The sequence below is a fragment of the Solirhodobacter olei genome, from assembly GCF_004010155.1.
Lineage (GTDB): Bacteria > Pseudomonadota > Alphaproteobacteria > Rhodobacterales > Rhodobacteraceae > Solirhodobacter > Solirhodobacter olei.
Genome location: NZ_RRYH01000031.1, coordinates 1 through 57198, shown reverse-complemented (window position 1 = coordinate 57198; position 57198 = coordinate 1). Strand labels below are relative to the sequence as shown.

50 protein-coding genes and 2 pseudogenes (1 of these 52 only partly in view) are annotated in these 57198 nt (G+C 61.5%); 30 read left to right on the top strand and 22 right to left on the bottom strand.

Annotation, left to right across the window (positions count from 1 at the left end):
- The 3 genes in view from EIP85_RS18770 to EIP85_RS18760 are tightly spaced (at most 5 nt apart) and all read right to left on the bottom strand, a layout consistent with a single transcriptional unit that may run on beyond the window.
- Positions 1 to 931: the 5' portion of an aldo/keto reductase gene (locus tag EIP85_RS18770; RefSeq protein ID WP_127903743.1), read on the bottom strand. It extends 119 nt beyond the left edge of the window; the window shows 931 of its 1050 coding nt (coding positions 1-931); it begins with the start codon at positions 929 to 931; the stop codon falls past the left edge of the window.
- 5 nt (positions 932 to 936) lie between these two features.
- Complete coding sequence (locus EIP85_RS18765; protein WP_127903742.1) at positions 937 to 1287, bottom strand: TIGR04076 family protein; 351 nt, start codon at positions 1285 to 1287, stop codon at positions 937 to 939.
- Positions 1280 to 2026, bottom strand: a complete 747-nt coding sequence (locus EIP85_RS18760; protein ID WP_241560096.1) for a GntR family transcriptional regulator — start codon at positions 2024 to 2026, stop codon at positions 1280 to 1282. Before EIP85_RS18760 ends, EIP85_RS18765 begins: the two co-directional genes overlap by 8 nt.
- Positions 2027 to 2144: 118 nt before the next feature.
- On the opposite strand from EIP85_RS18760, the gene EIP85_RS18755 reads away from it, so the two are divergent.
- The 5 genes from EIP85_RS18755 to EIP85_RS18735 are packed head-to-tail and all read left to right on the top strand — an operon-like array spanning position 2145 to position 7080.
- The gene (locus EIP85_RS18755; protein ID WP_127903741.1) at positions 2145 to 2951 is read left to right on the top strand and encodes an ABC transporter ATP-binding protein; all 807 of its coding nucleotides are present in this window, start codon (positions 2145 to 2147) and stop codon (positions 2949 to 2951) included.
- A complete protein-coding gene (locus EIP85_RS18750; protein ID WP_127903740.1) occupies positions 2948 to 3706 on the top strand; it encodes an ABC transporter ATP-binding protein in 759 nt (252 codons plus the stop codon). Before EIP85_RS18755 ends, EIP85_RS18750 begins: the two co-directional genes overlap by 4 nt.
- Positions 3703 to 4614, top strand: a complete 912-nt coding sequence (locus tag EIP85_RS18745) for a branched-chain amino acid ABC transporter permease (protein ID WP_127903739.1) — start codon at positions 3703 to 3705, stop codon at positions 4612 to 4614. The genes EIP85_RS18750 and EIP85_RS18745 overlap by 4 nt, the downstream gene beginning before the upstream one ends.
- On the top strand, positions 4611 to 5600 hold the full coding sequence (locus EIP85_RS18740; RefSeq protein WP_127903738.1) for a branched-chain amino acid ABC transporter permease: 990 nt from the start codon (positions 4611 to 4613) through the stop codon (positions 5598 to 5600). The genes EIP85_RS18745 and EIP85_RS18740 overlap by 4 nt, the downstream gene beginning before the upstream one ends.
- Before the next feature lies 1 nt (position 5601).
- The gene (locus tag EIP85_RS18735) at positions 5602 to 7080 is read left to right on the top strand and encodes an aldo/keto reductase (RefSeq protein ID WP_127903737.1); all 1479 of its coding nucleotides are present in this window, start codon (positions 5602 to 5604) and stop codon (positions 7078 to 7080) included.
- 947 nt (positions 7081 to 8027) lie between these two features.
- On the opposite strand, the gene EIP85_RS18730 is transcribed toward EIP85_RS18735, so the two are convergent.
- Positions 8028 to 8345 carry an H-NS histone family protein gene (locus EIP85_RS18730; RefSeq protein WP_127903736.1) on the bottom strand — a complete coding sequence of 106 codons (318 nt, stop codon included), beginning with the start codon at positions 8343 to 8345 and terminating at the stop codon, positions 8028 to 8030.
- 1845 nt (positions 8346 to 10190) lie between these two features.
- On the opposite strand from EIP85_RS18730, the gene EIP85_RS18725 reads away from it, so the two are divergent.
- The 5 genes from EIP85_RS18725 (at position 10191) to EIP85_RS18705 (ending at position 13806) form a co-directional block, all read left to right on the top strand.
- Positions 10191 to 10649: a curli assembly protein CsgF gene (locus EIP85_RS18725; protein ID WP_241560095.1), complete on the top strand. Its 459-nt coding sequence runs from the start codon at positions 10191 to 10193 to the stop codon at positions 10647 to 10649.
- A 72-nt stretch (positions 10650 to 10721) separates the two neighbouring features.
- Positions 10722 to 11747: a CsgG/HfaB family protein gene (locus EIP85_RS18720; RefSeq protein WP_127903735.1), complete on the top strand. Its 1026-nt coding sequence runs from the start codon at positions 10722 to 10724 to the stop codon at positions 11745 to 11747.
- A gap of 194 nt (positions 11748 to 11941) precedes the next feature.
- Positions 11942 to 12622 (top strand): hypothetical protein, encoded by a 681-nt coding sequence (locus EIP85_RS18715; RefSeq protein WP_127903734.1) that lies wholly within the window; start codon positions 11942 to 11944, stop codon positions 12620 to 12622.
- Positions 12623 to 12638: 16 nt separating this feature from the next.
- A complete protein-coding gene (gene csgH, locus EIP85_RS18710; RefSeq protein WP_164871808.1) occupies positions 12639 to 13031 on the top strand; it encodes a curli-like amyloid fiber formation chaperone CsgH in 393 nt (130 codons plus the stop codon).
- A 94-nt stretch (positions 13032 to 13125) separates the two neighbouring features.
- Complete coding sequence (locus tag EIP85_RS18705) at positions 13126 to 13806, top strand: AprI/Inh family metalloprotease inhibitor (RefSeq protein ID WP_164871807.1); 681 nt, start codon at positions 13126 to 13128, stop codon at positions 13804 to 13806.
- 28 nt (positions 13807 to 13834) lie between these two features.
- Here EIP85_RS18705 and EIP85_RS18700 read toward each other — a convergent pair whose 3' ends face one another.
- Together EIP85_RS18700 and EIP85_RS18695 are read right to left on the bottom strand one after the other, a co-directional pair.
- Positions 13835 to 14230 carry a hypothetical protein gene (locus EIP85_RS18700; protein WP_164871806.1) on the bottom strand — a complete coding sequence of 132 codons (396 nt, stop codon included), beginning with the start codon at positions 14228 to 14230 and terminating at the stop codon, positions 13835 to 13837.
- A gap of 253 nt (positions 14231 to 14483) precedes the next feature.
- Entirely contained in the window at positions 14484 to 16274 is a 1791-nt protein-coding gene (locus tag EIP85_RS18695) for a beta strand repeat-containing protein (protein WP_127903730.1), read from the bottom strand.
- 1648 nt (positions 16275 to 17922) lie between these two features.
- Here EIP85_RS18695 and EIP85_RS18690 point away from each other — a divergent pair.
- Positions 17923 to 18582 (top strand): annotated as a pseudogene (locus EIP85_RS18690) (IS5 family transposase); the annotation flags it as partial.
- Between the two features lie 38 nt (positions 18583 to 18620).
- Positions 18621 to 18764, top strand: coding sequence for a hypothetical protein (locus tag EIP85_RS23505; protein ID WP_422067223.1), 144 nt, complete (start codon positions 18621 to 18623; stop codon positions 18762 to 18764).
- A 159-nt stretch (positions 18765 to 18923) separates the two neighbouring features.
- On the opposite strand, the gene EIP85_RS18685 is transcribed toward EIP85_RS23505, so the two are convergent.
- Positions 18924 to 19970, bottom strand: a complete 1047-nt coding sequence (locus tag EIP85_RS18685) for an AI-2E family transporter (RefSeq protein ID WP_127903729.1) — start codon at positions 19968 to 19970, stop codon at positions 18924 to 18926.
- A 583-nt stretch (positions 19971 to 20553) separates the two neighbouring features.
- Positions 20554 to 20697 carry a hypothetical protein gene (locus EIP85_RS22900; RefSeq protein ID WP_164871805.1) on the bottom strand — a complete coding sequence of 48 codons (144 nt, stop codon included), beginning with the start codon at positions 20695 to 20697 and terminating at the stop codon, positions 20554 to 20556.
- A 127-nt stretch (positions 20698 to 20824) separates the two neighbouring features.
- Here EIP85_RS22900 and EIP85_RS18675 point away from each other — a divergent pair, with 127 nt between their 5' ends.
- The 6 genes from EIP85_RS18675 to EIP85_RS18650 all read left to right on the top strand — a co-directional run bounded on the left by EIP85_RS18675 (position 20825) and on the right by EIP85_RS18650 (position 26940).
- A complete protein-coding gene (locus tag EIP85_RS18675; protein WP_127903727.1) occupies positions 20825 to 21547 on the top strand; it encodes a FadR/GntR family transcriptional regulator in 723 nt (240 codons plus the stop codon).
- Positions 21544 to 22713, top strand: coding sequence for a PLP-dependent transferase (locus tag EIP85_RS18670; RefSeq protein WP_127903726.1), 1170 nt, complete (start codon positions 21544 to 21546; stop codon positions 22711 to 22713). Before EIP85_RS18675 ends, EIP85_RS18670 begins: the two co-directional genes overlap by 4 nt.
- Before the next feature lie 46 nt (positions 22714 to 22759).
- Positions 22760 to 24037, top strand: coding sequence for an ABC transporter substrate-binding protein (locus tag EIP85_RS18665; RefSeq protein ID WP_164871804.1), 1278 nt, complete (start codon positions 22760 to 22762; stop codon positions 24035 to 24037).
- A gap of 63 nt (positions 24038 to 24100) precedes the next feature.
- A complete protein-coding gene (locus tag EIP85_RS18660; protein WP_127903725.1) occupies positions 24101 to 25024 on the top strand; it encodes a carbohydrate ABC transporter permease in 924 nt (307 codons plus the stop codon).
- A 2-nt stretch (positions 25025 to 25026) separates the two neighbouring features.
- The gene (locus EIP85_RS18655; protein ID WP_127903724.1) at positions 25027 to 25860 is read left to right on the top strand and encodes a carbohydrate ABC transporter permease; all 834 of its coding nucleotides are present in this window, start codon (positions 25027 to 25029) and stop codon (positions 25858 to 25860) included.
- A 9-nt stretch (positions 25861 to 25869) separates the two neighbouring features.
- Complete coding sequence (locus tag EIP85_RS18650) at positions 25870 to 26940, top strand: ABC transporter ATP-binding protein (RefSeq protein WP_127903723.1); 1071 nt, start codon at positions 25870 to 25872, stop codon at positions 26938 to 26940.
- 22 nt (positions 26941 to 26962) lie between these two features.
- On the opposite strand, the gene EIP85_RS18645 is transcribed toward EIP85_RS18650, so the two are convergent.
- The gene (locus EIP85_RS18645; RefSeq protein WP_127903722.1) at positions 26963 to 29356 is read right to left on the bottom strand and encodes a transketolase-like TK C-terminal-containing protein; all 2394 of its coding nucleotides are present in this window, start codon (positions 29354 to 29356) and stop codon (positions 26963 to 26965) included.
- 133 nt (positions 29357 to 29489) lie between these two features.
- Here EIP85_RS18645 and EIP85_RS18640 point away from each other — a divergent pair, with 133 nt between their 5' ends.
- From EIP85_RS18640 to EIP85_RS18615, 6 genes are all read left to right on the top strand, one after another.
- Positions 29490 to 29957, top strand: a complete 468-nt coding sequence (locus EIP85_RS18640; RefSeq protein WP_127903721.1) for an Lrp/AsnC family transcriptional regulator — start codon at positions 29490 to 29492, stop codon at positions 29955 to 29957.
- A gap of 126 nt (positions 29958 to 30083) precedes the next feature.
- A complete protein-coding gene (locus EIP85_RS18635; RefSeq protein ID WP_164871802.1) occupies positions 30084 to 30842 on the top strand; it encodes a LacI family DNA-binding transcriptional regulator in 759 nt (252 codons plus the stop codon).
- Positions 30843 to 31075: 233 nt separating this feature from the next.
- Positions 31076 to 32011, top strand: a complete 936-nt coding sequence (locus EIP85_RS18630) for a sugar kinase (RefSeq protein WP_127903719.1) — start codon at positions 31076 to 31078, stop codon at positions 32009 to 32011.
- Positions 32001 to 32327: a hypothetical protein gene (locus EIP85_RS18625; protein WP_127903718.1), complete on the top strand. Its 327-nt coding sequence runs from the start codon at positions 32001 to 32003 to the stop codon at positions 32325 to 32327. The genes EIP85_RS18630 and EIP85_RS18625 overlap by 11 nt, the downstream gene beginning before the upstream one ends.
- Before the next feature lie 444 nt (positions 32328 to 32771).
- The gene (locus EIP85_RS18620) at positions 32772 to 33671 is read left to right on the top strand and encodes a porin (RefSeq protein ID WP_127903717.1); all 900 of its coding nucleotides are present in this window, start codon (positions 32772 to 32774) and stop codon (positions 33669 to 33671) included.
- A 194-nt stretch (positions 33672 to 33865) separates the two neighbouring features.
- Positions 33866 to 34252 carry a helix-turn-helix domain-containing protein gene (locus EIP85_RS18615; protein WP_127903716.1) on the top strand — a complete coding sequence of 129 codons (387 nt, stop codon included), beginning with the start codon at positions 33866 to 33868 and terminating at the stop codon, positions 34250 to 34252.
- A gap of 580 nt (positions 34253 to 34832) precedes the next feature.
- Here the strand turns inward: EIP85_RS18615 and cyoD are convergent.
- From cyoD to EIP85_RS18585, 6 genes are all read right to left on the bottom strand, one after another.
- Entirely contained in the window at positions 34833 to 35183 is a 351-nt protein-coding gene (gene cyoD, locus EIP85_RS18610) for a cytochrome o ubiquinol oxidase subunit IV (RefSeq protein WP_206615586.1), read from the bottom strand.
- On the bottom strand, positions 35183 to 35821 hold the full coding sequence (locus tag EIP85_RS18605) for a cytochrome c oxidase subunit 3 (RefSeq protein WP_127903715.1): 639 nt from the start codon (positions 35819 to 35821) through the stop codon (positions 35183 to 35185). The genes cyoD and EIP85_RS18605 overlap by 1 nt, the downstream gene beginning before the upstream one ends.
- Positions 35818 to 37914, bottom strand: a complete 2097-nt coding sequence (locus tag EIP85_RS18600; protein WP_241560094.1) for a cbb3-type cytochrome c oxidase subunit I — start codon at positions 37912 to 37914, stop codon at positions 35818 to 35820. The genes EIP85_RS18605 and EIP85_RS18600 overlap by 4 nt, the downstream gene beginning before the upstream one ends.
- A 12-nt stretch (positions 37915 to 37926) precedes the next feature.
- Entirely contained in the window at positions 37927 to 38910 is a 984-nt protein-coding gene (locus EIP85_RS18595; RefSeq protein ID WP_241560093.1) for a cytochrome ubiquinol oxidase subunit II, read from the bottom strand.
- 401 nt (positions 38911 to 39311) lie between these two features.
- Positions 39312 to 40946, bottom strand: a complete 1635-nt coding sequence (locus tag EIP85_RS18590; protein ID WP_127903714.1) for an FGGY-family carbohydrate kinase — start codon at positions 40944 to 40946, stop codon at positions 39312 to 39314.
- Between the two features lie 249 nt (positions 40947 to 41195).
- The gene (locus EIP85_RS18585) at positions 41196 to 42086 is read right to left on the bottom strand and encodes a hypothetical protein (protein ID WP_127903713.1); all 891 of its coding nucleotides are present in this window, start codon (positions 42084 to 42086) and stop codon (positions 41196 to 41198) included.
- 448 nt (positions 42087 to 42534) lie between these two features.
- Here EIP85_RS18585 and EIP85_RS18580 point away from each other — a divergent pair, with 448 nt between their 5' ends.
- Both EIP85_RS18580 and EIP85_RS18575 read left to right on the top strand, forming a co-directional pair.
- Positions 42535 to 42975 carry a YeeE/YedE family protein gene (locus EIP85_RS18580; protein WP_127903712.1) on the top strand — a complete coding sequence of 147 codons (441 nt, stop codon included), beginning with the start codon at positions 42535 to 42537 and terminating at the stop codon, positions 42973 to 42975.
- The gene (locus tag EIP85_RS18575; RefSeq protein WP_127903711.1) at positions 42975 to 43406 is read left to right on the top strand and encodes a DUF6691 family protein; all 432 of its coding nucleotides are present in this window, start codon (positions 42975 to 42977) and stop codon (positions 43404 to 43406) included. Before EIP85_RS18580 ends, EIP85_RS18575 begins: the two co-directional genes overlap by 1 nt.
- Before the next feature lie 11 nt (positions 43407 to 43417).
- Here the strand turns inward: EIP85_RS18575 and EIP85_RS18570 are convergent, their stop codons facing one another.
- Complete coding sequence (locus tag EIP85_RS18570; protein ID WP_127903710.1) at positions 43418 to 44041, bottom strand: phosphatase PAP2 family protein; 624 nt, start codon at positions 44039 to 44041, stop codon at positions 43418 to 43420.
- Positions 44042 to 44514: 473 nt separating this feature from the next.
- On the opposite strand from EIP85_RS18570, the gene EIP85_RS18565 reads away from it, so the two are divergent.
- Positions 44515 to 45171: a sugar transferase gene (locus EIP85_RS18565; RefSeq protein ID WP_241560092.1), complete on the top strand. Its 657-nt coding sequence runs from the start codon at positions 44515 to 44517 to the stop codon at positions 45169 to 45171.
- A 1208-nt stretch (positions 45172 to 46379) separates the two neighbouring features.
- On the opposite strand, the gene EIP85_RS18560 is transcribed toward EIP85_RS18565, so the two are convergent.
- From EIP85_RS18560 to EIP85_RS18550, 3 genes are read right to left on the bottom strand one after another with little or no spacing between them, the layout of a single operon-like run.
- On the bottom strand, positions 46380 to 47186 hold the full coding sequence (locus EIP85_RS18560; protein WP_127903708.1) for a WecB/TagA/CpsF family glycosyltransferase: 807 nt from the start codon (positions 47184 to 47186) through the stop codon (positions 46380 to 46382).
- Between the two features lie 8 nt (positions 47187 to 47194).
- Positions 47195 to 48055, bottom strand: a complete 861-nt coding sequence (locus EIP85_RS18555) for a hypothetical protein (protein WP_206615585.1) — start codon at positions 48053 to 48055, stop codon at positions 47195 to 47197.
- Between the two features lie 20 nt (positions 48056 to 48075).
- Complete coding sequence (locus tag EIP85_RS18550) at positions 48076 to 49242, bottom strand: Gfo/Idh/MocA family protein (protein WP_127903707.1); 1167 nt, start codon at positions 49240 to 49242, stop codon at positions 48076 to 48078.
- 126 nt (positions 49243 to 49368) lie between these two features.
- Here EIP85_RS18550 and EIP85_RS23310 point away from each other — a divergent pair.
- Both EIP85_RS23310 and EIP85_RS18545 read left to right on the top strand, forming a co-directional pair.
- Positions 49369 to 49757: pseudogene (locus EIP85_RS23310) on the top strand (integrase core domain-containing protein); the annotation flags it as partial.
- Between the two features lie 102 nt (positions 49758 to 49859).
- On the top strand, positions 49860 to 51932 hold the full coding sequence (locus tag EIP85_RS18545; RefSeq protein ID WP_127903706.1) for a hypothetical protein: 2073 nt from the start codon (positions 49860 to 49862) through the stop codon (positions 51930 to 51932).
- Between the two features lie 10 nt (positions 51933 to 51942).
- On the opposite strand, the gene EIP85_RS18540 is transcribed toward EIP85_RS18545, so the two are convergent.
- The 3 genes from EIP85_RS18540 to EIP85_RS18530 form a co-directional block, all read right to left on the bottom strand.
- Entirely contained in the window at positions 51943 to 53766 is a 1824-nt protein-coding gene (locus tag EIP85_RS18540) for an ABC transporter ATP-binding protein (protein WP_127903705.1), read from the bottom strand.
- Positions 53767 to 53890: 124 nt separating this feature from the next.
- Positions 53891 to 54139, bottom strand: coding sequence for a hypothetical protein (locus EIP85_RS18535; RefSeq protein WP_127903704.1), 249 nt, complete (start codon positions 54137 to 54139; stop codon positions 53891 to 53893).
- Positions 54140 to 54352: 213 nt separating this feature from the next.
- Complete coding sequence (locus EIP85_RS18530) at positions 54353 to 55933, bottom strand: hypothetical protein (RefSeq protein WP_127903703.1); 1581 nt, start codon at positions 55931 to 55933, stop codon at positions 54353 to 54355.
- A gap of 156 nt (positions 55934 to 56089) precedes the next feature.
- Here EIP85_RS18530 and EIP85_RS18525 point away from each other — a divergent pair, with 156 nt between their 5' ends.
- Positions 56090 to 57145, top strand: a complete 1056-nt coding sequence (locus EIP85_RS18525; RefSeq protein WP_164871801.1) for a glycosyltransferase family 2 protein — start codon at positions 56090 to 56092, stop codon at positions 57143 to 57145.
- Positions 57146 to 57198 lie beyond the last annotated feature (53 nt).

Below are 57198 nucleotides of genomic sequence, written 5' to 3'. Positions count from 1 at the left end.
TCGCAGACATGTCCACGCCGGTCAGGTGCAGGTCCGAAATCGCGAGGTTGCCGGCCAGATGGGTGCGGTTGCGGGCGCCGACGATCACCCCGGCGACGCCGGGACAGGACAGCATTGCTGCACTCGCAACCGTCGCGATGTCGGTTCCGTGCCGGGTTGCGATCCGCCGCAGCTCTTCGAGCAGGGCCTGGAACAAGTCCCACCCGCCGATATCGTCGATGATAAGCTTGTACTTCACCAGCGATCGGTTCTCGAGCGCGCCTGCAGGCTCCGTCACGCCGAGCCAGCGGTCCGATAGGAACCCGCCTGCGACGGTGCCATAGCACAGCAGCGAGACGCCGGCCGCGCTCGCGGCGGCGGCCATTGCCTTCTCGGGGCGGCGGTCGAGCAAGGAGTACTGCACCTGCATCGACACAAGAGGCACACCGGCATCGACGATCGCCTGCATGTGTGCGGTGTCGAAATTGGTGGCACCGATGCGGGCGATCTTGCCGGCCTGGCGCATCTCCTCCAGCCAAACGGCGGCCTCGAGCCACTTTGGCGCGTCGTAGTCCCACCAGTGGAACTGCACGAGATCGAGCCGCTCCATCCCAAGCCGGCGGAGCGAGATGTCGATGGTTTCCTCTACATCTGATTTCCGAAGTGTTTTCAGCCGCGTGAGATCGGGGACGCATTTGGTATGGACGCGGATGCGGGCCAGCGCCTCCGCACCGCGGATATTGCGATAATGTGCTCGGAACCGGCCGATCAGCTCTTCCACACCGGTATAGATGTCGGCGCAGTCGAAGGTGGTGATACCTGCGTCGGCGAATGCGACCATGTCCTCGACGGCAGCGCTGACATCGGCGCTGCCGTGACCTTCGGCCATTTGCCACCCGCCGCGGATCACGCGGGAGATGGTGTGGCCGGGGGCAAGCTCTCTGGTCTGCATTGGCGTCAGCTCTCCGGTAGCGGAACGAGGGTTGTTTCGGCGTGCTTGAAGCGGCGATGCCCTATGCGGGAGATGCGCAGACGGGTTGCACAGTTCGGATCCGGGCAGGCGATCTCGGCATCGGTCGTCATCCAGTCATTGGGATCGGTCGGGCGCTGCTTGGCGGCAAGCAGCGGCAGCACTGCTGCCAGGGAATAGATCGAGAAACCCTGCCCGGGCGGCAGGTGCAGCATCTCGCCACGCAGTTCGAAGTGATCGCCGGGGCGGGCACCGCAGAGGATCGGCCCCTCGTCGGGCACAACCACTTCAACGCGCAGGTCGTAGAGCTCGAAGCTGTCGTCTTTTGGCTCAGTCATCTGCGGGGGGCTCCCCTTCGGCTACGGCCTTCAGCTGATTGCGGATAAGGTTGAAGGACTGGGTGATGTCCTCGGTCAGCGCGGCGACGGCCTTGTCCTTGTCGCCGCGCTCCATGGCTTCGATCAGGGTCCAATGGTGGCGGACGGCCGAATGTGCTGAACTTTCCTCGTAAAGACCGGCCGCTGCACGGACATAGGGGCCCGATTGCAGCCAGAGGCTTTCGACGATCGGCCGCAGCACGGGCGAGCCGGCCGCGGTGTAGATCGCGAAGTGGAAGGCGTGGTTGAGTTCGGATGTTGCTTCGCGCTTGTGGGGGCCCCGAATGCCGAATGCGGTCTCGCATTCCTCGGTCAGTGCGCGCAGCTGCGCGAATCCGGTGGCACGTAGCCGGTCGGTGGCGAGCCGGACCAACTCGCCCTCAATGAGGGTGCGGGCATGGGCAAGGTCGTTCAAGCGATCGACTGTGATTAGGGGGACCCGTACCGATCGGCTGGGCAACGGCTCCAGCGCCTGCTCGGAAACCAGGCGCGCCAAAGCCTCGCGCACCGGCATGGTGCTTGTCTGGAGGGTGTCGGCGAGGTCCTGGATGCGCAGAACCTGACCGGCATCAAAGATGCCGTGGATTAGCGAGCGGCGGAGTTTGCTGTAGACCCGCTCCTGCAGGGACTCGCGCGCGACCGGCCCGAGGGCGGTGCCTTGCCCTCCAATCGCCAGACCGTCCGCCTTCACGCTGATCACGTCGCGCCTCCGCTCCTGTTCACTAGAATTTCTATCTTGCCAAACGAGAAACGGTCAAGATATTTGATCAAAGATCACACATCAGGAACTGATGATCCGACGAACGGGGACAGCTTCGATGACCGATCCGGAAAACCTTGCGCCCGGCGCCGCCGTTGAAGGGGAGGCGGCGTTGCGTGCGATCGGGGTGACCAAGGCCTTCGAAGCTCTGCGCGCCGTTGATGATATGTCGCTGACCCTGCGGCGCGGAGAGATGGTGGCGCTCATCGGTCCGAACGGTGCCGGCAAGACGACGATGTTCAATCTCGTGGCGGGCAGTATGAGGCCAACTTCGGGGCGAATTGTCTTTGGCTCGTCGGATGTTACCGGCGAGGGGGCGGTGAGCAGAATTCGACACGGCGTCGGGCGGACCTTCCAGATCCCGCGCCCCTTCGCTGAAATGAGCGTCCTCGAAAACGTCCTTGTCGGCGCGCAGCGGCAGACGGGCGAACGTCTTTGGATGAACTTCCTTTCGCCCCGTCGTGTGGCGGCCGAGGAGCGGGCCGCGATCGATAAGGCGCGAGGGCTCCTGGAGCTCATGACGCTCTCGCATCTGGAATTCGAACCGGCACGCATCCTCTCCGGCGGCCAGCGCAAACTGCTGGAGCTTGCGCGCGTTCTCATGGCCGATCCGGAGGTTCTTCTGCTCGATGAACCGGCGGCGGGCGTCAATCCGGCACTGCTGGAGCTACTTATCGACCGGATCGTCGCACTGAACGGGGCGGGAAAAACCATCCTGCTGATTGAACACAACATGGATATGGTCGCGCGCCTGTGCAGCAGGGCGGTGGTCATGGCGGCGGGCCGGCTTCTGGCCGAGGGCACGCCGGCGGAGATCGCCATCCACCCTGCGGTGGTCAGCGCCTACCTGGGGGATGCGGTATGACGTCCTCTCCCGATGCCCCGACGGTGCTGTCCGCCCATGGTCTCTTTTCGGGTTACGAGCGCGACCTGCCCATCGTGCGCGGGGTTGATCTGGCCGTGCGGCAGGGGGAGTTCCTTCTGCTGCTCGGCCCCAACGGGGCGGGCAAGTCGACGTTGGTTAAAACCATCGCAGGGCTGGTGCCTGTGCATTCCGGCACGATCGACCTCCAAGGTGCCGATCTGACATCGACTCATGCGCACGAGCGGCTGCGCCGGGGTTTGGCCTTCGTTCCGCAAACCGAGAATGTCTTCACGACGCTGAGCATTCACGAAAACCTGCTGGTCGCCGCGCAAATTCTGCCAAGAGCGGAACGCAGTCGACGGATCGGGGCGCTCTACCAAATGTTCCCCGATCTCGAGCGGTTGAAGGCGCTGCGGGCGGGGCAGCTTTCCGGAGGGCAGCGCCAGATGCTCGCAGTCGCCCGCGCGCTGATCGTGGAGCCCGCGGTGCTTATCCTGGACGAACCGTCGGCCGGGCTGGCGCCGAAGGTGGTGAGCGAGGTCTTCGCACGCCTGCGAGAGATTAACGCGACCGGGGTCACCACAGTGCTGGTGGAGCAGAACGTAAAGGCGGCGCTTGCGATCGCCGACCGCGCGATCGTGCTGGTCGAGGGACAGGTTCGGCTCGAGGGCGTGGCCCGTGAGCTGGCGCAGGGGCCTGAGCTTGGCGCGCTTTTCCTCGGTGCGCAGGGAAGGCGGCGGGAGGCGAGGGCATGACACCTCAGGTGCTTGTGGACGGTGTAATCGCTGGCTCAATGATCGGGCTTGGGGCCATAGGAATCACCCTGACCTATTCGATCCTGCGCTTCGCGAATTTCGCCCATGGCGAGTTCATCTCCTGGGGCGCCTATTTCGCCCTAGCAATCGCTGCGGCGCTCGGCTCGCTTGCCGGGGGCAATGTTCCCTCGCTTGGGCCCTTTTCCTTCGGCTGGACACTGCCAGTCGCGCTGGTGCTGGCCGTGGGGCTGACTGCCGGACTTGCCTTGGTCGTCGACGCGCTTCTTTTTGGGCCGCTGCGCCAGCGCGGTAGTGCGGTGATCATTCTCGTGATGGCGAGCTTCGGCGCGTCGCTAGCGCTACGCAACATGATCGAGTTCGTCTTTACCTCGAGCCCACGCTATTTCAGCACCGATCTGCAGATCGCTCAGCCGCTCGGGGGCGGTATGCGGGCGACGCCGGATCAGTTGCTGACCGTGGGTGTTGCCATCGTTCTGGTCGTCGGATTGCATCTGCTGTTGACCCGCACAGCCATCGGCCGGTCGATGCGCGCGGTCAGTGAGAACCGTCAGCTGGCGAGTCTCGCCGGCATTGATGCGCGCAAGGTCATCCGAACGGTCTGGATGCTCGGAGCGGGGCTCGCCTGCGTGGCCGGAGTGATGTCCGGTCTGGTCGTCCAGGTCCGGCCGGAGATGGGGTTAGATCTTCTTCTGCCGCTGTTTGCCGCGGCTATCCTTGGCGGCATCGGATCGGTGCCTGGGGCGATGCTGGCGGGACTCATTGTCGGGCTTGCCGAGTCGTCGGCGGTGGCGCTTTTCGGCGCAGAGTGGCGCTCGGCAGTCGCCTTTGTGATCCTAGTCGCCATCCTCCTTCTCCGGCCGAGCGGGTTGTTTGGGAGGCATGAATGATCGACATCCTGAGCTACGGCTTCTTCTTTCTCACGGTCGCGCTGACCTACGGCATCATTTGCTTGGGGTTAAACGTGCAATGGGGGCAGACCGGCCTCTTCAACGTCGGCATCGCGGGATTTGTAGCCATCGGCGCCTATGTATCGGCTCTTCTGACGACGCCGGCGAGTACGAGCCATATCGGAGGGCTCGGGCTGCCGATTGCAGCCGGATGGATAGGCGCGGCGCTGGCCACGGCCTTGGCGACATTCCTAATTGGAGCGCTGACGATACGTCTGCGCTCGGACTACCTCGCGATAGCGACCTTCGGCGCTGCTGTGGCGATCCAGCTTTGCGTGCTGAACCTTCAGCCCGTCACCGGCGGGCCCTTCGGCATCGGGTTCATTCCGCGCCCGTTCGCCGGCCTAGCCAGACAACCGTTCCTTTTCGGAGCGGTCAATCTCGCTATCATCGCGGCTGTCGTCGTCGTGCTCTATCTCGGGCTGGAGCGGCTGGCCTCCAGTCCGTGGGGCCGTGCGCTGAAGGCGATCCGGGAGGATGAGGCCGCAGCGACTGCTCTTGGCAAGAGCGCGGTGCGGTTCCGCCTTCAGGCCTTTGCGCTCGGTGGCGCGATCATGGGGCTGGCCGGAGCCGCGCAGGCGCATTTCATCGGCTTCATCGCCCCTGACAACTATCAGCCTACGCTGACATTCCAGGTTTGGGCGATGTTGATCGTCGGCGGATCGGGCAACAACCGGGGCGCAATCCTTGGTTCGGTTGTGGTCTGGGGGATATGGGCGCTTTCGGCGGTTGCGATCTCTGCCGTCGTCCCTGCAGACGCACAGGCGCGGGCCGCATCGCTCCAAATTGTCATGATCGGCGTCGCGCTCTGCGCGATCCTGCTCTGGAGGCCGCGCGGGCTGATCGGCGAGGCGCGCGTCGCCTCTCGCCATATCCTGCGCCCTTCCGTTGCGCGCAGATCGTCTAACTCAAGCAGCGAGCACTGATATGTTGAATATTCCCGAGCGCACCCGGCTCACCGGCGGGCTTGATATCAGCCGCCTGATCTGCGGCCTATGGCAGGTCGCTGATATAGAGAAAGACGACGGCCCGCTCAATCTCGACAGCGCCGCCGATATGCTGGAAGCCTATGCCGCCGCCGGATTCGATACGTTCGACATGGCGGATCATTACGGAAGTGCGGAATTGATTACGGGCCGGATGCTCTCGCACGTTCCGCAGGGGGCGGTGCCACCTGTTGCGATGACCAAATGGTGCCCGGAACCGGGCCCGATGACCGCTCAAGTTGTGCGCCGCGGAGTCCAGGAGAGGCTCGACAGGCTCGGTGTGGAACAGATCGACCTGCTGCAGTTTCACTGGTGGACCTTCGAGCATCCGGCCTGGCTCGACGCCCTGCACGAGATGAACAGGCTTCATGAAGAAGGGCTGATAGGAGCCCTTGGCGTCACTAATTTTGATGCCGCCCATCTGGCGTTGGCGCTGGCCGACGGGGTTCCGCTGGTTAGCAATCAGGTGTCATTTTCGCTGGTCGACCGGCGCGCAGCGGGCGCTTTGTCGGAGCTGTGCGCGCGGACCGGGGTGAAACTCTTCGCCTACGGCACGCTCTGCGGCGGGTTCCTGTCCGAGAGATGGCTTGGGCAACCCGAGCCAGAGAACATTGCCGATTGGAGCCGCTCGAAATACAAGCGCTTCATCGACATCGCAGGGGGGTGGGGGGCATTCCAGGGCATCCTTTCCGCCGCGTCTGGCATCGCCAAAAAGCACGGGGTGTCCCTGTCCAATGTCGCTTCACGATGGGTGCTGGAGCATGACGCGGTCGCGGCGACGATCATCGGTGCCAGGCTGACCGAAAGTGAGCATCGTGACGACAATCTCAATGTCTTCCGCTTCACGTTGGATGACGCGGACAGGGCGGCGCTAGACGCGGCCTTCGGCCAGACGGACCCGATCCCCGGGGATTGCGGAGACGAATATAGGCGCCCGCCCTACCTGACGGCTTCGGGCGATCTGAGCCATCATCTGAGCGCGGTTCCCTCGGCGCTTACGACGAGCCCGGCGCCCGCACGTCCCGCGCGTCAACGCGCCTCCTCCGGCAGCGTTTGGGAGCCGCTTGCTGGGTATAGCCGGGCGATCCGCGTGGGCAACCGTATCCTGGTGTCAGGCACCACCGCAACACATGGTGCCGACCGCTGCGTCGCTCTTGGCGACGCAGGTGCCCAGACCACCTATATCCTTGACAAGATCGCGGCATCCCTCACTGCCCTGGGGGCGGAGATGGAGGACGTCGTCCGAACCCGAGTCTATCTCCGTGACGTGACCCAATGGGAGCCGGTTTCCCGCGCACATGGTCGGGTGTTTGGTGACGTGCTGCCCGCCAACACGCTGATCCAGGCCGGTGCCCTCGTCGGCGACTATTTGGTTGAAATCGAGGCAGAGGCAGAAGTCGATCCGTCACTCACAGCCTGAGTGCCGGTCAACGGCGCACCTAACAAGGTTGCGCCAAGAATGTCAGCACCAGGGCCCGTGGTGTAGCTGACATTGACGCTGTGGGCGTATCGCGAGTCGTTGTCGAGCTGCCCCGAATGCTCGGGGAGTAGCCGGATGAATTTTGGCGGTTTGGTGAGCTTTTCGATCTCGGCGATGTCGCGCGGGTCGAGGGTCAGAGCCGAGATCAGATGGGCCCGTGCTCAATCCTGACGCCGACCTTCGGGTCGGCGAGCGATTGCCTCCGTAAAACCGCCGCGCAGGACGAGGTGAACAAACTTGTCAAAGATGATTGCATCCTCAGTGCTCTGCCGATTTTCCGCTAACACGTGTTCCAAGAACGTCCTTGCTTTTCCCCTTTTAGTTCAGCATTAGAAATGCTTTAGCATCCCAAGTATTTCCATACGAACGGCGAGGCTGTCGGCGACGGGGGCTGAGCCAGCCTATTGGGGGGAGCCCTTCAGTAGGATACGACCGGGCGATAGTCCTCATCGACCTTCTTTTTGGTTAACAGCGGAAAGTCGGATGCGCGCTGGATTTTGTCGATCATGCGAGATCCTAACGGCGCATGATCCCGCTTGGATAGGACCTAGGCGCATCATGGGCGCTTTGAGGTTTAGAATGATGTAGGATCTGCCGGTTTCACCCCTTCCGGACGACCGTGCTCTCACCGTTTCGGCGTCGCGCGTCGCGCAATGTCGCCGTGGCGTCTGACGGAGCACCTTCGGCCCGATGCTCCACTCGCCGTTTGTGGATACCACCCGTGGTGCGTCAGAGCCATTAGCTAGGGCAATTAGAAGTGATGCAACTATTGAGCAGAACCGGGAAAGCCCAGTTTTTCCATCAATCGGGCCGGATGGATTGGCCGCACCGCACCGAGCGGCACGGCCCTCTGGCGAGCATCCAGGGGAGAGGGGCGCCCGCGCCGGTCAGATTTCAAGTTCTTCGATGTCTTTCCCACTGGCAATATGTTCCGAAACCCATCTGGGTTTCCGACCGCGGCCGGTCCAAGTGATATTGGGGTTCTCAGGGTGGCGGTATTTCGGCGCGGAGATGCCGCGCTTCTTACCTTTGGCCGCCCCGGCAAGATCCGCGAGGGAGAAGCCGAGTTCCTTCGCCTGGGCTTCGAGCGCGGCGACGGCGTCGGCCTTCTTGCGGCTTTCGAAGCTTTCGATCGCCTTGGCGACGTCTTTTTGGAGTTGCTTCAGTTCAACAAGATCGAGGGCATTGATGTCGAGGGTGCGCATAGGGGTCTCCGTCTTGAAAATGTCTCATCCTATCTGCGAATAATTGCCTCTACAATCGAACAAAGGCCAAACATGCCGCTTTTCTTTCTTTAGGCGATCTCCGCTCACTTCACTGCGTTGAAGTTGAGGATGGCCCATCTTATGGATGTGCTGCTTTCCTTCTAGGCGTCATACGCCCGAAATATCCACAAGTTTCACTGTCGCGGGGCCATCATCATCCGCCGGAGGGCGGTCATCCTGGCCCGCAACCTCGGGAAGGATTTTCCCAATTCTTTCTACTGGGGTAGCCTGTTCTTGCATTGATCAGTTCCCGAATCTGAAGCAAACCAGACACCAATCGCTTGCCAGTGGAGTGTTGGAGGTCAAGTTCTTCTGGCGTGGCGGCCTGGATCCGGAGGCTGGGCCATGTATCGCGATCGGTCACGGGCGAGTGGCGAGCGAGCAATGTTAGCTCATCACCGAAGACGGGCATGTTGTTCTATCGCGTCGAATTCTGCGCCAAAGTACTGGTTTTTTCCTTTGAATCCTGAACTTCGACGAGATGATTGCTCTGCACCCGGTGCGAGACGCGGTCAGGCTCACTCTTTTGCATTGCCTAGATAAGTCATCATCGGGGCTCAAATCTTGCTGTTGCTTCAGAACGCATAGATGAGAGATGTGCATAAGGGCTCCATCACCTCTCGTTCGTCAAGCCCTCGATTGAGCACGGGATCGGGAGGTTTTGACTCCTGCACCTCCCGTTCCATGACGTATATGATGTCCGTGTAGGGCGGCTTCGGAGCGACCTCCTGGATCTTCATTGCGTAGGTGTTGTCACGCAAGGGGCTCAGCATCTGGATGTGAGGTTACTTGCGGGCCAGCATGTAGACCCGATTGATGTCGCCGGGCCCTCGTTGTTGCCGAGCAGGTTTCGCGAACGGTTGACGCGGAGGAGAAATTCGTGCCCCATCTCCACGCCTATCCGGCCTGGGTGGTCGTAGAGGATCGGCGCCCCGGTCAATGGTAAGGGCGTTCAGCGCGTGCTCGCGTTTCTACGGCGCCGAATAGGATGGCGTGTCGAAATCAATCCCGGTCACCTTCGTTTCTCTAGTGCCCGGGGCCAAAACAATTCAGCCTGGCGTGCGCATGGCTCGGTATCAATGAAGACTGGCAGCCGACCCTTCGCGCGATCGAAGTCGAGTCGTGTGATCTGAAGCTGCTCCGCCACTGTCTCGGCTTCTTGTTCACCGGTCGATCCACGGGAGATCAGCCCGCAGGCGTCGGAGGACACAAGAGGCACAATCTGCTCCTTGAGCGGTTCGAATTAGATCTCGCGCCTGCATCAAGCGGAGAGATGATCGGTGTATAGATGCCTTTTAGTGCCGAGCAAAAAACAGAGTGAGACTCAGCGTGTCCACATGACTCGCCATGTCTGACGCGGTGAATCTCACGAAAGGGAGATTGCCCCGCCACTAAACATCAGTTCCCTTGGTGTTTGCTAAGGTTGGTTGCATTGGAAGTCTATCTTCCCCGCGGCGATCACTAGCAGTGTCCGCCCGCGTCCCCGCCGTTCCCGGAGGCGCACGAGGGACCCGAGCCACCCACACAGGCCATTCACCGTGATCCTTTGGAAGGGGCAGGGTGCAAAGATAAGCGGAAATTCACATTTCCGTGTGGGGCGGGACTTCTTCTTAAGGAACCGAGGAGTCTCCGGCAGAGGGTTATCAAGTTCTTCAGAAGGCATACTTGAGCCGTTGCGGATATGTCTCATCGCCAACCCTATTTTGCCACAATCTGGACACTCGCACGCCAAACTCTTGTACAATCATTACCTTATGGTTGCGCTCGAGATGGAGGAGTCGGAAAATGGTCCGGATGGCAGTCGTCGCATTGCTTGCTGGCTTCGGGGCATCTCCTGTCGTCGCGCAACAATTGACCTATACACCCATCAATCCGTCCTTCGGCGGAAATCCGTTGAATGGATCGTACCTGATGTCGCTTGCGGGAGCGCAGCGGAATGCGACCGCGTCCGACGCCAACAGCTCCACCTCTAGCAGCGGAACTACCACGGGGGGCGTCGGCTCGACCTCGCAGACAGATGCTCAACTCTTCGTCCAGCAACTCCAAGGGCAGCTGCTGTCCGCCTTGGCCACCCAGGTGACCAACGCTATCTTCGGCTCGAATCCGCAGAATAGCGGCAAGGTAGTCTTCGGCGACACAACGGTGTCCTTCAACAGGACGTTATCCTCCATCAACCTTTCAATATACGACGCAACCACCGGGACGACGACCCAGATTTCAGTGCCACAACTGGTGGTCAACTAATTAGCAGCAAGACAGTAGGTAAGGCGCGAAGCCGTATAGACGTGCCCAGTCGTGCCCAGTCGTGAGGGACATATGCAGAAAATTTGGCTTGGTATCGCTGCCGCGTTGAGGCGTGGCCTCGTGATGGGCTCTCTCGGCGTCGTCGCAGGATGCGCATCACACTACAAAAAGATGATCCAACCACCGCATATCACCGAGGTCACTCCGGTTCAGAAAGCACTCCTTGATCTTCCTCCACCCCATCACAGAATTGCGGTTGCAGTTTACAATTTTGCGGATCTGACCGGCCAATACAAAGATACGGCCAACGTCCAGTCTCTGTCGCGAGCGGTAACCCAGGGCGGAACGTCCCTTCTGATCAAAGCTCTAGACGAGGCCGGGAATCGGCGTTGGTTTACCGTTCTGGAGCGCAATCGCTTGAATGATATTCTGAAAGAGCGGCAGATTGTGGAGCAGATGCGCAAGATCTACCGCGACGAAACGAAGGTTGACCCAAGTGTCCTCCCGCCACTGATGCATGCGGGCATTCTGATTGAGGGCGGTATTACCGGTTATGATACCAACGTCGAAACCGGAGGGATCGGCGCAGAATATCTGGGCATCAATGCCCATACGCAGTATGTCAAGAATACCGTCTATGTGAACCTGCGCGCTGTCTCCATCAGGTCGGGTGAGGTCCTTGCCGCGATAAACACCGACAAGCAGATCCTCTCCTACCAAATACAGGGCAGTATTTTTCGCTACGTCGAACTGGACAAGCTGCTCCAAGCCGAAGCCGGAACAACCTACAACGAACCGACTCAGATTGCCGTTCAGGACGCTATCGACAAGGCAGTGCTGACCCTTGTCGTCAAGGGCTCCGAGCTCGGGCTCTGGCACTTCGCCGACAGAAAGACCGAACGGAAATACGTCTCGGACTACTTGGCTCAAGAGTACGGTCCGAACCCGACCGCAAACGAGGAATCTCCTCGCCGGCCGCTGACACGGAATGCAGTCATGACCCCGGTGACCTATCCTGTCCAGAAGAGCTCGGCACCGACAGTGTCCGGTCAGCAAAGCCCGCCGCGCATGCTACCAGGAGAACAACCTTTGGGGTGAGTTTGGCTTAGTTCGAACGCAGCGATCAGAGGCCCTGTCACTGCTTCACGACAAACAAATTTGAGGTACTTCTGCAGCTTTGGATCTCCTCTGGCCGTCGTTTTCTCTTCCCTCAGTGAGCGTACAGTCATAGTATGCGCGGGCTATATTGGCTGAGAATGGGGTTGGGACTGCCAGGGAAGTGGAGGGTAGAAATGCATTTTGTGACTCGTCGGGCCCAACGAAACGCTCTTTTAACATTTCTTGTGCTCACAGCCGGTCCTGCCTTCGCGGGAGATGGTAATTCACTTTATGTGAAGCAGGTGAGCACGGCCGGAGGCGTCAGCGGAAATACGCTTTACATCGACCAGTCCGCAGCGAGTTCTAGCCACATAGGAAACATTGCATCCGTTTCCCTTTACGCGAATGACAAGATTGGCAGCATTCCTTACCCACAAGGCCAACCCGCCACTCAAAACGGTCAGAACAACTCCGCCAGTGTGACGATAACTGGAACCAATGGGCTTGCTGCCCTGCTGCAGGACAACTCTGGAACGACATATGGCGGCAACCAGGCCAATGTCACCATCAATGGCGCCGGTTTTGGTTCGGTCGAACAGACGGGCGACCTCAATCAAGCCAAGCTGACTGTCAATGGTGCGAGTGTGGGCGCGATTAGCCAGGAGGGTGATAGCAACATTGCGGATCTGACCGTTAGCACTGGAGTCGTCGGGGTGATCACGCAGAACGGCAGCGGGAACGACCAGGCGGTCGTTGCTTCCGGCAGCGCAGGTGCCAAGATCAGCTATACGGTAAACGGCAATAACCTGCACGCGTTGGCCCCCGTTCATGTGGTCACCAACAGTAGTTCCGTCAGTATCACGCAGACGAATTGAGGACTGGAAGGCGCCCGTGGCTAATGTTCGCTTTCTGAGGGGCTTGAGCATCTCCCTCGCAATGGCGGGGGCGATGTCGGCCGCGATGGCTAGCGCGCAGACCCGCCAGGAGCCGCCCGCGGCGGTCGCCTCGATCGGCGTCTCTCGAAGCTCGAGCGGGCTTCTGCTTCGTGGCGGAGTGCTCGCACTGACGAGCGGGACCTACAAAGCTCAGATGGACATCGACCGGACCGGCGCGGGAGGCACGATGAAGACCCGTCAACAGGGCGTGCTCGTCCTTAAGGCGGGCCAGAGCGGCACCATCGCAACCGTCGGCGTTTCCTTCCATCCCGGGGACGCTCTAGATATCCGCCTCGTCGTCGAATCCGGTGATCACAATGTCTCTCAGGCGCGTGTCACGCTCAACTGAGGGAACCTCGGAGACCCTCATGCACCAGATGCCCCGTTCTTGCCGTCGAATGGTCCTTGCCTTCAGCTTCAGCACACTGATTGTCGGTACAGGAATGGCGGCATTCGCCCAGGACAGCGCGCCGAGCCTGCCGGAATTCATATCGGCCTTCGCCGGCACCTGGTCTACCTACGACACCAGCCTCGCCGACGGCAGCCTCTGCCGGATCGTCCTCGGCACTGCGCCGAAGGGCGACCATTACAAGGCTGTCCAGCGGTCCTGCAGCGGTCCGCTCGCTGGGGTGGCAGGCTGGGGCGTCGTCGACCAGCAGCTTGCGCTGATTGACCAGTCGGGCGCCATGGTGGCCCATCTTGGCGGCAACCAGAACCAGATTTCCGGCAGCCTTTCCACCGGTCGAGAGGTCGTGCTCGAGCGCGAACCGATGGCCGGGCAGGTGCACCAGAAATGGGCGTCGGAGCAATGCCTATTCGTCGGCTATGGTGCCAAATGCGCTGACGCCGCTGCGCTAGCAGTGCCGCAATCTGGCGGCGGTTCCGATATAACCGTGCTGGTCAAGCTCAACGCTCGGTCGGAACCACGGCCCGATGCCAAGGTAGTCCGCGTCTTCCCGCCCAAGGCTTGCCTGCCGGTCGCCCAATGCGTTATCACGGCCGCTGGTCCATGGTGCCAGGTCGCCGCGCACGGGCACAAGGCCTGGGTCTCCAAGGTCGCAGTCCGTCTGAAGAAGTTCCCCGTCGTCACCTTCGTCGATGGCTGCGCCGCCGCCGGAAAATAGGCAGGACTTGCGGCTCACAAGTCACGCCTTACTGTGAGATGACCACGCGGTTTCCCTGACCGATCTGCGAAAAGCTCGCGTAATTGCCTGTGCCTATCTGCATCACGGACACTTCGTTGCCCTGCCCGACGACTTGCCCGGCAACCCTGTTGCCCATGCCCCTCTGCAGCAACGCGAAGAAATTACCCGAACCCGTCACCGTGAGCTGCATCTCGTTCCGGCTGCCGGTCTGGGTGAGGGCGCCGAGCGGCAGGCCCTGCGGGTCGGTACCGGTGCCGCCGTTGCTGTTCCCGTCGAGCGAAACGTCAAGGCTGTTGCCCTCCATCCCGGAAGGAGCCGCCTGAGAGATCTGCAAGAGGTTGGCATCGCCCGAGAGGTCGACATTCAGCAGATTGCCGCCCAAAGCCCCGGCTGTTCCGGGCACGACTTGCGCCTGTGTGGCCGCGATTGCAACCCCAATGGCCAGAAGATGGCCAGTTATACTGTTCATTGTCCGCAATGCCCCCATTCGACCCGCGTCCTGTGGGGGCAGTCTTCACCCGAAATTTAGGCTCCAGAATGACGGAACCGGGCCATTCCGCAGGCGCGCTGACAGCGCGGCGCCCAAAACGCTAAAGCGGCGCCCTAGGGCGCCGCCTGGCCGGGCGGCCGAAGCCGCCCGGGGAGTGGGTTGGGTGTTATTGGGTGATGGCGATGTTGTTGCCCGATCCAACCTGAGCGAACGTCGCATGGTTGTTGTAGCCTACCTGAGCCACGGCAACCTGATTGCTATTTCCGCCTTCGATCGATCCCGTAATCGTATTCTTGTCGCCGACCTGCTCGAATGCGAAGAGGTTCGAGTTGGAGGCTCCGAGATCACCCACATGGAGGGTGATGTCGTTGGTCTGGCCAGAAAGCGATCCGTCATTATTCTGATAGACCACCCCGGGCGTCAGCCCGACACCCGCGGCATCGCCGCTGAAGCTCGCCGTGACCCAGTTATTGTTGTTTCCGGTAACCGTCGCCGTCAGGTTATTTACGCCGACGCCGAGTTGATCGACGCCCATAACGTTTTTGCTACCGGAAATGGCCACATTGGCCATGTCACTGCCAGCCTGATAAATGGCAAAGTTGTTCTGGTTGCCACCCGTCATTGACAGAGTCAGTTGATTGTTGCCACCGCTTTGCGTGGCACCATAGTTATCAGAGTTTCCACCAAGCGTAATGGCCGCAACGTTTGTGTTTCCGCTTTGGAAGACATCACCATTGATGACACCGCCGATCAGGTGCGCAGCGCCTACAAATCCGCCTGTCGTGGCGCTATTCCCATTGTTGCTACCATTGATATTGACACCCAGATCGTTGGTGTTGCCCGTTTGCCAGAAATTGGTCACATTGTTTGATCCGAGTTGGACCACACCGGCGGAATTGTTGCTACCCGTAGTCGTGCCCTGCATTCCATTGTTCGAACCTATCTGCGAGAACCCATAGGAGTTGCTGTTGCCGGTGGCAGTGTAGGACAACATGTCTCCGCTACCATTTTGCGTCACAACATCATTGGTTGCAGTCGAACCCGCGGCCGCCGTAGCGGAACCAAAGGCCAGAAAAGCGTGAACATGGCCATAGGGCACATACTGACCCCACACATTGTTAATGCTGGCCGAGTCGGCGCCATTGTAGTTGCCGTTGAGGCTGATGGTGGCGGAGTTATTGCCACCGCCAGACTGCGACAAAATATTGAGGTCGTTCCCGTAGCCGGTCTGCCCAACGGTGAATGTATTTCCCGAGCCCCCACTTTGGCTAATGGAGTTGACGTAGTTCTCTTCGCCCGTCTGCGACACGCTTCCGGCTCCGCCATGACCAGACTGATCCACGGAATAAATGGTATTACCCCTGTGATAAGGCTGGCTCGCTTGAGGGGCGAACGGATCACTCGTGTCGAGCAGGGCCTGGTTGTCGTACTGAGCAATTGTAAGCGTGTTGCCGCCGCTCGATGCGACGCCGCTCAGGCCCTGCTTAACACCGCCTACAATGTTCTGAGCTCCACCAGTTGGAGCGGTGCCAACCCACCCTTGTGTCAGCGTGAAAGTGTTGCCGTTGTTGTACTGAAATAGGTCGCTCAGAACGTTGCCTTCATACTGATTGTTATTCTGAGTGATCGTTGCAGAATTAGAGTTCCCGATTTGACGCACGTTGTTGCCATCCGGGCCAGGAACTTGGGAATCCGTTGCGATGTTGTTCGATAGTCCTGTTTGCGTTATCTCCAGATCGTTATTATTGCCGAGCTGTTGCATGGTGTACCAGCGATAATTCACGCCCCAGTTCGCCTCACCGGCGGTGTTGCCAGTACCGCTCTGATGGATGCCGCCGGAGTTGTTGCTCCCGTCCTGATAGATCTGGCCGGTATTGCTGCTACCAGCAAAGGCCATGCCCGCCGACATGAGTAGCGCCAACGCGCTCTCGGAAATAAGTCTCGCTCTGATATTCATACCCTAGCTCCCGTTTCCGATCGCATCTCTGGCCACGCCGCTAGATGCAATCTTTTCCACAAACAAAGTACAAGCCGATAACGTCGATTCAATTTTACGTAGGCCGGGCGTGTCGCCCCTCGAACTCTCGCTTGTCCAAAAATTTATACCGGACCCGCTGTACTCAACTCTTACGGGCGGACGGCTAAGGGGCGGATCGAAGGTTGGGCGACATATCTGGATATTCGGACACCCGCGCCTTCACACCGCCCTTGACCTGGCATACGGGTTTTGAAGGAAATTCTTCAGCGGCATGCGATGTTGGCACAGCTGCAGCCAACAAGATTGTCTGCTTGCGTGAAAGATGGCCTGATCACGCTATTCGGTATTCAACTTACTTTCCCAGCATCTGACCAAGAAGCGCCGTGGGCGCTCCTCTTGCCGGATCTCCTCGCCACTGATCCCTTCCCGATTTTCGGCAAGAGCCCTCATCCCAGGTAGACGACGCCAACACCTCCACATTGCACCATACTTGTACCCTTGAGACGGTAGTACGCTGCCGCATTGGAGTCAATTTTTGATGCGCGAGCGCCATAATTCTGATGTGCATTTTCCACTATCGGTGCCCTCCTGTTGCCAATCACTCAAGGCTGGGCACTTTGTTTCCGGTGCATGGGAGTTTTGCCCCCCGGCAGAGGATGTTCCAAGCTGGGGTGTGACCGCGATTCTATGTGCCGCGCTGCTGGCCATGGGCGTTGCAGCCGCTGCCCGAAGACACCCCTTCAGTACAGGACCGGGCTCTATCTTGGCCCTCCACTATGACGCTTCGGGATCCGTTGGATGGGCCGCTGTCCGATAGGGATCGTACCGCTTAGGGTAGGGGAGGTGCCAATTTTGAGGACGTTTCGTTCGGCGTCGAACGGCTATCTTTCCGTAATCCGCCTTGCCTACTGGCTATACATTTAGGTGAAACCCCGGACGTGCGAGCTTACGTCGGCAGTTGATCCAATGGGCGATCGCCTTTTGGCCGTTCAACGTGTCGAGCCCCGCGCCAAGGCCAAGCGCGCGTCGAGCCACACCATGGGTGGGCCGCTTTTCGGTAACCAACACCTGCAGTGATCCCCAGCGATGCATCAGCTTGCGCGGGAAAAGTCCTATCCTCGAACCAGCGGCGATCCGCGCCGTCGATTTTAACCAGCTCGCCAAAACGCTCCCGCCGCAGTGGATGTGAAAGACCCGCGCTGCGCTCGCGGCAGCCAGAGCCGCCGACCACCATCTATTTGCGCGGCATCTCGCGCGAGACCTACAAACTAACAGGCTCGAGGAGCCTCTCCGCCGCCAGCGTTGGGCCAAAATCGAAACAGCGTGCAGGCACAGTCGCCGAGACATCATCCGGCTGCCCGTCCTAAATTCTATTGCTCGACCGACGTCCGCACGCCCCTTGCCGCAGCGCTGCCCTGCCGCTCGATCTTCTCGGCGTACGCCACTTAGCGCGATGTGACCCGCCCAGCGTGAGCCTCATCCAGTGTTGACGCCTCCAAGCTTACGTCGTTTGGTCTGAATAGCATCTACGGCATTGATTTAGCGTGATAATAGAGACGTTCAGGTCGCTTTTGCCTGCAAGGTTTTGTATGATTTCGTTCAGAACCTTGCAGATTTGGAAGCCGTGATGAAGCTCCGTCTGCGCCCCGAGGAACAAGACGATCTTCTCCGCCCGCGTCTGGTGGACATGATCGACATGCGCCACGAACTGGTGAAGCTGGCGGAACTGATCGACTGGGAGTTCTTCGAGACCGAGTGGGCCGGGTTCTTCCCCTCCTCCAAGGGCCGGCCGGCCAGCTCGCCGCGGCTGGTGGCCGGGCTCATGTATCTGCAGCATGCCTACCGGCTATCAGATGAAGCGGCCATCGCGCGCTGGGTCGACTCTCCGTATTTTCGACACTTCACTGGTGAGACGTTCTTCCAGCACCGTCCGCCGATCGATCCCTCTTCGCTGGTGCGCTGGCGCAAGCGGATCGGCGAGGAAGGTGTGGAATGGCTGCTGACGAAGACGATCGAGGCCGGGCGGAAGTCCGGTGCCGTTGACGAGCGCAGCCTGTCCCGGGTCGCGGTCGACACCACCTTCATGGAGAAGAATATCGCCCATCCGACCGACACGCGGCTCTACGAGAAGGCCCGCCGCCGTCTGGTGGCCTTGGCGGTAGAGGCCGGGATCGAGTTGCGGCAGACCTACAATCGCCTGGCCCCACGGCTGGCGGCTCAGGTGGGCCGTTATGCCCATGCGCGGCAGTTCCGCCGCATGCGCAAGGCGCTGCGACGGCTCAAGGGTTAGCCCGCTGCCCGCTCAAGGGCACCATCGGTGACGCGATGTTCGCCGTTCTCTGCGGCTGCGGTCACAACATCCGCAAGATCCTCGCCCACCTCCGGGCGATACTCACCGCGATCTTCGGTATCGCCCTGGCTGCACTCAGTGCCGAAAACCCGCGGCCTTACGTTGAAACCAAGGCCTGAAACCTTTGTTCAGAATTGACTCTTGAGCCTGTCGAACATGATCTCAAGGCCATTGCACCGATGATTTCCACTTCGATCTGACCCGAGGGAGCTATGCCAAACCGGGGGCACTTCCCGGTGAAAATTAACACCCACGAATAGTCTGCCGCCCAAGGGGTGCTAAATTCCGCGTTTCCTCGGCCACCAGCCTTGGCCGGGCGGCGGGCCTGCTATCAGGACGGCCAACCATTGAAGTCCGTCGATACGCCTACAGGCAATAGCCATCGCGCCAGTCATCGGCACGGCGAGAAACAGGCCTGCGACACCCCAAACCAACCCCCAAAACGTCAGGGACAAAATAATCGCGAAGGGACTTAGGTTTAGTGATCGCCCCAGCATCACCGGTTCGACTACGTTTGTTAGGATCAGATGGGACGCTCCGAGGATGAGAAGGATCGCCAAGGCCGGCGCCGCCACCTGAAACTGTGCCAACGCCATAAGGGCAGGAAGAAGAACCCCGACAGCGCCAACGGTCGGAATATAGGTCAACAGGAACATCAGGAGAGCCCACGAACCAGCGAAGCTGACGCCAAATAAGGTTAGGGTTCCGTAGGAGATGGCGCCCATCGCCACGCTCATCAGCGTGCAGACACCAAGATAGGAGCGGACCTGCTGTCCGATCGCATGGAAGACCTGCTGTCCCTCGCTCTTGGTGGAGCGGCCAGCGCTTATCTCGGCGAGCTTCTCGGGCAGGAAGCGTTGTTCAACCAGGAGGAAGCCGAGGTAGGCGACGACCAATATGAGGCCGAGCATTGTGTTGCCGATGGAAGCCGCAGTCTGAGCCAGAAGATCGGGAAGGCTTGAGCGATCGAGCAATGTCTGCAGCCCGTGCGCAGGGGAAAACTGCGGATAGGGCACGTGGGATGCCCAGAAGTTTTGGAGCACGTTCACGTAGCCCGGGATCTGAAGTGCGAGTGCCCCGGCTTGATTTGCCAGGACCTGCGCCACGAAATAAAGCGCAAAACCTATCAGAAGAAAGGCGGTAGTCCAAGCTAACCAACCTGGGAACCAGATCCGTCGCAGCTGGTCAGTTAACTCATTTAGGATCGCCCAGAGCATCAGAGCGAATACCAGCGGCACCAGCAGTGTCTTGCCTAAAACCAAGAGGGCTAGCACCAGGCCGGCGCTGACAAGCCAGTTTGCAAGCTTCCTTTCGTCGACTCTCATTCCGGATTGGCCAAAAGTGTCCCGGCTTCAGTAATAGCTTTGATCGGGCCGACGCAAGCCTGCCAATTGATTTATTGCTGATGGAATGGGGTTTTCTTCATGCGAGCGCTCGTAGGTTCCGTCGAACGTTTTGCTCTTATCATGACGATGCTTCGCGGTCGGCAGAATTTTCACCTGAGGCGATGAGTACAGCGGATGTGTTTTCCCTCTCATACCATGCGACATGGTTCTGATCCCTCGATGGTGACAACGGCAACGTGTTAGGCATCGGGGCTCATCCGATCCACGTCTCGTTTGCGAGGAAGAGCTCAGGGACGAGGCCAATCCCGCAGCACGAACTCATCAACGGAAACATGTGGATGACGATGACGGTGATGATATGCGCCAGTTCCAAGAGACGAGGGTCGGGGCTCGAGCAGTCGCAGACGTGGCTACGGGGTGCGCCGCGACCGGTGCGAGGCATCTATTCCGTTATCTTTGTGCGCAACTGATTCAATATTCTGATTAGCGCGGTGCGTTACGTGCCGAGGCCGTTGGAGCAGTTCGGATTCAAGAACTGCTGCCCGACGTAGATGTTCCTGTCCTAGTCGGTCAGTTGGACGAGGTCGCCGATGGTCTCCCATTCATCTGCGATCAGCGAGATCTGGTCTTCGATTATTGGGTCCGCGTCATCCTCAGTCAGCATGAAGTCCGGCGCAGCCGCAAGGAAGCGATGGAGCCTACCCATGCGGTTCTCGCCCTTGGCCAGCATGGACCAATGCGATCCGTTCTCGCACGCCTTGACTTTTTACCGAGACTCAGCATTGCTAAGATGTCAGACCAATTTGACGGGTAGGCAAGGGGGCCAGCCGCGCATGGGTGCGAGTGTCGACGACAAGATCCAGATCTCGGCACTGCCGCAAATCGATCGCGCGCGACAGGTCACTGAAGCTTTGGCGCAATATGTCGAGCGTGCGGAGATGAAGGCCGGAGACAGGCTTCCGGCCGAGCGCGAACTCATGGCGGCATTGGCAGTCGGCCGCTCCACGATCCGAGAAGCGGTGCGGCATTTCCAGGCTCTAGGCGTGATGGAGACACGCAAGGGCAGTGGCACCTATCTACTGAAGCCCATCACCTCGAGCACCGTGCATTTGCCGCTCTCTTTCGAAACGGCGAGCCTGCGCGACGCGCTGATGCTGACGCTCGAGGTGCGGCGTGGGATCGAATGCGAGGCCAATATGGTGGCTGCCCGCCGACGCACCGAGGCCGACCTTGTCAACATACGCCAGCGGCTGGAGCAGATGGAGCGGGTGCATATCGCCGAGGGCACCTCGGGCAAGCAGGACCTCGCTTTCCATCTTGCAATCTATGACGCCACCCATAATCCGCTGTTCCGGCAGCTCCTTGAACAGATGCGCGGCGTGTTCGAGCGGTTCTGGGAAAAACCCTTCAACCGGCCCGACTTTGCGCGCCGCTCCTTCCCTTATCACCGCACCCTCTACGAGGCGATTGCAGCGCAGGATACCGAGGCCGCCCGGCGCGAAACGCTCAAGATCCTCGACGTGGTCGAGGAAGACATCGAGGAAATGTCCAAATGACCAGCCCCATGGACGCGTTCGAGGCGGCTTCCTTGATTGTCGCGCACGATAGCGAGCATGCGTTCGAGGCTGTAGTGCCGCCGATCGTGCAGACCTCGCTCTTCACCTTCGCCACCTATGCCGAGATGGTGGCCACCTATCGCGGCGAAAAGCAGCGGCCCGTCTATTCGCGCGGCCTGAACCCCACCGTACGGGTGTTTGAGGAGATGCTCGCCCGTCTCGAAGGCGCCGAGGACGCCCTTGCCCTGGCCAGCGGGATGGCTGCAATCTCTTCTACCGTTCTGACCTTCGTCGAGCCGGGCGACCGTATCGTGGCCGTCCGCCACGTCTATCCCGATGCGTTCCGCCTCTTTGGCACGCATCTGAAGAAGATGCGGGTCGAGGTCACCTACGTCGATGGGCGTGACGAGGCGGCTGTGGCGGCGGCTCTACCGGGGGCGAAGCTTCTCTACCTCGAAAGCCCGACGAGTTGGGTGATGGAGACCCATGACGTAGCAGCCCTTGCCCGGCTTGCGCGGGCGGCGGGCGCGCTCTCGGTCATCGACAATAGCTGGGCGAGCCCGCTGTTCCAGAGGCCACTCTCGCTCGGCGTCGACCTCGTGCTGCATTCGGCCTCGAAATACCTCGGCGGTCATAGCGATGTGGTGGCGGGCGTCGTGGCCGGACCAAAGGCCTTGGTCGACCGGATCCGCAGCGAGGCCTTGCCGTATCTAGGCGGCAAGCTCAGCCCGTTCGAGGCCTGGCTTCTGGTGCGCGGGCTGCGCACGCTGCCGGTCCGGATGAAGGCGCACGAGGCCTCCGGTCTTGAGGTTGCGCGGCGGCTGCAGGCCCACCCGGCGGTCGCGCAGGTGAACCACCCTGGCCTTGCCAATGCGCTGCCCCCGGGGCTGACCGGCACATCCGGCCTTTTTTCCTTCACGTTCCGCGAGGGGGTCGACGTGGCAGCCTTCTGCGACCGGCTCACGCTCTTCAAGCTCGGTGTCAGCTGGGGCGGGCATGAGAGCCTCGTCGTGCCCGGCGAGGTGGTCTTGCAGCAGAAGGCGCAGCCCAATTCGGCGCAGGCCTTCGGCATCGATCCCCGCTCGGTCCGGCTGCATGTCGGCCTGGAGGGTACCGAGGCGCTTTGGCGTGATCTCGAGGAGGCAATCGCGGCAGCGCAAAGCTGAACAAATCCTAAAAAACCAACAGAGAACCCAACAGAGAGGAGTGAAGATGAAAAATCCTTTAAGAATTTCTACAATTCTGTCCGGCGCCCTGGTGGCAGGGCTTCTGAGCGGGCCGGCCTTCGCCGACACGACGCTGAAGCTCGTCGAGGTCATCACCAGCCCGGAACGGACGGTCACGCTGAAATCCATCGTCAGCACCTTTGAGAAGGAAAACCCCGGCACCAAGGTCGATGTGATCTCGCTACCCTGGGGCCAGGCGTTCCAGAAATTTGCAACCATGGTCTCTGCGGGTGACATCCCGGATGTCGTCGAGATGCCGGACACCTGGCTCTCGCTCTATGCCAACAATGGCAAGCTGCAGAGCCTGGAGCCCTATCTGAAGACCTGGAAGGACACTTCGGACCTGTCCACACGCGCACTGCAGCTTGGCCGAACGGTGAAGGACACGGCCTACATGCTGCCCTACGGCTTCTACCTGCGGGCGCTCTTCTACAACAAGAAGCTGCTCAAGCAGGCCGGGATTGCCGAGCCGCCGAAGACCATGGACGAATTCGAGGCCGACGCGAAGAAGATCTCGGCCATCCCGGGCAAGTATGGCTACTGCCTTCGCGGCGGGCCGGGGGGGCTGAACGGCTGGATGATGTTCGGCGCCGACATGGCCGGGTCCGACAAGTTCTTCACCAAGGATGGCACCTCCACCATCAACAGCCCCGGCTGGGAGAAGGGCATCGAGTGGCTGATCAACCTCTACAAGAACGGCTACGCTCCGAAGGACTCGGTCAATTGGGGCTTCAACGAGATCGTTGCAGGCTTCTATAGCGGCACCTGCGCCTTCCTCGACCAGGACCCTGACGCGCTGATCGGCATTGCTTCGAAGATGAGCCCCGATGATTTCGGCATCACCACCATGCCGAAGGGCCCCTCGGGCAAGACCTTCCCGACGATCGGCTACGCTGGCTGGTCGATGATGGCGGCGAGCAAGCACAAGGATCTTGCCTGGAAGCTGATCGCCACGCTCGAAGGCCCGCAGGGCAACATTACCTGGAACAAGCGGACCGGCGCGCTGCCGGCACTGAAATCGGCCGAGAAGGATCCGTTCTACCAGAGCCCGCAGTTCAAGGGCTGGTTCGCGGAACTGGCCGACCCGAACGTCGTGCCGATGTCCATGCCGACCTATCTGGAGGGCTTCGCATACTTCCAGGGCTCGATGGTGGTGCAGACCGGCCAGAAGGCGCTTCTGGGTGAGATCACGCCCAAGCAGCTGGCAAACCAGTGGGCCGACTACCTGACGAAGCAACAAAAGAAGTTCCTCGCTTCGAAGTAGTGAGCTGAACCAAACGCCGGGGGCGGCCCATTTGCCCCCGGCTTGCCTGCCCGGGAGCCACGCATGACCCTCGCCGCCCGTCCGATCGAGGCCCGCCCGCTGATGCGCAGGCTGGCCATCGCCTGGGAGCCCTATCTCTACTCCGCGCCCACCGTGATCCTGATCGTCACGGTCATGCTTGTGCCGCTCGTCGTCGGGATCTCCTACGCCTTCCGCGATATCCAGCTTCTGAACCCGTTCTCTGGAGGATATGTCGGCCTCGCCCATTTCCGCGAGCTCTGGCAGGATCAGGCATTCTTCGAGGCGCTGCGCAACACTGTCTGGTGGACCGGAGCCTCCGTCGCGCTCCAGTTCTTCTTCGGGCTGATCCTCGCGCTTCTGCTGAACGTTCCTTTCGCCGGGCGCGGTCTGGTGCAGGCGCTGGTATTCCTGCCCTGGGCGGTGCCGTCCTTCCTCGCCGGCTTGAACTGGGCTTGGCTCTTCAACCCGGTCGTGGGGCCGCTGCCGCACTGGCTCTTCGCGCTTGGGATCCTGAGTTCGCCGGAGAACATCCTGTCGGACCCGAACCTCGCCATGTGGGGGCCGATCGCGGCCAATGTCTGGTGGGGCATCCCGTTCTTTGCGATCACCATGCTGGCCGCAATGCAGGCGATCCCGGCTGATCTTTACGAGGCGGCCGCGATCGACGGCGCGGGCCCGCTGCAACGCTTCGGCTCGATCACCCTGCCGTTCCTCGCGCCGACAATCGCGATCACCGTACTGCTGCGCACCGTCTGGATCGCAAATTTCGCCGATCTGATCGTGGTTATGACCGGGGGAGGGCCCGCCGACCGGACCCAGATCCTCGCCAGCTACATCTTCACCCAGGCCTTCAAGCGGCTCGACTTCGGCTATGCTTCGGCGGTGTCGCTGGTGCTTCTGGTGCTTCTGCTGATCTATTCCCTGCTGATCGTGGCCCTGCGCCAGACCGTTCTGAACAGGAGCTGACGATGCGGAATTTCAGACTCATCGGCACCGTCGCCCACCGTCTCGCGCTTCTCGTCTACATCGCGGTTGCGCTCTTCCCGCTCTACTGGCTGCTGAAGATCGCGGTGACGCCGGACAAGCTCCTCTATACCGAAGGCGTCCGGCTCTGGCCCTCGCACATCACCTGGTCGCATTTCCGCTTCGTCATCGAGAACAGCGATTTCCCGATCTTCTTCCGCAACAGTGTTATCGTCTCGGGCTCGACCGCGGTGGTCGTGACGGCGCTCTCCTCGCTCTCCGGTTACGCGCTCTCGCGGTTTTCGTTTCGGTTCAAGTTCTGGCTGGTCGGGCTGATGCTGGTCACCCAGATGTTTCCGCTGGTCATGCTGGTCGCGCCGATCTTCAAGCTCCTGTCGCCGCTGGGGCTGACCAACAGCCTGACCGGGCTCGTGATCGTCTACACCGCCTTCAACCTGCCCTTCGCGACCTTCCTCATGCAGTCGTTCTTCGACGGCATCCCGAAGGATCTGGAGGAGGCTGCGATGATCGACGGGGCAAGCCAGTTCACCGCCTTTCGCGAGATCATACTGCCGCTGACGTTGCCCGGCATCGCCGCGACGCTCGGCTTCGTCTTCACTGCGGCATGGAGCGAGCTTCTCTTCGCGCTGATGCTAATCTCGGGCAACGATGCGGCGACCTTCCCGGTGGGGCTTCTGGGCTTCGTTTCGAAATTCGCCGTGGACTTCGGGCAGATGATGGCGGCGGGCGTGCTTGCGCTAATCCCGGCCTGCATCTTCTTCCTGCTGATCCAGCGGTATCTCGTGCAGGGCCTGACGGCCGGCGCGGTCAAGGGCTGAGAGGGACACATGGCATCCATAGACATCGCCGGCATCACCAAGAACTTCGGCAATATCGAGGTTCTCCACGGTATCGACCTCGACATCGAGGATGGTGAGTTCATCGTGCTCGTCGGCCCCTCGGGCTGCGGCAAGTCCACGCTCCTGCGCATGATCGCGGGGCTGGAGGAGGTCAGCTCCGGCGACATCACGATCGCCGGGCGGCGGGTGAACGATCTCGCCCCCCGCGACCGCGACATCGCCATGGTGTTCCAGTCCTACGCGCTCTACCCGCACATGAACGTCGCCGGGAACATGAGCTACAGCCTGCGCCTGCGCCGGACGGCGAAGGACAGGATCGCTCAGGCGGTCTCCGGCGCGGCGGGCAAGCTGGGGCTGGAGCCGCTGCTCGACCGCCGGCCCAAGGCGCTCTCGGGCGGGCAACGCCAGCGCGTCGCCATGGGCCGCGCCATCGTCCGGCAGCCGAAGGCGTTCCTGTTCGACGAGCCGCTTTCCAACCTCGACGCCCGGCTGCGCGAGCAGATGCGGGCCGAGATAAAGCGCCTCCATGCCGAGCTCGGCGCGACCTCGATCTACGTCACCCATGACCAGATCGAGGCGATGACGCTGGCTGACCGCATCGTCGCCATGCAGGGCGGGGTGGTGCAGCAGGTGGGCACGCCGCTCGACCTCTACGACCGCCCGGCCAACCTGTTCGTCGCGGGCTTCATCGGCTCGCCGGGGATGAACTTCCTGCCCGGCCGCTATGATGCTGCGCCGGGCCCCGCCGTGATCCTCGCCGACGGTGCCCGGATCGCCCTGCCGCTGGATCCGGGGCTCGCCCCCGGCGCCGAGGTGACGCTGGGCATCCGGCCGGAGCATGTGGCCCTGGGCGAAAGCGGCGGGATGGAGGCCGGCGTCGACCTGATCGAGCCAACGGGCCTCGGCATTATCCTCCACCTCTCGCTGCAGGGCGTCGGCCTGAAGGCGTTCACCGCGGATCGCGGTGTGCTGAACTCCGGCCCTTCGATCCGGGTTTCCTTGCCAAGCGCTCACCTCCACCTTTTCGACAGCGCGGGCAACCGGGTCGCCTTGCGCTGATTTTCACACCGGGGCGTGGCGCTCAGGCCCGCAGACGCAGCGGCCTTCCCGGCGCCATCGCCTCGGCCGCACGCAGGATGCCCTGCGTGTCGATGCCGAAATGACGGTAAAGCTCATCGATCGTGCCGGTCTGGCCGAAATGCTCGACGCCGAGCGCCCGGGTGCGGTGACCTCTGACCGCGCCCAGCCAGGCGAGCGCTGCCGGATGCCCGTCTTGCACCGTAATCAGCGGGCAGTCCCGCGGCACCGCGTCGAGGAGCGTCTCGACATGCGCGGCCTCTGCCCCGCCGGCTCCGCTCCGCGCCGCCTGCGCCGCACTCCATCCGGCGTGAAGCCGGTCGGCCGAGGTAACGGCCAGCAGCCCGACATCACGGCGATCCTCGGCCAGGAAGCCGCAGGCCGCGATCGCCTCCGGCGCCACCGCGCCGCTATAGGCGATGACGCATTCGGCGTTGGGTCCCGGCCGGCGCAGCCAGTAGCCGCCATCCACGATCCCCGCGGCCAGCTCTGCCGTCATCTCCCGCTGCATCTGCTCCACCGGCCGGGTAGAGAGCCGCAGGTAGACCGAACCGCCCTGGTTGTCGCGCAGCCAGCCAGGGCGAGCTGGATCACTGCCGTCGCGCTGGATGTAGTCGAAGGCAAAGCGCAGGATCTCTGCTAGCTCATCGATGAAGGCCGGCTCGAAGGCCGCGAGCCCGTCCTGCGCCATCCCGACGAGCGGCGTGCCGATCGACTGGTGCGCACCACCCTCCGGTGCAAGCGTGACGCCCGAAGGCGTACCGATCAGGATGAAGCGCGCATCCTGATAGCAGGCGTAGTTCAACTGGTCCGCGCCGCGGTAGATGAACGGGTCATAGACCGTGCCGATCGGCAGCAGACGCTCGCCGTTGATCGAATGCGAAAGGCCGAGCGCCGAGAGCAGGATGAAGAGGTTCGATTCCGCGATCCCCAGCTCGATGTGCTGGCCCTTGGGCGAGAACTCCCAGGCGTAGGTGGACGGGATCCGCTCCGCCTTGAACGTGTCGGCCAGCGCCTCACGCGCATAAAGCCCACGCCGGTTGACCCAGCCTCCGAGATTGGTCGAGACGGTGACATCGGGCGCCGTCGTTACGATCCGCTCGGCAAGCGGCCCGTCCTCCCGCGCAATCTCCGTCAAAATCTGCCCGAAGCCCATCTGGGTTGAGATCGGCTTGCCCCGAGTCTCGGGTTGCGGCAGAGACTCGGGTACGCGCACCCTCTCGGCCACCCGCCGGCGCGGCCCCTCAGCGAAGAACGGGGTCGAGGCGACGAAGGCCTGCAACGCCGCCGGATCGGCCACTGCGTCCCACGGCGCCCATTCCCTGCCGGTCTTCACCCCCATCGCGACCCGCAGCGCCTCCACCTGCGTCGGGGTCATCAGACCGGCATGGTTGTCCTTGTGACCGGCCAGCGGCAGACCGAAGCCCTTGATGGTGTAGCAGAGAAACAGGGTAGGGCGGTCACGCGCGCGCGCGGCCTCAAACGCCGCGAGAAGTGAGGGTAGGTCATGCCCGCCGAGGTTGGTCATCAGCGCGGCCAGTTCGGCATCGCTGCGCCGGGCGATCAGCGCGCTGACCTTACCCTGGTCGCCGATCTCGTCCATCAGCCGCGCCCGCCAGGCCGCGCCTCCCTGGAAGGTCAGCGCCGCATAAAGCTGGTTCGGACAGGCCTCGATCCAGTCCTTCAGCCGCTGCCCACCGGGCTCGGAAAACGCCTCCTCCTGCAGCCTTCCATGGCGCAGGACGACGACATCCCAGCCGAAGTTCCTGAACATCTGTTCGAATTTTGACCAGAGCCCCTCACGGATCACCGCGTCGAGGGACTGGCGGTTATAATCGACCACCCACCAGCAGTTCCGGATGCCGTGCTTCCAGCCCTCCAGCAGCGCTTCGTAGATATTCCCCTCGTCCATCTCGGCATCGCCGACCAGCGCCACCATCCGCCCCTCGGGTCGCTTGGCCATGCCGCCATGGGCGCGAACGTAATCCTGCACCAGCGCAGAGAAAAGCGTCTGTGCCACGCCAAGCCCGACCGAGCCCGTGGAGAAATCCACGTCATCCACGTCCTTGGTGCGCGAGGGGTAGCTCTGCGCCCCACCGAAGCCGCGGAAGCGTTCAAGCTTGTCCTGCGGGATTCGCCCGGCAAGATACTGGATCGCGTGGAAGGCGGGCGAGGCATGCGGCTTCACCGCCACCCGGTCCTCGGGTCGGAGGGCGTGGAAATAGAGCGCCGTCATAATCGTCGCCAGCGAGGCGGTAGAGGCCTGGTGTCCGCCGACCTTCACATCGGTCTCCTCGGACGGGCGGATGTGGTTGGCGTTGTGGATCATCCAGGCGGACAGCCACAGCACGCGGCGTTCCAGTTCGGCGAGATGGGGCAGGGGATCGGTATCGGGCATGGGGGGCTCTGCAAGATGGACTGGACGGTACGGCTCGTGGCAGAGTAACCCGACCGGCCCGGTGCAAATCGGCAAAGATGGCTGCCGGAGCCATGAATTCTGGCAGATCCCGCCGTGTAGCTGGAAATGAGTGATGGAATCCACCAATCTCGATGAAATCGATCGCGCCATCCTGCGCGAGCTTCAGTCGAACGGCCGGCTGACCGTGCAGGAGTTGAGCGAGCGTGTGGGCCTCAGCCCCTCGCCCTGCGCCCGCCGCCTGCGGATGCTGGAGGCCGCCGGGGTGATCCGGGGCTATGCCGCCACGCTGGACGAGGCGAAGCTCGGCTTCCCGGTCTCGATCTTCGTCTCCGTCAAGCTCGACAAGCAGGTCGATGATGCGCTGGTGAATTTCGAAAGCCGGGTTCGGGGCTATCCGGAGGTTGTCGACTGCTGGCTGATGACGGGTCCGCGCGACTACCTGCTGCGGATCGCAGTCTCCGACCTTGCGGAGTTCGAGAAGTTCCTGACGAGCAGCCTGACGCGAATCGAGGGTGTGGCCTCGATCGAATCCTCCATCCCGCTGCGCCGGGTAAAGGCCGGCAGCGCCCGCCGGGCATAGTGTACGCCGACCACGGCCGCCGCCCGATGTCGGTTCGATGAGTTGTCTCCCCCGCCGCGCGGCTACCCAGGAACGCCACGGCCTCGACACGAGTGGCCTTGATAGATGTGGGCCGGGCGGCGAGGGGTGTCCCGCGCGACGGCCTCGCTTATCCTGCGCGGATCGGACCTCGTGGCCGGACAGACCCGGCTCAGGGTCGAGAAGGTCATCGGAGAACTCGACTACGTCCCAAATAACGGTACGGCCCGGCTCAGGGGCCAGAAGAGCCGCATGATAGGCGCCATCATCCCGAACCTCGTCGACAGCGTCTTGGCCGAATTCGTCGAGGGCTTCGAGGCGAGGCTCGCCGACACCGGCCATCTGGAGATGTTCGCCTCCAGCCGCGACGATCCGGAGCGCCAGTCAGACCTGATCCGCCGGCCGGGCGAGCATGTTGTCGAGGGGCTGATCCTGTCTCCCGCCGACGGCACCGACACCGAGCTGATCGAACAACTCCGCCGCTCCGGCCTGCCAATAGTGCAGGCGATGCGCCATGTCGGCGCGGGCCTCAGCGATTTCGCCGGCGCAGACCACGACCTCGGCGTGGGCGAGAGTATCTGCCACCTGCGCGATCTCGGCCACCGGCGCATTGCTTATGTCGCACTGGCTGGCGAAACCTCGACTCGCACCGAGGGCCTGACCTCCGTTGCCGATCACATGGCAGAGATGGGTCCCGACAATGCAGGCGTTGTCGAGGTGCCGCTGGCCTGGGACGGCTCGCCTCAATCGGCCGCGCTCCTGATGCAGATCCAGCCGAGGCCGACCGCGGCGATCTGCTTTAACGACATGCTCGGCCTTGGCCTTCTGAGCGGGTTCTACGACATCGGGCTGCCCCCGGGGGCGTGACCTGTCTGTCGTGGGCCATGACAACCTTTCCTTCATCGATCTCGGCGCCCCCCAGCGGGCGACCACCGTGCAGGTCTTTCCGCGCCCCAAACACGCTCTTCACCCCGCATACCGCCTCGGCTACCTTCGAGGCGCGCCGCGCGATGGCCCGGCTGGTGACCTACAATATTGACTCATTCGCCGAGGGGCGGGCCCTGCTCACCCCCGTCGCGTCCTCCTGAACGAAGGGCCCCATGGACATTCTCTCGATCGGCGAGCCGCTCGCCGAATTCACCAGCGACGCGGCTCGACCCGACCACTTCCAGCGCCGCCCTGGCGGCGACATGCTGAACGCGGCGATCTACCTCGCCCGGCTGCGGCCGGACCTGCGCGTGGGCTATCTCTCCCGTCTTGGCGATGACGCGATGAGCCGCTGGATGCGCGCGGCCATCGCCGCCGAAGGGGTGGATGTCTCCCGCATCGACGAGGAGCCCGGCGGGCGCCCGGGGCTTAGCTTCGTCCAGACCGACCCAATGGGAGAACGTTCGTTCGCCTATTGGCGCGACCAGGCCCCCGCCCGCCGCATGTTCGGCCCGGATGGGGCCGATATCGCGGCCCTCGGTTCGCCGCGCTGCATCCTGTTTTCCGGCGTCACACTCGCGATCCTGCCCGCCGCCGCCCGCACCCGCCTTCTCACCGCACTCTCCGCGCTGCGGGCGCAGGGCTGCCTGGTGGCCTATGACACCAACTATCGGCCGGTCCTATGGTCCGCGCCGGAGGAGGGCGCCGAATGGACCAGCCGGGCGCTCGCCACCTCCTCCGTCGCGCTGCCCTCGGCCGAGGATCTCGCGATCCTCTACGGCGAGACGGACCCCGAGGCCGCACTCGCCCTCTGTGCGCGGCAGTGCAGCGGAGAGGTCGTGATGACCACTGGCGGCGGAACCGTTATGCATCACGATCCGGTCTCCGGCGTCACGCCTATCGCGCTTCCGCCACCGGTCCTGGCCGTCGACACCACTGCCGCTGGCGACAGCTTCGACGCGGGCTTCCTTTCTGCCCGCCTGCGCGGGCTTGACCCGAAAACGGCCGTGCTCGCCGGCGCCCGGCTCGCCGCCCTCGTTGTGCAATGGCCCGGCGCCGTCATCCCAGTCGAGGCGATGCGCGAGGAGATCGCCGCCCATGCGGCCTGACCGGATCGAGACCGCCACGCGCCTTCTTGCCGAGGCCCATGGCACGGCCCAGCTTGCGGGCCAGCCCGCCCCGCCCGGGGGGATGGAGGATGCCTTCGCCATACGGTGCCGCAAGGCCGCGCTGCTTGGCCCCGTCGGCGGCTGCAAGCACGGGCTTCCGGGCGACAAGGAACGCACCTGCGCGCCGATCCTCGCCGCCTCCGTCCTGCCCGACGGTGCCGCGCTGTCTCTTCGGCCGAACCTGCGGGTTGAGGTCGAGACGATTGCATTCCTCAACTTCCTCGCCGCCTGGGCGGAGGCCATGGGCTCCCCCTGACCGCCGGCCAGAGCGTGATCACCGGCGCCCAGGTTTCGGCAGAGATCCTGATCCAGGCCTCAGCCGGGTAGGGTGGCTTCAATCGTCGGCGTTGCTGTTTCGGGTTTCTGGCTCATCACAGTGCCATCACAGTTACGATGAGCCAAAACCTTCGGTAAGAATCAGCCAGGGTGCCCTAAGGGCGTTGGTGCGCGACAGGGTGTGCCCGGCGCTCAGAATGTCACCGAGCACTGGGGAATGCATTCCATGTGCCGGAAGGGCGCTATTTCATTGGGCCCCCGAGGGCTGTGGCAAGACTGTGGCAAAGCTGCACCAGCCGATTGGGCAATCCGCCAGGGGACTGTGATCGCCTTGCATTTTGGGGGGGGAAGCAGGAAAGAAAGCCATACCCAATTTGGACCTGTCCCGAGTTGGGCGCACCTTTGAGACAACGAGGGAAACCAAATGAAAAAGATTCTGATCGCTTCGACCGCGCTGGTCCTGGCTGCGGGCACCGCGTCGGCCGACGTGACGCTCGCTGGCGGCGGCTACTTCGGCATCAAGCACGACGCCAGCGTCGCCGCGCCGACCAACAAGACCCAGCTGATCGACCGTCTGCAAATCGACATCACCGGTTCGAAGACGACCGACTCGGGCCTGACCTTCCACGGTCACTTCCGCATCCGTTCGAACGCCTACCACGCGACCACCACCCCCGTGAACGCCGGCCAAGTCGGCATCACCGCGGGCGGCCTGGACGTGTCGGTCGGCAACGTTTCGGACGCCATCGACGCTCTGTCGCTCTACTGGAACTCGGAAATCGGCCTGTGCGGCTGCGGCGGTGAAACGCTCCAGAACGGCATCGTCGGCTACTCCTCGACCGGTACCGGCAACAACGGCGTTCTGGCCACCTACACCATGGGCAGCCTGGTCGTCCGTGCCGGCTACCAGTCGGAAGGCAACACCTCGGCTTCCACCCACGAATCGTCGCTGAGCGTTGCCTACAAGGCTGGCGCCCTGTCGTTCGAACTCGGTGGTCTGCACCAGAACGGTTCGGGCTCGGCTGAAACCGCCGTCGTCGAATACGCCCTGGGCAACTCCAACATCGGCCTGGCCTATGGCCACAACGGCTGGGATGCCTACGGCAACATCGTGACCCTCTACGGCAACACCAAGTTCGGCGCGACCACCGTGCAGGCCTTCGTGTCGCACTCGAGCAAGCTCGCGATCGCGACCGGCACCAAGACCACCTACGGTGTGGGCGCGTCCTACGACCTGGGTTCGGGCGCCGCGGTCGTCGGCTCGGTTCGCCAGCAGTACGCCAAGAAGATGTACGCCGACCTCGGCGTGAAGTTCTCGTTCTAATACGAGACGGACAGTGCATGGGAAGAGCGGGCCTTGTGCCCGCTCTTTTCATTTGCGAGCAAGGGTCATCGGCAGAGACTAGGGCGAAGATCAGGATTGATTTAATCCCGGTGGTGGGATTCGACCACGGCACTGTCCCAAGGCCGTGACCATTTGGATTAGAAAGCCTGATCAGCCAAGGCGTGTAGTGGCAAATGTCACCTAACGATTCGACCAACGCTTACGTCGTCATATCCCACGCTTTTCAAGATACTGTTCTTGAGCGGCTACAAGCTTCTGGGGTGACAAAGGCCCGCCGTCACCAAGCCATCGCAGTCTTGTGGTTTATCATTCGAAACCTCGGCTGGGAGAGCTACGAGTGCCAACTGACGACGCATCAGTTGTGCGATTTCACCGGCGTCGATCAGGGCGAGATGACCCGCGCTCTCAAATTGTTAGAGCAAGTGGGAGCGATCCACCGCCTCAAAGGTACGCGCCCCAAGGTAATCACAGTTTCGCCCGAAGCGGCGTACTTCGGCGACATGAAAGAGCGCGACGGGCTCTTGGCGCGGTATCAGCGCTCAATTGGGTTGCTTACGTAGATCCTGCCATCCTTACGAGTAACCAAGTGACCTTGATTCCATCGATGGTCGTTCAGTTGCAGCGTCACACGGCCGCGCGCTACCGGTGCGTATGATTGTCACGTACGACGCAGACTGCCTACCATATCTCGCACTTTGCGTTGCCGTACGAAGGAGAGATGTTTGGCAGAGCCGGAGTGAACAGTTAGAGCCCAAAACCCCCGCGAGCATCAGCATGGCCGCAAACCTCGACCTCAGCCCGGCGAGAAGGTAGCCGACCGGTGAACGTGGTTTTCGCAATCCCACCATCGCGCGCCATGCGCGACGTTGGACTCTTTTGGTAACGGCTGCCCAGCGATGGCTGCGGTAGTCCCTCCTGCCGAGCCAGGATTGTATAAGGACGGTCAGCGCAACGAGTGCGCAATACTTGCTCTGAGGTTCTGCGCCGGCGCCTACGGAGGTGGGGCAGGGCGCGCGCGCTGCAGCTTCCCCGCGGCAAGCGAAAAGGGGCGAAACCCGTAGGCCTCGCCCCCTCCCGACCCCCGAAACGTCGAACCGGAGAATTCATTGTGGGTGGCAGGGGCCGCCCGGCCCCTGCGCCTCACATTCCCATCATGCGGCCCTGCAGGTTCACCAGAATCCAGATCGTCCCGGCGGCCATGATAAACAGCAGTAGCAGCGAGAACAGCATCAGGTGCAGGTATTCGCGCTGGTCGGCACTGAAGTCGACGTGGAGGAAGTACTTCACGTGGACGACCATCTGGATCAGCCCCAGGACGGCGATCGTGCCGATCACGGTTCCGAAGCCGAAGCCGCCCATCGCCACCATCCCGAAGGGAATGACGGTCAGCACCACCGCCAGCACAAAGCCGGTCAGATAGCCCTTAATATCGTGGCTGTAGGCGGCGGCCGCCTCTTCTTTGGTCATGGAGGTCTTGGGTGCGGAAGACATCAGGCGATCCCCCCGAGATAGACGACCGAGAAGATCCCGATCCAGATAATGTCGAGGAAGTGCCAGAACAGCGCCAGCCGCGCGAGGCGGGACTTGGCGGTCTCATCCACGCCCTTCCGGGCGATCTGGATCATCATAATGATCAGCCAGATCGAACCGGCGGTCACGTGCGCGCCGTGCAGCGGCACCAGCCCGAAGAAGGACGACAGGAAGCCGGACCGCTCCGGCACCGCGCCGATGGCGAACATGTGCACGAACTCGCGGATTTCGAGCCCGAGGAACACCATACCCAGCGCCAAGGTTACGGCCAGCCAGCCCAGCACCTTGCCCCGGCCCATGTCGTACTTCACCGCGAGCGAGGCGAAACCGAAGGTCAGGGTCGAGGTCAGAAGCGCCGCGGTTTCCATCGCCGCGCCGGGCAGCTCGAACAGGTCCTTCGGCGTCGGGCCCCCGGCGTATGACATCGGGGTCAACATCGTCGCATAGGTCGCAAAGAACAGGCCGAAGATGATGAGGTCGCTCATCATGAACAGCCAGAAGCCCGAAAGCGCCTTGCCCGCATGGTCGTGGTCGTGATGCTCCTCGGCCTCGAAGCTCAGGCCGGGCGCTGCGTAGATGGCAGTGCTGTTACCACTCATGCCGCTGCTCCTTGGTCAGGCGCCGCAACGCCGTAGTTGGTACCGTCCTGCTCGTGCTCGCGAGTGATTGGGGCGAGCTTGCGCACGCGTTCCAGCCAGGCGCGGTGTTCGGCCTCGACCTGGGCGGCCGGGATGATCACCGCAGCACGGTCGCCCCGCAGGGCGCGGCCGACGAAAGCCACCGCCATCACCGCGAAGCAGACGATCGCGAGCCACCACATGTACCAGATCATGCCGAAGCCGAAGCCGGTCCCGAATACCGCCATGATGACGCCCATGTAGGTATCGCCCGGCAGGTGGATGTCGGAGTACTTCTTCGGTTCCTGGTAGCCCATGCCGGCTTCCTTCGCCACGGCGAAGGCTTCCCGCGCATGGATATGCGGGATGACGGCGAAGTTGTAGGCCGGGATCGGCGAAGGCGTCGCCCATTCCAGCGTGCGCGCGTCCCAGGGGTCGCCGCCGATGTCACGGGTGTATTCCCGGTCGCGGATCGAGACGTAGAGCTGAAGCACCAGCGTAGCGAGCGCCACTGTCACCACCAGGCCGCCGATCCCCGAGACGATCATCCAGGGCTCGTAGGCCGGGTTGGTATAGGCCACGGTCCGGCGGGTCATCCCCATCAGGCCGACGATGTAGAGCGGGAAGAAGACCAGGACGAACCCGGTGATCCAGCAATAGGCGGAGACGTAGCCCCACTTGTCGTTCAGCCGGAAGCCAAAGACCTTCGGGAACCAGTAGGTGTAACCCGCCAGCATCCCGAACAGCAGACCCGGGATCAGCATGTTGTGGAAGTGTGCCACCAGGAACAGCGTGTTGTGGACCTGGAAGTCGATCGACGGATTGGCCAGAATAATCCCGGTCAGACCGCCGATGACGAAGAGCATCATGAAGGCGACCATATAGACCATGGGCACCGAGAAGCGCACGCGCCCGCGGTACATCGTGGCCATCCAGTCATAGACCTTCACGCCGGTCGGAACACCGATCAGCATCGTCGCGATACCGAAGGCGGCGTTGACGTTGGCGTCCTGGCCCATCGTGAAGAAGTGGTGCAGCCAGACGGTGAAGGACAGGATCGCGATCACCATCGTGGCGACGACGAGAGAGCCGTAACCGTAGAGCCGCTTGCCCGAATAGGTCGCCACAATCTCCGAATACACGCCGAAGGCCGGAAGGATCAGGATGTAGACTTCCGGATGGCCGAACAGCCAAAGCAGGTTGGCAAAGTTCATCATGTTGCCACCGAGCGCGTTCGTGAAGAAGTGGAAGCCCAGGTAGCGGTCATAGGCCAGCATGCCGGCCGCCACGGTCAGCGGCGGCAGCGCGAAGACCATCAGGATCGAGGTGCAGAGCGCGGTCCAGGTGAACATCGGCATCTTCATCAGCGTCATACCGGGCGCGCGTTCCTTCAGGATCGTCACCACGAAATTGATGCCGGTGAGGGTGGAGCCGACGCCCGCGAGCATCAGCGACCAGATCCAGTAATCCGGGCCCACGCCCGGCTGGAAGGTCGACTCGGTATAGGGCGGATAGGCCGTCCAGCCGCCGGTGGAGAACTTGCCCAGCACCAGCGAGATCATGATCAGCATCGCGCCCGACACGGTCAGACCCAGCGACACCGAGTTCAGCATCGGGAAGGACACGTCGCGCGCGCCGATCTGCAGCGGCACGACGATGTTGATCAGCCCGGTCAGGAACGGCATCGCGAAGAAGAAGATCATGATCGTGCCGTGGGTCGAGAACAGCTGCGCGTAGTGGTCGGCCGAAAGGAACCCGCCGCCCAGGCCGTCGGCCTGCTGCGCGCGCATCACCACGCCCTCGATCACGCCGCGCGCCAGCATCAGGAAGGCAAGCACGATGTACATGATGCCGATCCGCTTGTGATCGACGCTCACCAGGTACTTTCTCCACATCGGCCCCCAGAGCCGGAAGTAGGTCAGTACGGCCACGCCGAGCGCGCCCCCCGCCAGCACCGCCCAGGCGGCGCCGGTCAGGATGACCTCGTTTAGCGTGGGATCGTAGAAGGCCTTGAGGAAGTCGAGCGACTCGAAGTTGAGCCGTCCGAGGACCATTTTCCAGAATTCCTGTGTCATTTCTGTCCTCACTCAGCCCGAATACTTGGCGTTGTAAGCGGCCGTCCCCGGCTGCTGGTCCGCCGGCACGGGCTTGCCGTGGTGATAGCGCATCACGATTTTCTTGAAGAAACCGGACGGCACGTCGTTGAAGAAGGTCACATGCGGCGGCATCGCGGTATTTCCGAAGGTCGCACGCACCTGGGCGGGGGTCGAGCTGACCGCGAGCCGGTTGTAGGCCATCGGGTTCAGCGCGGTGCCGAAGGTTTGCGCCTTCTTCACCCAGGCGTCGAAATCGCCCTTGCCCATCGAGACGGCGGTGAAGTGCTGGCCGTGGAAGCCTTCGCCGCTGTATTGCGTGTTGTCGCCGTCGTAATGGCCCACGCGGTCGGCGATCAGGTGCATCTTCGTCACCATGCCCGGCATGGCGTAGATCTGGCCCGCCAGCGCGGAGATCATGAAGCTCTGCATCACCGTGTCGGTGGTCAGCTTCAGCGAGACCGGCCGGTCCTTCGGGATCGCCATCTCACCCACCGTGGCGATATGGTATTCTGGGTAGATGAACAGCCATTTCCAGTCGAGGCCCACGACCTCCACCTGCAGTGGCGGCTTGGTCGAGGCGAGCGGCTTGTAAGGATCCAGCTCATGCGTGTCGATCCACAGGATCGCGCCAAGCACCAAGACGATCGCCGCCGGCACCAGCCACATCAGCCATTCCAACGAGTGCGAAAAGTCCCAATGCGGCGTGTAGCGCGCCTTGGTGTTACCGTAGCGATATCGCCAGATCAGGATAGGAACCCCGATCAGCACGGGCAGGACGACGATCATCGAGATCGCCGTCACCTGCCAGAAATGGTATCGCTGCATCGCGGCGATCGGCCCTTCCGGCGCCATGAACGTCACACCGTTCATCGCGCAGCCCCCAAGAAGAGTCGGAACTGCGAGTCCCAGAAGCTTCAGAGGCCGCAAAGCCTCGCGCAGGCGAAATACCGCCGGCTCCCGACGAAGTCGGAACATGCGCATCTCCTTCACGTCCCATAGAAATTTTGTGCCCTATAAGCCCCGAGCGGCTGCCAGAGCCAAGGGTACGACTTGTCGCGGCACCCGATAAGGCATTCAAAAATCCGTGTAAAGGCGGTGAGTCAACTTCCGCCGCACAGGCCCGCTCGAGAGGCAGCACGACGCGTCCCGGCCCTTTGCAAATGCAGAAAAAGCAGGGGTGAAAGCGGCTTGTGGTGCGTCTCACGCCCATGCCGGAACGCGTGATCTCTGTTCACACGCCTCCACATCCCCCGTCCGCCCGCTGGCGCGGAAACGAGCAGGGCTGCGCATCCATTAGGCAGTTTGTGCATCGTAAGTAACGAAGCTGACGCTAGCCTGAGTCGCCAACGCCGAAAAGCCCCGTGCGCCCTGTGCGGCTATTCGCCGTGGATGCCGCGCGCCGCGGCCTGCAACCTTTCGAAGATCCGGAACCGGGCGGCATGGTGCGCCGCGATGGCGCCGCCGGCGGGCGCATAGCTCCGCCCGACCTGCGACATCGCCGCCATCGCAGCCCGCAGGTTCGCGAAACAGCCGGAGGCCACGCCCCCCAGCATCGCCGCGCCCAGGAGTACAGGCTCCTCGCAGCGGGTGGAGAGAACCTCCACCCCTCCGGCATCGGCCAGAAGCTGGCGCACCAGATCGGAGCGGCCCGCGCCGCCGCTTATCACCACCTGGCCCACCGCCGCGCCGGCCGCCGCCTGCGCGTTCAAGATCTGGCGTAGCCCATAGCCAATACCGCAGATCCCTGCGAGATAAAGCGCAACCAGCGCGCCTGTGCCCTGCTCCATTCCTAGCCCCGCGATCAACGCCCGGGCATGAGGATCGGCGAAAGGCGCGCGGTTGCCAAGAAACTCCGGCACAACGTGCAGCCCGCGCGTCAGCTCCGCTGTCTCCGACAGGCCAGGCGCGGCCTCGGCCGCCAGTGCGGCCAGATGCTCGGGCAGCGAGCGGCCGAGCTCACCCGCCTCCCGCGCGGCCTGCGGCGCGGCCGGATGGGACGTGATCAGCCGCTCTATCGCGGCGCCCGCGGCGGATTGCCCGCCCTCAATCAGCCAGGCCCCCGGCACCATGGCCGAAAAATAGGGCCCCCAGACGCCGGGCACGAAGACCGGCTCCGCCACCGTCGTCATCGTACAGGAGGAGGTGCCGAAGACATATCCCATCGCAGCCGCCGGATCGCCCGCCGCCCCGACAGTACCGATGCCGCCAGCGTGGGCGTCGATCATCCCTGACCCGACAGGCGTGCCGGCGGTCAACCCCAGCTCCGCCGCCGCCTTGGCGGTCAGCCCGTCGCCAAGCGGCGTGCCGGGGTCGACGACGCGCTGGCCGATGCGCACAAAGCCCTCGTCGGCGAGCTGCCCAAGGCCAATGGCCCGGAAATATCCCTCATCCCAGCGCCGCTCATGCCCAAGATAGGTCCATTTGCAGGTTAGTGTGCAGGTAGAGCGGCTCAGGTCCCCCGTCGCTTTCCAGCTCAGGAAATCTGCGAGATCGAAGAACTGCCAGGCCGCATCGAACACTTGCGGTCGGTTCTCCTTCAGCCAGAGGAGCTTCGGCGTCTCCATCTCGGGTGAGATCGTTCCGCCAACATAGTCGAGCACCTCATGTCGGCCAGCGTTGATGCGTTCCGCCTGGTCGACGGCGCGGTGATCCATCCAGAGGATGATGTCGCGCTCGGGATTCTCCGAAAGTCCGACCGGCATCGGCGCTCCCCCGGGGCCGAGCACCACCAGCGAGCAGGTCGCATCAAAGCCAATGCCCATGACCTGCGCAGGGGCGACCCCAGCCTCGGCCACGGCGGCGCGGACGGCACGGCAGACGGCGTCCCAGATCTCCCGGCTTGATTGCTCAGCCATCGCGCCGGGGCCGTGGTGAACGGTGATGTCGTGCTTCGCGCTCGCCCGCATTGTACCATCTGAGCCGAAGACCCCGGCCCGTGCGCTACCAGTGCCGATATCGACCCCGATCAGGCAGCACGCGCGCTCCATCACCCTGGCCTCGGATGGGCTCATCTTTGCTGGCTCCCCCCTCGTGCGGTCCTCCGGCCCGCAACCCGCGACCGGATACCAACAGAGATTGTCCGGCGATGGAAGTCCGAAGCCGCCCCGGGCACGGCCTTCGCTGGCATCTATACGATACGGTGCAAGAGCAATGCTCTTGCGGTTTCAGTTTTGTTCCTCTCCTGCCAGGCCTTGCGCCCCATTTTATTGCCGCGAGCGACCCCCTCGGCACGGCCCGCTCACCACTTGTCAACGACGGTCTCAGCGCTCGAATCCGGGCACCCGATCTAGAATCCATGTCACCGGATCCTTCACCCAGGCACGGGTCATGTATTCCGCGTGGTCGAGGCCCGGGGTCGGGACGAAGGCCACCTCGCCTGGGGTCAGCAGCTCCGGCATCCGAGTCTCGCAGCGGATGTGCCGCGCCTCCAGCCGTTGCCGCACCTCCTCGTTCGAAGCCTCCGCCGGGGCGGTATAAGTCGAAAGAAAGAAGGCTCTCTTGTGGTCGCGAACCCAGTCCACAAAACGGTCTTCCTCGCCATAGAGTGCATCGAGCATGACCATCCCGATCGGTCTCTGGCCAACGCCGCCGAGCGTCGCGGCATAGATCGCAGGGTTGTAGCCTCCGCTGTAGGCGATGAGGATGATAGGCATCCGAGAGAAGACCCGGCGCGATGCGGGATCATCCCAGACCACCGACAGCACCCGCGCCGCCTCAGCCATGAAGCCGAGAAAGGCCCAGGGCTGCCAGAACTTCCCCGCGCTCGAGTCCAGCGCATCCACCGCGAACTGGGGCGCCAGCAGGGCCGCATTCATGGTGGAGTTCTGAACTTGCTCCAGCAAGTGTTCATGACCCACCACATCGCGTTCCAAAATTGTCTGGTTTCCGTGGAAAAACACCACGATAGCGCCGGGCTTGGCGATGTCGAACCCAGCCGGAAGCGCCACCAGCACCCGGTCATCGGAATAGGTAGGGTCCTGATAATAGACCCCGCCACGGGGTGATGTGTGACCCCTCCGCCCGTCCGGGGTGGTTACGTCGAGGAACGGATCGCCTGTGGTCGGGATCGTACCGTCATAGGGGAACGGCGCTGTCGCGAATGGGTAGAGGTAAGCTCTCATCTCTGCCAGCGGTTCCCTGCGCGGCGTCATGGCAGTTTCTTTCATGGGCTTCGTCGCAGCAAGGCTCGGCCGAGCCAAGAGAGACAGGCCTGCTGTCTGCGCCGCGATCCATCCCAGCTCTCTACGGGAATAACCCTCACGCCTCATGTCGCCCGATCACCCGCAGGATTTGCCGCTGCGCCGCATCGCAGCACGAATTCCGAGGCCAGCCTAGCACGTCGTTAGGAACGGGCAATCCGGGAACGGCGCTTTCGGCAGCCCACCGCCGCCCAGTCCGATCAATTGCCCGTGGGCAGAGGGCTTGGCCAATCGTTCCGCCTTGCGGGGCGAGACGGGACTCATGTTCCTCCGGCCGTTAAGGGGCGCGAACACGGTCCTTATTTTTATGCATTAATTGTAATGTGTTAGCTGGAAGGCATACATTCCGCAGTGGAAATGAATGGCGTCGTTACCGCGCCGCGAAGGGGAAGGGCAGGCCATGATCGCCTCTGGACTACCGCAGGATTGGATTTTCGGCCTCGCCGGCGGGCTTATGATCGGTTTCGCCGCCGCGCTGCTGTTGCTCGCCAATGGCCGTATCCTTGGCGCGAGCGGCCTACTGGGCGGCGTGGTGGATGGGACCGGCCACGGTAACCTCGGCGAGCGGCTGGCCTTCCTCGGCGGGCTGATCGGCGTGCCCGCGCTGATCGTGCTCGCCAGAGGCGCGCCTTCGACCCATATCTCGCATGACCTGCCGCTCCTGGTGGTGGCGGGTCTGCTCGTCGGCCTAGGCACGCGACTTGCCAACGGCTGCACCTCGGGCCACGGCGTCTGCGGCATGTCGCGCTTCTCGATCCGTAGTATCGCAGCCTCGGCCGTCTATGTCGGCGCCGGGATCGTCACCTTCTACCTCGCCCACCGCCTGCTGGGAGTAATCTGATGCGCCTTCTGTTCTCTGCCCTCGCCGGCAGCCTCTTCGGCCTCGGCCTCCTCGTGTCCGGCATGACCGATACCGCAAGGGTGCAGGGCTTCCTCGACGTGGCCGGCCACTGGGACCCGAGCCTGATATTCGTCCTCGGTGGAGCAATCCTGCCAATGGTCTTCGCCTGGCGCATCGCCGTCCGTCGGCGTGTCTCGGTGGTGGGCGAACCGATCCCAGGGATGCCGGAGCAGGTGATCGACACGCGGCTCCTTGCCGGGTCGGTCTTATTCGGTGCGGGCTGGGCTCTGGCGGGCTTCTGCCCCGGCCCCGCGCTCGCCTCGCTAGGCTGGAGTGGGGTGGGCGGCTGGATCTTCACCGCAGCCATGGTGGTAGGGATGATCCTGCACGGGTTCCTTCAGCGCCGACGCCGAGCGATGCTCCTGGCCTGAGACCCTCGCGCTTAATCGCCAAGGAACCGCCAGCGCCGGCGGGCCGCGTGCCAGAGGCCGATCGCGGCAGAGGCGGCTGCTATCCCCACGCCGGTCCCCGCCATGATATCGCTGAGGTAGTGCCACTGGCCCAGCATCAGCGCCACGGCCAGCAGGGCCATGGCGACGACGCAGAGCCAGCGCCAGCGCGGGTAGTAAACCCAGAGCACCGCAAGCATAGCCGAGGCTTGCACCGAATGCCCCGAGGGGAACGCACCGCGCGCGGAGCCTTGAAACCAGTGGAAGCCATGGCGCCCGGTCCGCAGGTAATAGCTCGGGAGTGTCCGTCCGAAGATCGGCTTCAGAACCTCATGTGTGAGCCAGAGCCCGGCGAGCAGCGCAATGCCCGCGAGCATCGCCGCCTCGACCCAACGCGGCAGCCGCCGCCCAGTGGCCAAAAAGCCAAGGCCGAGCGCCAGCCCGACATAGGCTAGCCCTAACATCACCGGCTGGGTGACCGTCGAGTTGGTAAAGACTTCATGCCCAAGGCGGAATACCGCCAAGGCCCGCGCAAGCGGCCGGTCGATCCAAAGGATGGAGACCACGATTGCTCCGACAAGTCCGAGGCACCCGAGAAACAGTCGAAGGCGCGTCATGAGCTATCGGCGTCTCCAGAAGGGCGGGGGGATCGCAGCACAGACCTTCTTCTGTAGTGATCCGAACGCGAGGTCAATGGAGGGTTGGCGCCGGCGGGAAGTCTTTGCGGTGTCTGATGGCTTCCGCCCTTGTGGCTCCCGCACGCATGGCCGTCGCGGGCTAGACAACCTTCCGTCAACGCAACATGAGCCAAAAGAAACCACTTTGAGTTACTTTTCGACACAAATGGGCTTCGACTTCCTCGTTTGTTGCCAGCTTATCAATGGTTTATCCACAGAACTTAAACGCCGGCCCTGTTCCCGAATCGGACGGGGTCCGGCTATAATATTGTCAAAAAGATGTCCATTTGTGCGCACTCGCCGCCACATTTGGGAGAGGGTAGATCGGGGGAGATAGGGCTCAGAGGGTGCAGTAATCTCGGTCTAAAAAGGCTCTGGCAATGACAGCTCACTATCGAGACAGGGAAGTTCTGTTGGCTTCCCATACCTTGCCGACTGCTCTACCCCAACTCTCCAGGAGGCAGGGGCTTTATCGCAACAGCGCAAAACGCGCCCTAGATGTCGTACTCGTTCTGGCGATGCTGCCCATCGCCGTTCCCATGATACTGATCCTCGCACTTGCCGTGATGTGCGATGGCCATTCTCCCTTCTATACACAGCTACGGGTCGGCCGTGCAGGTCGGGAGTTTCGCTTCTGGAAGCTGAGATCCATGGTTCACGACGCGGATGCGCGGCTGTCTGCCCATCTAGCCAGCAGCCATGAGGCTCTAGCAGAATGGAACCACAGCCAAAAGCTGAAATGTGATCCCCGGATTACCCGTGTCGGACACTTCCTGCGCAAGAGCTCCCTCGACGAATTACCGCAGCTTTGGAACGTGCTTAAGGGCGACATGAGCCTTGTCGGCCCGCGCCCAATAATGCCCAAGCAAAGCCCGCTCTATCCCGGCAAGGCGTATTATGCGTTGCGCCCAGGTCTAACCGGGCCTTGGCAGATAAGCGATCGCAACGAATGTTCCTTCGCGTTGCGGGCAGAGTTCGACAGCGCTTATGATCGAGAATTATCGTTTGGTCTCGATCTACGCATCCTAATGGCCACCATTAGGGTCGTGCTGCGTGGAACCGGTTACTGAAGGAAGTCCAAAAGAACTCGCGAGTCCGCACCTAATTTGGTAGGGCTCGGCGAGCAAATGATGGGGCGCTGCGATGTCAGCGTCGAAGTAGCCTACTTTCTCCAGTCTGAAGGCCACGATAGAGGAAAATCGGATACGGTGGGAGTGTGCGCCATTAAGACGCGTGGCTCCTTCTCAACTCACAAGGCGGTCGCGGCGCCGATCTATCTCGCCATCCGCAACAACGAGATGGATCATCTAGGACATCCGGGATTGGTTATGGCCCACGGCCATCCGTCATAACGTTCTGCGAACGCTTCGACGCCTGAGTATCCCAAACCGCGGAGACCGGCTCGGGTACACAAAGTTCCGGACACCCCCGTGGCTGGCGCTGGCCATAGACCGGAGCCTCCAGCGTCGGCTGGAGATACTTCCCACCGTCTCGCAGTCGCAGCCAGCCTTCCACACGCCCTCGGTGATGCCGAGACCCAAGCTCTTCAAATCCTGGGTCGCGGCATCGATCACCCTCAGTCACGTCACCGGCCTGCTTGTGCCGCTCTCCGGTCGGGGCATAAGGCCTTTGTCCCACGACTGTGCTAACTCCAAATAGATGTAGTCGGAGTTAGCCCCCGCGCTCCCGTCTGAGAATATTCAAACGGCGGCTTTGGGGAGATTACGTCGGACGGTTGCAGCAGAGATCTTACCGCGGCGACTGTGCCATTCACAGGCTTGACTTGGTCATCGTTGGAGGCCCGCAAGAGACAAATGCCCAACATAATAATGTCCCCAGGAGCCGCAAAACCCATTATGATTAGCGCGAAGCTAGGAACCGTGGCATGTCGCACATTACCCGTATCCATTCGAGTCTCGAGACCAAAGATGGCATCTACCATCGTGTGCTGATCTGCGAGACAGACCTTCCAATATCCGAGTTAGAGAAAGATCTCCACCCGCAGAGGTTCAACGAATTGTTGGACGAAGCCATCAGTCTCATGGAGACTACGTCCCACAAAGAGGCCACGATTAGGAACTGCCGGCGGCCCTAACGAAGCCATCATAGTCTGGAGCGAAGCTTCTGGAGGTCCCTATTGAGTCTGCGCACCCCCCTGATGGTTAGGAGGAGGCCAAGCGCGATGAACCCGTTAGGCCCGGAATTTTCTGCTTCGCGTAAGTGCGCCCTGACCTGATACGTTCAAGGCCGCGACGGATCGGCTTCACGCCCCCCCCGATCAGCCTTCCTCGAATGGATTCCGATAGAGCCCTAGCCATTGGGCAGCGAGCCGCCACAGCACCGGGGGCTCATGCACGACATACCGTTGCCAGCGCTGCCGGGGTTCCTTGACGAGACGGTAGAGCCATTCAAACCCCCATTCGGTGATCCAGGAAGGTGGACGCTTCAGCGCGCCGGCCTCGTAATCGATAGTGCCGCCCAACGGAAGGAACAGCTTGACGTGCGGAAATCGTTCACGATAGCGCACGAGGAACTTCTCCTGTCGGCCTCCGCCGAGCCCGACGAGGAGTACCGTCGCGCCTGATGCGTTGATGGCACCGATCGTCTTTTCGATCTCGGCCGGGTTCTGGTCGAAGTCGAAGGCCGGGGCATATGTGCCGACGACCATGTTCCGCCCTACCTTGGCATTGATGTTTTCCGCAGCGAGTTTGGCAACCCCAGGTTTACCGCCACAGAGGAAGATGGTGACATTGGGGTTGTCCTTGTGGTGCATGTAGAAGCGCGGGAAATAGTCGGACCCGGAGACCCGCTCCTGCACAGGCGTGCCGAGAACCCTCGTCGCGAAATACAGGATTTGGCTGTCACAGGTGATAAGGTCGAACTGGCCGAAGATGTCGTAGAACTCGCGGTCCCGCTGAAGTTTCATTATCATGTCTACGTGAAGCGTGAGCAACATCCCCTCGCTAAAGCCGTTCACGACCTCGTCTACCGTCACGTCATGGACGTAAACGTTCAGAAGCTTCACCTTCCTCAGGTTGCTGTGAACGGCTCGAGTGGCCGGTGCGGTTTCGACCTCCTCAATCATGACAAAACCTAGCTCATGTAGCGCCCGACAAGGTCCCGGGTACTTCGGATATTCGTGCGGCTCGAGGCACCAAACACGATCGACCGTATATTAGGGAGGTTTGAGACCCACTGGATTGCCTCATCGGCGGGGATCGCGCCAGAGGCATAGACCGACATCGCGATTGCGCGAAGGCCTCCGGCCCGAAGCGTGTCGAGGTAGGCCTCTTGTCCACCGCACATTCGAAAGCCGATCTTGTTAATGTTTGCGCAGATGATTGGGTTCTCGATGCCCTGATCTCTCAGTACTTTGAAGAGTGCTGGCATGTTCATTGTGATGTAGCCGGGCTCGGCATCGTATTTCTCGATCACGTGGTCATGAAAGATTCGGAAGGCCTCGGCGAAGCCCATCCCGAGCAGGAGATCGGTGAAGACGTTCTGCATGAAGATGACGGGCGTACTAAGTCCCTCGAACATCTTCATCTCAGCATCGATCAGAATCCTGGCGATCCCTTGAACGTCTTTGGTCGCGAGCGCCTTCCCACCCGAGAGCATGGTCTTCAGCATTCCCCCTTCGGGCATGAACTGCATCACGGCGCCGAGCATGCCGTGGTCGGTGACGGCATTGGCGTATTTATGGGCGTAGGGCATGCACGGGTAGAACTGGAGTCCAGCGTATCGGTCGGGCATTGAGCGAACGGTATCGCAGATTTCCGCGACCCGCTCGTGGGTCGTGCACATGAAGGTGCGTATACCCTCGTCATAGGCGGCATCGATCACCTTCATGATCGCCGCCGTATCGCGAAAGCGCATCGCTTGGGTTCGGGCCCTTTCCTCCGACATGTGGTTGATGCCGAAGAACTGGTTGTCACCGAGAAGAAGACGGTCCATCTCAATTTCCATTTGCGGGCCTAAGTGCGGCTGAACCAGCTGCGCTTGCGCACTGGGAGCCCGGGGCTTGGGGCGATGACTGGTGACGGGGCAAGGTCGGCACTATCATCGAGGATCATAGCGATCGACTGGTCAGTGAGGGCCGCCGAACGAAAATCGTTCTTATTGGGCTGGCCTGCGCCGGCCCGGACCGCCTTCACAAAATCGTCGAGCTGGTTCGAATACTCCTCGCCGCGGATATAAAACCACGGATCGCGGCTCAGCTCGGTCGTGTATCTGACGTTCCAGCCCTTGTCGTATTCTGGCAGTTCTGCCACCGGTTTTCGAAGGTACACTTGGCACTCCTGCCGGTCGACGTTCAGCCGGCCATTGGTGCCGATCATGCTGATCTTCGTTGTCATCTTTCGCTGGGATTCATCGCTCCAGCTTACCGAGACCTGCGCGCAGGTACCGCCCTCAAAGCCGAGGGTGCTAAATACTTCGTCCTCGGTGCTGTCGGAGTAGACGCTCGTCAATACACTTCCGGAGACTAGGACAGGTTTACCAAAATACCAGTTGAGGAGATTTATCGGATGAGCGGCGTAGTCATAGAGGCAGCCTCCACCCTCTTCCTTTTGACCGCGCCAAGTCTGGCGCTTGGGCTGGAGCACAACAGGACCGTAGGCTTCGGCCATTACATGAGTGATCCTGCCGAGCGCGCCGCTTCCAACGATATGTTTCACTTCCATGAAGGCGCCGACATGCCGGTAGTGATAGCCAACTTGGTTAACCAGTCCCTTCCGCTCCGCGAGCTCAGCGAGGGCCTCCGATTCTCGCCAGTCGAGGCAGAAGGGCTTCTCGCAAAAGACGTGAAGCCCGTGTTCGAGCGCTTCGCGTACCATTGGCGCATGAAACCGGTTGGGCGTCGCGATGACGACGGCGTCGAGGCGCTCCTCGGCGAGCATCTTCCCGAAGCTATTGTAGAATGTCGTGGGCAGGTACTTGTCCAGGAGATCTGTAAGATAGCCGGATGTATCGCAGGCGATTGCCCTTACTTCGGGATGAGCGTTTATCAATGCGAAATGCGAGAGCCCCATCTTGCCCAGACCGACGACGGCAATCCGCAACCTGTCCGTCGGAGGCACAGTCGTGGCGCCGCGACGCGACGCGTCGCGCTTACCAAGATGTGAAGCTTGATCTGTAGACATTTCAAGACCCTGGAGCGGTAGAAGAAATACGGGCCGCGTGACACGGTGCCCAAACGCAAATCTGAGTATTTGGCGATGCAAGCACCTTTATGTCAGGACTCGGGTCGCATTACGACAGTTCCGATGATCTCCCGCAAGCTCAACTCGACCGACGTGATCGACGCCTTGACGGAGCTGTTCGTCCCGCGGGGGCCGCCGGCATTCATTAGATCCGACGTGCTACGGCCCGGAGTTCGTAGCTACGGCGGTGAGAGAGTGGTTCGCCGCCGTCGGGGCAGCGACTGCCTAAGTCGAGCCGGGCAGCCGATGGGAGAACGACTACTGCGAGTGCTTCAACTCCCGGTTCCGGAACAGACCTTAACGGCGAGGTGTTCTGCTCCCTGCATGAGGCCCAAATCCTCATCGAACAATGCTGGCGCCACCAAAATACCGTAAGGCCGCGCAGCTCTCCGGAATACCGGCTGCTGGCCCCGGAGAGCCTGCTCCCAATAGACCATAGACCGGCCATACATTAGCATTCAATCTGGGCCGCTCAGTCGGGGCAGTCCACTGGTATCATACGATAGTGGCCGCAGCGGGTGAGAGCCGCCCGTGCACATTCGAAGGAAGTACCCAAAGTGGCGCATCTAACCCCGCGTTCTAGGCGCGTCGGCACCGACCATCGGAGCAATGCCCGCGTAAGGTTCCTCGCATTTGGATTTGGACTTTGTTTTGCCTTGGCCGGCGGGTCGGCGGTGGCGGGTAGCTTGCCGGGTGGCGTCGGCCTGACAGACCCGACACTCGCCTATGGCCTGAATGCGATTTCGGACTGGTCAACTGAGATGCCTTTTCTCGACATTGCACATGACATGCGACCCTTCGTGGCGCACGGGAGCGGCAAGTGGGAGGTGATGTCCAACAAGCAACTCCGCGACGGGGGCTATCTCGATGCGCATGGCTGGCTCAAACGCATGCCAAGGGGTGTCGACTCTGTCGGGACGATCTGGGACTGGGGGGATACCGACCAATCAGGCACTGCCGCGGCGCGCTCAAGGGCGGGAACCTATATACTCACCTACAAGGGGCAGGGCACGATCGAGCTCGGGTTAGGTGCCCACGTGATCTCCTCGGTAACCGGGACAATCGTTTTTCAAAATTCGACCGGAACGACAATGCTGCTCAACATTACTGCCACGGACCCGAAGGGGACGGGTGACTACATCCGGGACATTTCCGTGGTAAAGGCGCAATATGAGGGGCTCTTGAAGGCCGGCGAGATCTTCAACCCGGATTTCCTGTCGGTCGTTCAGGATGCGCGTGAACTGCGCTTCAAAGACTGGATGGCTCTCGACTCCCAAACGGAGACCGGGGCCTGGCCCGACCGGCCAAAAGAGGCCGATGCAACCTGGTCAGGTCAGGGCGTGCCTGTCGAGGTGATGGTGCAACTGGCAAACCAGACGGGAGCAGATCCATGGTTCACAATGCCAGCCTGGGCCAGTGACGATTATATTCGCAACTTCGCTACCTACGTACGCGATCATCTTTCCCAGGGGCTCACAGCCCACGTCGAATACGGAAATGAGAACTGGAACTGGAGCTATTCAACCAATGCTCGATGGCTGGTCGATCGGGCCCAATCCGAATGGGCGGAGACGGGGGGAGCGAGCTGGATCAACTACGCCGCCAAGCGGGCCACTGAGACGGCCCTGATCTGGGATCACGTCTTCGGCAGTGAGGCAAAGACTCGGCTCGATAACGTCCTCGGAGTGCAAACCGCGTTCCCAGGCCTCGCCAAGGAGGAACTTACGGCGCCGATCTGGCGGAAACACGAGCGCAGCAAGTATGTCGCACCATACACTGTCTTCAATTCGCTTGCCGTAACGACATACTTCGGAGGGGCGTTCGTATCTGACCCTCACCTTCGTGCGGAACTCCTTGCTGCAATCAATAATCCTAATATTGATGCCAAACGGTTCCTGACCGAGCGCCTGACGGATCCTCGGGTAAAGGAATCGATCCCACAGATCCAGCAGTATTGGGTGGCACTACGAGATCTTGCCGACCAGTATCGGCTCAGGCTTACAGCCTACGAGGGCGGTCAGCACGTCCAGCACAGTGCGTTCGTGGAAGGTCTCAGCAAACACGACCTCACTGTACTTTCCACGTTCCTCGAAAACTATGTCCGAAGCCCCGAGATGGCTCGCCTCTACCATCAGCTATGGAGCGCCTGGGCCAAGGTGGGCGACGGCCCATTCATGCAATTTGTCGATGTTGCCGCACCTTCGAAATACGGATCATGGGGCCTCTTGAGCGCCCTTGGCGACAAAAACCCGCGAGCCGAGATGCTTCGGAAGCTCAACCGGAGTTCCAAGTCCTGGTTCGGGGATGGCGGAGGCCAACAGTATCAGCAAGGGGTAATCAAGATTGCCGGGGACAGTGGCGAAGTCCTCTCCGGCACCGCAAAGCAGGACTTTCTTGTCGGCGGCGCTGGCAACGACACGTTGATCCCGGGTACCGGAAATGACGGGATTAATGGAGGCGGCGGGACCAATACGCTCGTGCTCCCGGGCCGTGCGGACGAGTATCGACTGAAGCCTGACGGTGTCGGATATCGATTGACCGGGCCAGGGGTGTCGGATTTCGCACTGAACATACAGCGCTTCGCCTTCGACGACGGGACAACGAGGACACTGGCTCAAATGCTGAAATAGCTGGACCTTCTCACCCCCGATGAACTCGGCTATCTGCGCCTACAAGCTGGCGAAATGTGGGGTTCTCCTGGTACAAATCTTCATAGGTGCCAAGTCCGACCGGCTTGCCTTGCTCGAGCACCAAAATCTGATTGCAGTTCATCACCGTACTGATCCGGTGTGCAACGATCAGAATAGTGCGGCTTCCTGCCAGCGCGTTTATGGCCCCTACGACCTCCCTCTCAGTATGGTTATCGAGAGCACTTGTTGCTTCGTCGAACACAAGGAGGCTTGGGTCAGGGTAGAGCGCCCGAGCAATCCCGATCCGCTGCCGCTGACCTCCCGACAACCGTATACCGCGCTCACCTACGAGGGTATCGAGGCCTTCGGGGAGGTCCCTTTCAACAAAATTAAGTAGTTGCGCGAGTCGGAGGCATTCCCGCACACGCGCCAGATCAATCTCCGGGCGTGCCACGCCCAAGGCAATATTTTCGGCGACGGTGGCATCGGTGAGAAAGATATCCTGCGGCACGTATCCAAGGCCTGCCTGCCAGGAACGCACGTTATCGTCGGTGACCGCGATTCCGTCGACTACTATCTCACCCACGGTTGGTTTGAGTAGGCCGAGAAAGATGTCCACGAGCGTGGTCTTTCCAGCTCCGGTTGGCCCGACGATCCCAAGTGTCGACCCCTTCGCGATTGTCAGATGTATCCCGGAGAGTGACGAAGTCAGAGCGCTTTCGTGGCGAAAGCCGACGTTGTGGAACCCCACTTCTCGGGTGAACGGCAATGGCTGGACGGGAGCGGCAGGAAGTTCGGGAAGATCGTCTTGGTCGAGAAGATGCGGCTCTATATTATCGATGGCAGCGACACCAAAGTGGAACTGCGTCAGCGAGTTATAGATACCCTGAATTGCTGGCAGCGTGCGGTAGCCCGCGAAGACGTAGAGTCCAAGAAGCGGCAGAGCGGTGTTCAAGGCATCGGTCGAATTGCCGGAGTCGCGCAGCATTAGCGTTAAAGCCAGCAGGATAACACCGCCAAAGGCGATTGCTTCCATTGCATAGCGAGGCACGATGCCGAGCGTTGTAGCGGTCGCCTGATTGCGGGCGAGGCGAAGTGCTGCCTCGCTGAACCGGCGAAGATAGTACTGTTCGCTTCCGAGGAGCTTTACGGGTTTGATGCCGCCAAAGGCCTCCGAGGTCACGCGGAAGCGCTCCCAATCGGCGATATCGCGTTGGTATCCGATCCGGCCAAAATGGCCCCGGATGCTTAGATAGATCACTGCGTAGCAAGCGCCGAGCGTAGTAATCCCAACCAACGCTACACTCGGGTTAACGGCGAAAACCAGCGAAAGCAGGACAACGAGCAGCACTCCTTGGGAAAGAAGAACCACGGCCGGCTGAAAGATTTGAAGTTGCAGGACGAATATGTCCGAAAGCAGGTTCTTGGCTAGGTCGCTCGTATTGTGGGTAAGGAAGAACCCGTAGGGCCTTCGCAGATAGAACTCCATCAGCCGCTGACTAACCGAATAGGCGCACATCTGGGTGAACCGGTTCATAAGGTACTGGCCGAAGATACGTACCACGGCCGAGAGAAGGAGCAGGAAAAACGAGGTGAGGCCCAGAAAGAACATTAATGCCCGAGCGGTTGAGAAGCCAAGACTCGTGTAGATCAACGATAGAAGGTGGCTTTTCTGGATCAGGTCCTGGTTTGTGATCACGGCGAGGAAGGGCATGACCGAGAATGTACCCAGCGTGTCAAACAAGGCCATCGCTGTTGCGACCCCAATCATCAGCCAGGCTTGGCGACGCTTGACCGCATCTAGCAGCCAGTACGCCCTGATCAGTTGCTTCACCTTGGCCCTCCGTTCTGTTGGATCGTCCGAGACTTTCTTACTCCATACACCAGCGCAGCTTGCGAACGGAGGGAAGTGCGGGCACGGTTCGACCGCTTAATGCCCGCTGTCAGAGCAACAAATGTCAATTGGAGTGAAATTGCAATTGAGTGGAAGCAACGCCGCAGGTGTCTTGACGGCTCGGCAGTTGCCTGCCCGTAAGCGTTCGCCGAGAGCCGCGGTCAAGCGGCGTTGATTTGGGGGATGGCAGCGTTGGACGCCCAGGGTCGTAGCTCAGAACAATCTCGATCTTGGCCTCCGGTTTCGACTGCAGGAGTGCCAGCGTTGCCGGCAAGCCCTGGCGGACAACCTCAGCGGCATAAATGCCGGCCATCGCTTGCTCCCCTAAGCTCGCCGGTCCGGCATTGGCGTCGCCATGCCGTCAGCAGGGAGAGTCGAAGCAAGTGCCGTCGCACCGCGGCGGACGCCTGCGGGAGCCTGAGGAGGCCCTTCTTGGACGATCCACTGCTTGTCTAAGCCGCTCCACTGACGGCTCACTCCCTCTGTCCACTTCGGCTCGCTCCGCAAGTGGGTTTGTCGTGGCTGTCTAGGCCCTTCCCAATCCCCTGCCACGCGGTCGTTCCGTAGCCCGTGCGCCTTCAGGGTCCTCACCAAAGCTGTATCTCCCAGCAAGCGCGCCCGCGATAAGCCAAGTGACGGGCGTCAGCGTAGCATTCGGAACCATGTCGATGAGGTTGGCTGCAAGCACGAGGCATAGGCCGGAGGTGGCCAGCGAGGGTGCAAGTTTGCGACGCCTTAATGTGAGAAGAAGAATAGAGCCTGTAAGCAAGCCAAACTCGGCGATGTATCCGGCCCAGCCAGCCTTCCCGATGACAATCACCCAAATACCGTCTGTCGTACTGATATCCTTTCCGTTCGAGTCGTAGACCCGCGAGCGTCCCCATCCGCCCCAGCCGACAATCGGCTTCTGCATTGCCCGGGCGAGAAGGCGATCTTCATTCTTGAGACGAAAGTAGAAGGACCCGACCCGGGCCTTGCTGATCGAAGGTTCGACAAAGTTGAAGACCGTGTCCACCGGCACCAAATCCGCGCCGCGCAACATCGGATAGGTGACATATGAGATTGCCACCACCGACGCCAGGATAAGTTGTTTAGGAATCGACAGGAACAGGGCCGCCGGAGCTAAGGCGATCAAGATTATCAAAGCCCCGAGCGAGTGGCATAGAACCAGCACGACGGCAAGGTAGATTCCGGCTAGGAGCCAGCGCTTTCTCCTACCCGGGTCGCGCTCGAGGCGGTAGGCCAAAAACCCAGCGAGTGCCGTCATGGCCACGAAGATTGCCAACCAGAGACCGTGCTGGAGGAAGACCACCGGGCGATACCCACCATCTCTCATGGTCTGAATGAAGCTTTGGGCCAGAAACCCGTAAATCCACCGGCTGAGTTGCGGGCTCATTCTCACTTCGAACAGGACGGGTAGCGAGTAGAGGATGCCGGAGAGGCAGACGGTGCGCAGGAGAAGCGCCTGATTGTCGGGTCGCCCAAGATAGCGTCGGCCAAGGAAGAAGGGCAGCAGTTCTACCAGCAATCTAGATGTCATCGAAAAGGCATCATATAGCCGGAGGCCGGGCAACTGGGTGCGACCGATGACGACCGGCTCAGGGTTTGTCAGGACGGTAGCAAAAGGCACGAGTAGAACGAGTGCTATCAGGATGTTCAGTACCAAGGTTCCCTTGGATTTTCGATGTTGCGGAGCGACCCTCCCGGCCCGAGCGACGCGCCTCTTTCGCGCCTGCGCGCGCGTTGCCTCGTGGGGGGAGGGCCCACGCGCGAAGGGATCGCGTCGTTCCACAGCAAGTCGATGACCGAGCGCAGGCCTGTTTCCGTTCGCAGCCTCTTGGGGCTGGACTTTGAGCCTTGCGGAATCGTTCGCGATGCCGAGCCGGTCGAATGTGAACAGACACATTACAGCGGCCGAGAACGAGGGGATTAGTACTTTGTCGAAGGCAGGCACCATCGGCACCTTCACTTCTACCCCGTAGGGCAGAAGAAGGTAGCCACCCACGATTGACCAGATGATCGCCTTCGCTCGGGGCATAGTCCTGAAGAGCAGGAGCACCACGAAGGGCCAAGAAAATAGAGCAACGTAGGCAAAGGTATTGGGCATCTGCAAGGATTTTCGCACCTGGCACGGTGTGCGTCAGGAGAGCAGGTTTTGTGTCGTTTGACTATCTGAAATCTCGCGGAAACGAGTGCCTCGCAAAAGGGCGTTTACTCACGTATAGTTTGCTTACCCGTTGACGGCGCCAACGCAGGTCTCGCCTTGACAAAGAGTGCTTCCGCCGATGTGGCGGCAATCATCGTCAACTACGGCACTGCCGATCTCGCAATCGAGGCGATTTCAAGCCTCATGGCTCAGCCGGCAGGCGGACGCCGCGTCGAGGTTCATCTCGTGGATAATGCTTCCCCTGGAGGCGATGGGGCGCGGATTGCGACGGAGATCTTCGAGCGCGGCTGGAGTGCACTCGTTACGCTTCACGCCGAGCGGGAAAATCACGGGTTTGGGCGCGGCAACAACCTCGTCCTTCGCATTCTCGCATCGCGAGTCAGGCCCCCTGAGTTTGTCTTCCTGCTTAACCCAGATGCGCGAATTGAGAACGATGCAATCGGAATCCTTGCCGACTTCCTGTCCTCGCGACCGGATGTGGCGGTTGCCGGGGCGCGGATTGAGAGGCCGGACGGCCGACCAGTTGCCTCCGCGTTTCGATTTCCGGGGCTTCTGAGCACATTTTCAGAAGCGGTCTGCTTTGGGCCCATCACGCGTCTGCTGGCGCGCTGGACGGTTCCTCTGGCGCCCGCACTTCCAACAGGACCCGTGGACTGGGTATCGGGAGCAGCATTTCTGGCGCGAAGCGAGGCGCTGAGCGAGGTCGGCGGTTTTGATCCAGGGTTCTTCCTTTACTACGAGGAGGTCGACCTTATGCTCAGGCTTGGCCGTCTGGGTTGGGCTACCTGGCACGTTGCAGAAGCCCGTGTCTCTCATGCTGAAGGTGTGGCCACCGGTGTTCGGGGCGGACCGATGCGTCAGAGGCAGCCTGCCTATTGGTATGACTCTTGGCGCCACTACTTCGAAAGCAACCACGGCCGGGCACGGGCTCTCTTAATTGCGATGGCGCGCCTGGTCGGCGCCGCACTGAACCGAGCGATCTCGATGCTTCGGCAACGCGAGCCAGCCGCGCCGTTAAACTTCTTCGGCGACTTCTGGAATGTTGCAGTCCGCCCGCTTCTTGGATTGAGGGCTCGAAGCTATTCCGAGGATTCGCCCGGCTGGCAGGCGTCTCCTGCCGTCCGCGCCGACGAACAGGAAGGAGCAGGTTAACTCAACTGGATCAACCCGCCATATTCGCGCAAATCTGAGGGAAAGGTTGCGTG

What these genes read in the sequence shown, in the direction of transcription:
- EIP85_RS18665 (WP_164871804.1), top strand. Translation starts at nt 22,760, where the DNA reads ATGAAAAATCCTTTAAGAATTTCTACAATTCTGTCCGGCGCCCTGGTG.
- EIP85_RS18720 (WP_127903735.1), top strand. Translation starts at nt 10,722, where the DNA reads ATGCAGAAAATTTGGCTTGGTATCGCTGCCGCGTTGAGGCGTGGCCTC.
- EIP85_RS18615 (WP_127903716.1), top strand. Translation starts at nt 33,866, where the DNA reads ATGTCACCTAACGATTCGACCAACGCTTACGTCGTCATATCCCACGCT.
- cyoD (WP_206615586.1), bottom strand. Translation starts at nt 35,183, where the DNA reads ATGTCTTCCGCACCCAAGACCTCCATGACCAAAGAAGAGGCGGCCGCC.
- EIP85_RS18685 (WP_127903729.1), bottom strand. Translation starts at nt 19,970, where the DNA reads ATGAGAGTCGACGAAAGGAAGCTTGCAAACTGGCTTGTCAGCGCCGGC.
- EIP85_RS18755 (WP_127903741.1), top strand. Translation starts at nt 2,145, where the DNA reads ATGACCGATCCGGAAAACCTTGCGCCCGGCGCCGCCGTTGAAGGGGAG.
- EIP85_RS18605 (WP_127903715.1), bottom strand. Translation starts at nt 35,821, where the DNA reads ATGAGTGGTAACAGCACTGCCATCTACGCAGCGCCCGGCCTGAGCTTC.
- EIP85_RS23505 (WP_422067223.1), top strand. Translation starts at nt 18,621, where the DNA reads ATGTTCGCCGTTCTCTGCGGCTGCGGTCACAACATCCGCAAGATCCTC.
- EIP85_RS18620 (WP_127903717.1), top strand. Translation starts at nt 32,772, where the DNA reads ATGAAAAAGATTCTGATCGCTTCGACCGCGCTGGTCCTGGCTGCGGGC.
- EIP85_RS18745 (WP_127903739.1), top strand. Translation starts at nt 3,703, where the DNA reads ATGACACCTCAGGTGCTTGTGGACGGTGTAATCGCTGGCTCAATGATC.
- EIP85_RS18555 (WP_206615585.1), bottom strand. Translation starts at nt 48,055, where the DNA reads ATGGACCGTCTTCTTCTCGGTGACAACCAGTTCTTCGGCATCAACCAC.
- EIP85_RS18750 (WP_127903740.1), top strand. Translation starts at nt 2,948, where the DNA reads ATGACGTCCTCTCCCGATGCCCCGACGGTGCTGTCCGCCCATGGTCTC.
- EIP85_RS22900 (WP_164871805.1), bottom strand. Translation starts at nt 20,697, where the DNA reads ATGGGTAGGCTCCATCGCTTCCTTGCGGCTGCGCCGGACTTCATGCTG.
- EIP85_RS18765 (WP_127903742.1), bottom strand. Translation starts at nt 1,287, where the DNA reads ATGACTGAGCCAAAAGACGACAGCTTCGAGCTCTACGACCTGCGCGTT.
- EIP85_RS18725 (WP_241560095.1), top strand. Translation starts at nt 10,191, where the DNA reads ATGGTCCGGATGGCAGTCGTCGCATTGCTTGCTGGCTTCGGGGCATCT.
- EIP85_RS18735 (WP_127903737.1), top strand. Translation starts at nt 5,602, where the DNA reads ATGTTGAATATTCCCGAGCGCACCCGGCTCACCGGCGGGCTTGATATC.
- EIP85_RS18715 (WP_127903734.1), top strand. Translation starts at nt 11,942, where the DNA reads ATGCATTTTGTGACTCGTCGGGCCCAACGAAACGCTCTTTTAACATTT.
- EIP85_RS18570 (WP_127903710.1), bottom strand. Translation starts at nt 44,041, where the DNA reads ATGACGCGCCTTCGACTGTTTCTCGGGTGCCTCGGACTTGTCGGAGCA.
- EIP85_RS18580 (WP_127903712.1), top strand. Translation starts at nt 42,535, where the DNA reads ATGATCGCCTCTGGACTACCGCAGGATTGGATTTTCGGCCTCGCCGGC.
- EIP85_RS18695 (WP_127903730.1), bottom strand. Translation starts at nt 16,274, where the DNA reads ATGAATATCAGAGCGAGACTTATTTCCGAGAGCGCGTTGGCGCTACTC.
- EIP85_RS18675 (WP_127903727.1), top strand. Translation starts at nt 20,825, where the DNA reads ATGGGTGCGAGTGTCGACGACAAGATCCAGATCTCGGCACTGCCGCAA.
- EIP85_RS18595 (WP_241560093.1), bottom strand. Translation starts at nt 38,910, where the DNA reads ATGTTCCGACTTCGTCGGGAGCCGGCGGTATTTCGCCTGCGCGAGGCT.
- EIP85_RS18630 (WP_127903719.1), top strand. Translation starts at nt 31,076, where the DNA reads ATGGACATTCTCTCGATCGGCGAGCCGCTCGCCGAATTCACCAGCGAC.
- EIP85_RS18530 (WP_127903703.1), bottom strand. Translation starts at nt 55,933, where the DNA reads ATGCCCAATACCTTTGCCTACGTTGCTCTATTTTCTTGGCCCTTCGTG.
- EIP85_RS18625 (WP_127903718.1), top strand. Translation starts at nt 32,001, where the DNA reads ATGCGGCCTGACCGGATCGAGACCGCCACGCGCCTTCTTGCCGAGGCC.
- EIP85_RS18660 (WP_127903725.1), top strand. Translation starts at nt 24,101, where the DNA reads ATGACCCTCGCCGCCCGTCCGATCGAGGCCCGCCCGCTGATGCGCAGG.
- EIP85_RS18740 (WP_127903738.1), top strand. Translation starts at nt 4,611, where the DNA reads ATGATCGACATCCTGAGCTACGGCTTCTTCTTTCTCACGGTCGCGCTG.
- EIP85_RS18550 (WP_127903707.1), bottom strand. Translation starts at nt 49,242, where the DNA reads ATGTCTACAGATCAAGCTTCACATCTTGGTAAGCGCGACGCGTCGCGT.
- EIP85_RS18560 (WP_127903708.1), bottom strand. Translation starts at nt 47,186, where the DNA reads ATGATTGAGGAGGTCGAAACCGCACCGGCCACTCGAGCCGTTCACAGC.
- EIP85_RS18535 (WP_127903704.1), bottom strand. Translation starts at nt 54,139, where the DNA reads ATGGCCGGCATTTATGCCGCTGAGGTTGTCCGCCAGGGCTTGCCGGCA.
- EIP85_RS18600 (WP_241560094.1), bottom strand. Translation starts at nt 37,914, where the DNA reads ATGACACAGGAATTCTGGAAAATGGTCCTCGGACGGCTCAACTTCGAG.
- EIP85_RS18670 (WP_127903726.1), top strand. Translation starts at nt 21,544, where the DNA reads ATGACCAGCCCCATGGACGCGTTCGAGGCGGCTTCCTTGATTGTCGCG.
- EIP85_RS18730 (WP_127903736.1), bottom strand. Translation starts at nt 8,345, where the DNA reads ATGCGCACCCTCGACATCAATGCCCTCGATCTTGTTGAACTGAAGCAA.
- EIP85_RS18585 (WP_127903713.1), bottom strand. Translation starts at nt 42,086, where the DNA reads ATGACGCCGCGCAGGGAACCGCTGGCAGAGATGAGAGCTTACCTCTAC.
- EIP85_RS18575 (WP_127903711.1), top strand. Translation starts at nt 42,975, where the DNA reads ATGCGCCTTCTGTTCTCTGCCCTCGCCGGCAGCCTCTTCGGCCTCGGC.
- EIP85_RS18590 (WP_127903714.1), bottom strand. Translation starts at nt 40,946, where the DNA reads ATGAGCCCATCCGAGGCCAGGGTGATGGAGCGCGCGTGCTGCCTGATC.
- EIP85_RS18645 (WP_127903722.1), bottom strand. Translation starts at nt 29,356, where the DNA reads ATGCCCGATACCGATCCCCTGCCCCATCTCGCCGAACTGGAACGCCGC.
- EIP85_RS18705 (WP_164871807.1), top strand. Translation starts at nt 13,126, where the DNA reads ATGGCGGCATTCGCCCAGGACAGCGCGCCGAGCCTGCCGGAATTCATA.
- EIP85_RS18640 (WP_127903721.1), top strand. Translation starts at nt 29,490, where the DNA reads ATGGAATCCACCAATCTCGATGAAATCGATCGCGCCATCCTGCGCGAG.
- EIP85_RS18650 (WP_127903723.1), top strand. Translation starts at nt 25,870, where the DNA reads ATGGCATCCATAGACATCGCCGGCATCACCAAGAACTTCGGCAATATC.
- EIP85_RS18655 (WP_127903724.1), top strand. Translation starts at nt 25,027, where the DNA reads ATGCGGAATTTCAGACTCATCGGCACCGTCGCCCACCGTCTCGCGCTT.